The 56906-nt window shown below is 71.3% G+C and carries 51 protein-coding genes, 2 tRNA genes and 1 pseudogene (1 of these 54 running past the window's edge); 34 read left to right on the top strand and 20 right to left on the bottom strand.

Annotation, left to right across the window (positions count from 1 at the left end):
• From GJ743_RS00955 to GJ743_RS00935, 5 genes are all read left to right on the top strand, one after another.
• Positions 1-79: the 3' end of a FadR/GntR family transcriptional regulator gene (locus tag GJ743_RS00955; protein ID WP_155050069.1), read on the top strand. Its footprint begins 710 nt before the window's first position; only the last 79 of its 789 coding nucleotides appear in the window; its start codon lies off the left edge, out of view; its stop codon occupies positions 77-79.
• Complete coding sequence (locus GJ743_RS00950) at positions 76-867, top strand: PDC sensor domain-containing protein (protein WP_155050068.1); 792 nt, start codon at positions 76-78, stop codon at positions 865-867. Before GJ743_RS00955 ends, GJ743_RS00950 begins: the two co-directional genes overlap by 4 nt.
• Positions 868-999: 132 nt before the next feature.
• Positions 1000-1554 (top strand): hypothetical protein, encoded by a 555-nt coding sequence (locus GJ743_RS00945; protein WP_155050067.1) that lies wholly within the window; start codon positions 1000-1002, stop codon positions 1552-1554.
• Positions 1555-1656: 102 nt separating this feature from the next.
• On the top strand, positions 1657-3570 hold the full coding sequence (locus GJ743_RS00940) for a substrate-binding domain-containing protein (RefSeq protein ID WP_155050066.1): 1914 nt from the start codon (positions 1657-1659) through the stop codon (positions 3568-3570).
• Positions 3571-3648: 78 nt separating this feature from the next.
• Positions 3649-4407, top strand: coding sequence for a sirohydrochlorin chelatase (locus tag GJ743_RS00935; protein ID WP_155050065.1), 759 nt, complete (start codon positions 3649-3651; stop codon positions 4405-4407).
• A 49-nt stretch (positions 4408-4456) separates the two neighbouring features.
• On the opposite strand, the gene GJ743_RS00930 is transcribed toward GJ743_RS00935, so the two are convergent.
• Positions 4457-5464, bottom strand: coding sequence for a helix-turn-helix domain-containing protein (locus tag GJ743_RS00930; RefSeq protein WP_155050064.1), 1008 nt, complete (start codon positions 5462-5464; stop codon positions 4457-4459).
• Between the two features lie 101 nt (positions 5465-5565).
• The gene (locus GJ743_RS00925) at positions 5566-6543 is read right to left on the bottom strand and encodes an alpha/beta hydrolase (RefSeq protein WP_155050063.1); all 978 of its coding nucleotides are present in this window, start codon (positions 6541-6543) and stop codon (positions 5566-5568) included.
• 358 nt (positions 6544-6901) lie between these two features.
• On the opposite strand from GJ743_RS00925, the gene GJ743_RS00920 reads away from it, so the two are divergent.
• From GJ743_RS00920 to GJ743_RS00880, 9 genes are read left to right on the top strand one after another with little or no spacing between them, the layout of a single operon-like run.
• Positions 6902-8581 carry a nitrite/sulfite reductase gene (locus GJ743_RS00920; RefSeq protein WP_328288674.1) on the top strand — a complete coding sequence of 560 codons (1680 nt, stop codon included), beginning with the start codon at positions 6902-6904 and terminating at the stop codon, positions 8579-8581.
• Positions 8578-9333, top strand: coding sequence for a phosphoadenylyl-sulfate reductase (locus GJ743_RS00915; RefSeq protein ID WP_155050062.1), 756 nt, complete (start codon positions 8578-8580; stop codon positions 9331-9333). Before GJ743_RS00920 ends, GJ743_RS00915 begins: the two co-directional genes overlap by 4 nt.
• Positions 9330-10367 carry a sulfate adenylyltransferase subunit CysD gene (cysD, locus tag GJ743_RS00910; protein ID WP_230386250.1) on the top strand — a complete coding sequence of 346 codons (1038 nt, stop codon included), beginning with the start codon at positions 9330-9332 and terminating at the stop codon, positions 10365-10367. The genes GJ743_RS00915 and cysD overlap by 4 nt, the downstream gene beginning before the upstream one ends.
• Positions 10367-11812 carry a sulfate adenylyltransferase subunit 1 gene (locus GJ743_RS00905; RefSeq protein WP_155050060.1) on the top strand — a complete coding sequence of 482 codons (1446 nt, stop codon included), beginning with the start codon at positions 10367-10369 and terminating at the stop codon, positions 11810-11812. Before cysD ends, GJ743_RS00905 begins: the two co-directional genes overlap by 1 nt.
• A complete protein-coding gene (locus GJ743_RS00900; protein ID WP_328288666.1) occupies positions 11809-12915 on the top strand; it encodes an ABC transporter substrate-binding protein in 1107 nt (368 codons plus the stop codon). Before GJ743_RS00905 ends, GJ743_RS00900 begins: the two co-directional genes overlap by 4 nt.
• The gene (locus GJ743_RS00895; protein WP_155050059.1) at positions 12912-13661 is read left to right on the top strand and encodes an ABC transporter ATP-binding protein; all 750 of its coding nucleotides are present in this window, start codon (positions 12912-12914) and stop codon (positions 13659-13661) included. Before GJ743_RS00900 ends, GJ743_RS00895 begins: the two co-directional genes overlap by 4 nt.
• On the top strand, positions 13651-14619 hold the full coding sequence (locus GJ743_RS00890) for an ABC transporter permease (protein ID WP_196216867.1): 969 nt from the start codon (positions 13651-13653) through the stop codon (positions 14617-14619). The genes GJ743_RS00895 and GJ743_RS00890 overlap by 11 nt, the downstream gene beginning before the upstream one ends.
• A complete protein-coding gene (gene cobA, locus GJ743_RS00885; RefSeq protein WP_155050057.1) occupies positions 14616-15524 on the top strand; it encodes a uroporphyrinogen-III C-methyltransferase in 909 nt (302 codons plus the stop codon). The genes GJ743_RS00890 and cobA overlap by 4 nt, the downstream gene beginning before the upstream one ends.
• 59 nt (positions 15525-15583) lie before the next feature.
• Positions 15584-17008: an FAD-dependent oxidoreductase gene (locus GJ743_RS00880; RefSeq protein WP_155050056.1), complete on the top strand. Its 1425-nt coding sequence runs from the start codon at positions 15584-15586 to the stop codon at positions 17006-17008.
• Positions 17009-17293: 285 nt separating this feature from the next.
• Here the strand turns inward: GJ743_RS00880 and GJ743_RS00875 are convergent, their stop codons facing one another.
• Positions 17294-17965 (bottom strand): TetR/AcrR family transcriptional regulator, encoded by a 672-nt coding sequence (locus GJ743_RS00875; protein WP_328288665.1) that lies wholly within the window; start codon positions 17963-17965, stop codon positions 17294-17296.
• 71 nt (positions 17966-18036) lie between these two features.
• Here GJ743_RS00875 and GJ743_RS00870 point away from each other — a divergent pair, with 71 nt between their 5' ends.
• Positions 18037-18987, top strand: a complete 951-nt coding sequence (locus GJ743_RS00870; RefSeq protein ID WP_155050054.1) for an alpha/beta fold hydrolase — start codon at positions 18037-18039, stop codon at positions 18985-18987.
• 23 nt (positions 18988-19010) lie between these two features.
• Here the strand turns inward: GJ743_RS00870 and GJ743_RS00865 are convergent, their stop codons facing one another.
• Genes GJ743_RS00865 through GJ743_RS00855 form a run of 3 tightly spaced genes read right to left on the bottom strand, consistent with a single transcriptional unit; the run spans position 19011 to position 21833 of the window.
• Positions 19011-19886, bottom strand: coding sequence for a glycosyltransferase (locus GJ743_RS00865; RefSeq protein ID WP_196216866.1), 876 nt, complete (start codon positions 19884-19886; stop codon positions 19011-19013).
• A 43-nt stretch (positions 19887-19929) separates the two neighbouring features.
• Complete coding sequence (locus GJ743_RS20045) at positions 19930-21108, bottom strand: glycosyltransferase family 4 protein (protein ID WP_155050052.1); 1179 nt, start codon at positions 21106-21108, stop codon at positions 19930-19932.
• Positions 21105-21833 carry an arsenate reductase/protein-tyrosine-phosphatase family protein gene (locus tag GJ743_RS00855; RefSeq protein ID WP_155050051.1) on the bottom strand — a complete coding sequence of 243 codons (729 nt, stop codon included), beginning with the start codon at positions 21831-21833 and terminating at the stop codon, positions 21105-21107. The genes GJ743_RS20045 and GJ743_RS00855 overlap by 4 nt, the downstream gene beginning before the upstream one ends.
• Positions 21834-21913: 80 nt before the next feature.
• Here GJ743_RS00855 and GJ743_RS00850 point away from each other — a divergent pair, with 80 nt between their 5' ends.
• Entirely contained in the window at positions 21914-25099 is a 3186-nt protein-coding gene (locus tag GJ743_RS00850) for a glycosyltransferase (RefSeq protein WP_155050050.1), read from the top strand.
• 12 nt (positions 25100-25111) lie between these two features.
• Here GJ743_RS00850 and GJ743_RS00845 read toward each other — a convergent pair whose 3' ends face one another.
• Positions 25112-26149 (bottom strand): glycosyltransferase family 4 protein, encoded by a 1038-nt coding sequence (locus tag GJ743_RS00845; protein ID WP_230386249.1) that lies wholly within the window; start codon positions 26147-26149, stop codon positions 25112-25114.
• A 163-nt stretch (positions 26150-26312) separates the two neighbouring features.
• Between GJ743_RS00845 and GJ743_RS00840 the strand changes: the two genes are divergently transcribed.
• Both GJ743_RS00840 and GJ743_RS00835 read left to right on the top strand, forming a co-directional pair.
• Complete coding sequence (locus GJ743_RS00840) at positions 26313-27530, top strand: glycosyltransferase (RefSeq protein WP_155050049.1); 1218 nt, start codon at positions 26313-26315, stop codon at positions 27528-27530.
• Positions 27527-28564, top strand: a complete 1038-nt coding sequence (locus GJ743_RS00835) for a glycosyltransferase family 4 protein (protein ID WP_196216865.1) — start codon at positions 27527-27529, stop codon at positions 28562-28564. The genes GJ743_RS00840 and GJ743_RS00835 overlap by 4 nt, the downstream gene beginning before the upstream one ends.
• Positions 28565-28604: 40 nt before the next feature.
• On the opposite strand, the gene GJ743_RS00830 is transcribed toward GJ743_RS00835, so the two are convergent.
• Positions 28605-29729, bottom strand: coding sequence for a glycosyltransferase (locus tag GJ743_RS00830; protein ID WP_155050047.1), 1125 nt, complete (start codon positions 29727-29729; stop codon positions 28605-28607).
• 101 nt (positions 29730-29830) lie between these two features.
• On the opposite strand from GJ743_RS00830, the gene GJ743_RS00825 reads away from it, so the two are divergent.
• The 4 genes from GJ743_RS00825 (at position 29831) to GJ743_RS00810 (ending at position 34323) form a co-directional block, all read left to right on the top strand.
• Positions 29831-30976, top strand: a complete 1146-nt coding sequence (locus GJ743_RS00825; RefSeq protein ID WP_155050046.1) for a glycosyltransferase — start codon at positions 29831-29833, stop codon at positions 30974-30976.
• A gap of 33 nt (positions 30977-31009) precedes the next feature.
• Complete coding sequence (locus GJ743_RS00820; protein ID WP_196216864.1) at positions 31010-31924, top strand: glycosyltransferase family 2 protein; 915 nt, start codon at positions 31010-31012, stop codon at positions 31922-31924.
• Positions 31925-32001: 77 nt separating this feature from the next.
• Positions 32002-33171 carry a glycosyltransferase family 4 protein gene (locus GJ743_RS00815; protein WP_196216863.1) on the top strand — a complete coding sequence of 390 codons (1170 nt, stop codon included), beginning with the start codon at positions 32002-32004 and terminating at the stop codon, positions 33169-33171.
• A 3-nt stretch (positions 33172-33174) separates the two neighbouring features.
• Entirely contained in the window at positions 33175-34323 is a 1149-nt protein-coding gene (locus GJ743_RS00810) for a glycosyltransferase family 4 protein (protein ID WP_155050043.1), read from the top strand.
• 13 nt (positions 34324-34336) lie between these two features.
• On the opposite strand, the gene GJ743_RS00805 is transcribed toward GJ743_RS00810, so the two are convergent.
• The gene (locus GJ743_RS00805) at positions 34337-35296 is read right to left on the bottom strand and encodes a glycosyltransferase family 2 protein (RefSeq protein WP_155050042.1); all 960 of its coding nucleotides are present in this window, start codon (positions 35294-35296) and stop codon (positions 34337-34339) included.
• A gap of 139 nt (positions 35297-35435) precedes the next feature.
• Between GJ743_RS00805 and GJ743_RS00800 the strand changes: the two genes are divergently transcribed.
• Positions 35436-36386 carry a hypothetical protein gene (locus GJ743_RS00800; RefSeq protein WP_155050041.1) on the top strand — a complete coding sequence of 317 codons (951 nt, stop codon included), beginning with the start codon at positions 35436-35438 and terminating at the stop codon, positions 36384-36386.
• Between the two features lie 39 nt (positions 36387-36425).
• Here GJ743_RS00800 and GJ743_RS00795 read toward each other — a convergent pair whose 3' ends face one another.
• Positions 36426-37085: a glycosyltransferase family 32 protein gene (locus tag GJ743_RS00795; RefSeq protein WP_196216862.1), complete on the bottom strand. Its 660-nt coding sequence runs from the start codon at positions 37083-37085 to the stop codon at positions 36426-36428.
• 349 nt (positions 37086-37434) lie between these two features.
• Between GJ743_RS00795 and GJ743_RS00790 the strand changes: the two genes are divergently transcribed.
• Positions 37435-38595, top strand: coding sequence for a glycosyltransferase family 4 protein (locus GJ743_RS00790; RefSeq protein WP_155050039.1), 1161 nt, complete (start codon positions 37435-37437; stop codon positions 38593-38595).
• 12 nt (positions 38596-38607) lie between these two features.
• Here the strand turns inward: GJ743_RS00790 and GJ743_RS00785 are convergent, their stop codons facing one another.
• Complete coding sequence (locus GJ743_RS00785) at positions 38608-40422, bottom strand: ABC transporter ATP-binding protein (protein WP_155050038.1); 1815 nt, start codon at positions 40420-40422, stop codon at positions 38608-38610.
• An 82-nt stretch (positions 40423-40504) separates the two neighbouring features.
• On the opposite strand from GJ743_RS00785, the gene GJ743_RS00780 reads away from it, so the two are divergent.
• The 6 genes from GJ743_RS00780 (at position 40505) to GJ743_RS00755 (ending at position 46147) form a co-directional block, all read left to right on the top strand.
• Entirely contained in the window at positions 40505-41551 is a 1047-nt protein-coding gene (locus tag GJ743_RS00780) for a MauE/DoxX family redox-associated membrane protein (protein WP_155050037.1), read from the top strand.
• Entirely contained in the window at positions 41551-41814 is a 264-nt protein-coding gene (locus GJ743_RS00775; protein WP_155050036.1) for a PqqD family peptide modification chaperone, read from the top strand. Before GJ743_RS00780 ends, GJ743_RS00775 begins: the two co-directional genes overlap by 1 nt.
• On the top strand, positions 41814-43217 hold the full coding sequence (locus tag GJ743_RS00770; protein ID WP_155050035.1) for an O-antigen ligase family protein: 1404 nt from the start codon (positions 41814-41816) through the stop codon (positions 43215-43217). Before GJ743_RS00775 ends, GJ743_RS00770 begins: the two co-directional genes overlap by 1 nt.
• A 17-nt stretch (positions 43218-43234) precedes the next feature.
• Complete coding sequence (locus GJ743_RS00765) at positions 43235-44650, top strand: polysaccharide biosynthesis tyrosine autokinase (RefSeq protein WP_155050034.1); 1416 nt, start codon at positions 43235-43237, stop codon at positions 44648-44650.
• A 40-nt stretch (positions 44651-44690) separates the two neighbouring features.
• A complete protein-coding gene (locus tag GJ743_RS00760; protein WP_155050033.1) occupies positions 44691-45548 on the top strand; it encodes a nucleotidyltransferase family protein in 858 nt (285 codons plus the stop codon).
• Positions 45549-45664: 116 nt separating this feature from the next.
• Positions 45665-46147: a hypothetical protein gene (locus GJ743_RS00755; protein ID WP_155050032.1), complete on the top strand. Its 483-nt coding sequence runs from the start codon at positions 45665-45667 to the stop codon at positions 46145-46147.
• Between the two features lie 136 nt (positions 46148-46283).
• Here the strand turns inward: GJ743_RS00755 and GJ743_RS00750 are convergent, their stop codons facing one another.
• The 4 genes from GJ743_RS00750 to dcd all read right to left on the bottom strand — a co-directional run bounded on the left by GJ743_RS00750 (position 46284) and on the right by dcd (position 49886).
• Complete coding sequence (locus GJ743_RS00750; protein ID WP_155050031.1) at positions 46284-47087, bottom strand: hypothetical protein; 804 nt, start codon at positions 47085-47087, stop codon at positions 46284-46286.
• A 365-nt stretch (positions 47088-47452) separates the two neighbouring features.
• Complete coding sequence (gene lepB / locus GJ743_RS00745) at positions 47453-48160, bottom strand: signal peptidase I (protein WP_155050030.1); 708 nt, start codon at positions 48158-48160, stop codon at positions 47453-47455.
• A gap of 47 nt (positions 48161-48207) precedes the next feature.
• Positions 48208-49275: a glycosyltransferase gene (locus GJ743_RS00740; protein WP_155050029.1), complete on the bottom strand. Its 1068-nt coding sequence runs from the start codon at positions 49273-49275 to the stop codon at positions 48208-48210.
• A gap of 5 nt (positions 49276-49280) precedes the next feature.
• Positions 49281-49886 carry a dCTP deaminase gene (dcd, locus tag GJ743_RS00735; protein ID WP_328288664.1) on the bottom strand — a complete coding sequence of 202 codons (606 nt, stop codon included), beginning with the start codon at positions 49884-49886 and terminating at the stop codon, positions 49281-49283.
• Between the two features lie 70 nt (positions 49887-49956).
• Between dcd and GJ743_RS00730 the strand changes: the two genes are divergently transcribed.
• Positions 49957-50027: transfer RNA gene (locus GJ743_RS00730), tRNA-Gly, on the top strand.
• A 338-nt stretch (positions 50028-50365) separates the two neighbouring features.
• Here GJ743_RS00730 and GJ743_RS00725 read toward each other — a convergent pair.
• The 4 genes from GJ743_RS00725 to GJ743_RS00710 all read right to left on the bottom strand — a co-directional run bounded on the left by GJ743_RS00725 (position 50366) and on the right by GJ743_RS00710 (position 54567).
• Complete coding sequence (locus GJ743_RS00725; RefSeq protein WP_230386255.1) at positions 50366-51007, bottom strand: DUF6226 family protein; 642 nt, start codon at positions 51005-51007, stop codon at positions 50366-50368.
• Between the two features lie 306 nt (positions 51008-51313).
• Complete coding sequence (locus tag GJ743_RS00720) at positions 51314-52843, bottom strand: serine hydrolase domain-containing protein (RefSeq protein WP_155050112.1); 1530 nt, start codon at positions 52841-52843, stop codon at positions 51314-51316.
• Positions 52844-52854: 11 nt separating this feature from the next.
• Positions 52855-53577 carry a DUF4386 domain-containing protein gene (locus GJ743_RS00715; protein ID WP_155050027.1) on the bottom strand — a complete coding sequence of 241 codons (723 nt, stop codon included), beginning with the start codon at positions 53575-53577 and terminating at the stop codon, positions 52855-52857.
• 21 nt (positions 53578-53598) lie between these two features.
• The gene (locus GJ743_RS00710) at positions 53599-54567 is read right to left on the bottom strand and encodes an NAD(P)-dependent alcohol dehydrogenase (protein WP_328288663.1); all 969 of its coding nucleotides are present in this window, start codon (positions 54565-54567) and stop codon (positions 53599-53601) included.
• 262 nt (positions 54568-54829) lie between these two features.
• Here GJ743_RS00710 and GJ743_RS00705 point away from each other — a divergent pair, with 262 nt between their 5' ends.
• The gene (locus tag GJ743_RS00705) at positions 54830-55330 is read left to right on the top strand and encodes a MarR family transcriptional regulator (protein WP_196216861.1); all 501 of its coding nucleotides are present in this window, start codon (positions 54830-54832) and stop codon (positions 55328-55330) included.
• 81 nt (positions 55331-55411) lie between these two features.
• On the opposite strand, the pseudogene GJ743_RS20330 reads toward GJ743_RS00705, so the two are convergent.
• Positions 55412-55693, bottom strand: a pseudogene (locus GJ743_RS20330) (SMI1/KNR4 family protein); the annotation flags it as partial.
• Between the two features lie 375 nt (positions 55694-56068).
• Between GJ743_RS20330 and GJ743_RS00695 the strand changes: the two are divergent.
• Both GJ743_RS00695 and GJ743_RS00690 read left to right on the top strand, forming a co-directional pair.
• Entirely contained in the window at positions 56069-56503 is a 435-nt protein-coding gene (locus GJ743_RS00695) for a hypothetical protein (protein WP_155050024.1), read from the top strand.
• Between the two features lie 332 nt (positions 56504-56835).
• Positions 56836-56906 (top strand) — tRNA-Gly (locus GJ743_RS00690).

Below are 56906 nucleotides of genomic sequence, written 5' to 3'. Positions count from 1 at the left end.
ATGGCTCATCGACGAGAAGGTGCGGCTCGAAGCCGCATCGGCGCCGTCCCTCGCACGTGAGGAAGGGAGCACGTCATGACGCAGGCCGTCGCCACCGGCGCCTCCGCGATCGCCGGGCGCATCGCCGACGTGATCGACCCCGTGTTCGCCCTGATCGACGGCTGGCAGCACGACCTCGTGGAACGGCTCTCGGCCGAACCCGAACCGCGCGCCGCCGACCTCGACCCCGCCGTCGCGGCGACCGTCGCCGCCGAACTCGACCGGCCGGGCACCCTCATCACGGGCGCCGGCTTCGTCGCCGCGCCGGGCTACCTCGCCGACGCGCCCTGGCACCTGGCCTGGTGGCTGAGCGACGGGAACCCGTTCCGCGGCGTGCCCGCCCGCGGCATCCGTCGCCTCGACGCCGTGAGCGACCCCGACGCGGAGTCGTTCCGCGACTACACGACGCTCGAGTGGTGGCGCGTGCCCGAGCGCACCGGCTCGCGGCACCTGACCGGGCCCTACGTCGACTACCTCTGCACCGACGACTACACGGTCACCGTGACGACGCCGGTGACCATCGACGACGACATGATCGGGCTCGTCGGCGCCGACATGTACGTGGCCCGGCTCGAGCAGGTGCTCCTGCCGGTGCTCCGCGACGCCGACCGAACGCTCACCGTCGTCAACGCCTCGGGGCGCATCGTCGTCTCGACCGATCCGCACCGGGCGACCGGAGCGCTGCTGCGGCTCGACGGACTCCCCGAGGCGCTCGCGCCGCTGCGCGAGGCGGAGGCCGAGGGTCGCGTGACCGACGCCGTCCGGCTGCCGGGGGGCGCGGACGTCGTGCCGTGCGGCGACACGTCGCTCGCGCTCGTCGCCGAATAGCGGCATCCGCTCGCACCTGACGCCTCGAGGCCGGGGTGACCGAGCGCGAAACACGCGCCCGCTATGGTGAGGCCAGCGGAACGGGACGCACGCGCGAGCGCGTGCGACTGACGAGAGGCCGGCGCTCGAGACGTGACGACCACCATCAGGCAGAAGCAGGCCCGCAGGCGGCGCGGCCGGGCGATCGCCTACGCGGTGGTGACGCTCGCCTGGGCGCTCGCCGTCTGGCTCAGCGCCGTGCTCGCCCCGCCCGACTGGCTGCACGGCGCGGCCCTGTTCGTCCACCTCGCGGCGCTCGTGGTCGGACTCGGCGCCGTGCTCATGATCGAGTGGCACGCGCTGCTCTGGGCCACCGGGTGGAGCAGCGTGCGGGAACTCCGCCAGGCCGACCGCACCATGATCCTGCCGGTCTGGGTCGGCCTCGCCGGCCTGCTCGCGAGCGGCGCGCTGCTCGAACCCGACCTCGCCTCGACCGCCACGCAGGTCAAGCTCGTCGCCGTGCTCGTGCTCAGCCTCAACGGCGTCGCGCTCACGAAGTGGACCTCCGACCTCGCCCGGCTCCCGGCGCGGGCGACGTTCCGCACCCTCCCCGGGCGGGCGAGGTTCGGGTTCGTCGCGAGCGCGGTGGTCTCGCAGGCGGCGTGGTGGACGGCCGTGGTCATCGGGCTGCTCAACGCCACCGACTGAGGCGCGCCGGGCGCGCCGCGGGCCGTGTGGACGTTCCCTGCGATGTCGCAGGCTGCTGAGCTAGGCTCACGATCGAGCCCAGCCGTCCCGACTGGAGGAACGATGACCGACGCACCGAGCCACCCCCCGGCCCGACGCGATCGCAGTCAACTGCGCGAGGAGCGCCGTCGACGCCGTCGGCGCGGCGTCCAGGTCGCCGTGGCCGCGGGCATCGCCGCCGTCCTCCTCATCGGCGGCGCCGTCACGGCGATGGTCCTGGTGAACCAGGGCGCCACCACCGCGGCGCCGAGCGAGGCACCCGAGCCCGAGCCCATCGTCTTCCCCGACGACGAACCCGCGGCGGAGCCCGGCGCCGAGCCCTGCACGACCGTGCCGGTGCTGTCGTCGTTCGAGAACGCCGAGATGGTCCAGCGGCTCGCAGAGGGCTACAACGCCGAGCCGCGCGACGTCGACGGTTCGTGCGTCACGGTCGTCGCCTCGCGCGACAAGTCCGGAATCGCCGCCGAGGAGGCCGCCGTCGGGTTCTCCGAGACCGCCGAGGACGAGCGGCCGGTCGTCTGGATCCCCGACGCCCGGTCCTGGCTCGGCGTCGCACGCGAGGCCGGCGGCGGAGCGAACGTGCCCGCGGAGGGGACGAGCGTCGGGTCGTCCGACATCGTGCTCGCCATGCCCGAGCCGCTCGCGGCCGCCATCGGCTGGGACGAGGAGCCGCCCACGTGGGCCGAGGTCTTCGAGACCGCCGACGACGCCGAGGTCTGGGCGAACCTCGACCACCCCGAGTGGGGCGAGTTCAAGCTCGGCAAGACCAGCCCGGTCATCGCGAGTTCGGGCGAGGCCGCCATGCTCGCCTCGTACGGTGCGGCGGCGGGATCGGTCGCCGAGCTCACGGTCGACGACATCGCCGACGACGAGGTCACCGACGAGGTCAAGCAGCACGAACTCGCGACGAGCCACTACATGGCCACGCCCGAGCACTTCCTCTGGCACGCCCGGCAGTCCGCCGACGCCGGCGGTTCGGCGGCCGACTTCCTCTCGGCCGTGATCGTCGACGAGAAGTCGGTGTGGGACTACAACCGCGGCATCACGAGCCGCGACGGCGTCACGCGCATCGAGAGCGACGTCCCCGCCGAGCAGCTGGTGCCGATCTACCCGAGCGACGGCTTCTACATCGCCGACAACCCGGCCGTCGTGCTCACGGGCAGCTGGGTCGACGAGGCCGAAGCCGCCGCCGCTGAGGACTTCCTGCGCTTCGCCGGCACGAAGGAGGGCCAGGCGATTGTCCGCGAGACGGGCTACCGCGACCTGAACGGCGAGCTCGACGCCGAGGTCCAGGAGGTCGGCGCGCTCGCCCAGACCTCCGATGCCGGCCTCGACTTCCCCGAACCGCAGGTCGTCGTGGCGATGCACGAGGCGTTCCCCGACGTGCGCAAGCGCGCCAACGTCCTGTTCCTCCTCGACGTCTCGGGGTCGATGGGCGACCCGATCGAGACCGGCGAGACGAAGCTCGAGGCCGCGAAGCAGGCCGTCGAGCTGTCGCTCGACCACTTCTCCGACGGCGACGAGGTCGGCCTCGCGGCGTTCTCCGAGGTCGACGCGCAGGCGCTCGCACCCGGCGAGGTGAGCGCCGTCGCCGACATCGCCGACACCCGCGACGACTTCGAGTCCGCGCTCGCGACGCTGAAGCCGATCGAGTGGACGCCGCTCTACGAGGCGGTCGACACCTTCGCCAAGCGACAGGCCGACGACTGGGACCCCGACCGCATCAACGCGATCGTGCTGCTCAGCGACGGCCGGAACGAGACCGAGGCGCCGAGCACGTCGTCGCAGCAGATGCTCGACACGCTCGAGGAGCTGCACCACTCGACCCCGGTGCTCGTCTTCACGCTCGCCTACGGCGCCGACGCCGACGTGAAGACCTTGCAGTCGATCTCGAGCGCGACGGGCGCCCACTACTACGACGCGACCGACCCGACCGAGGTCGATGAGGTGCTCGGCGACCTCGTCACGAGCTTCTGAGCGAGCCCGGGCGTCGTTCCGCTCGTCATGCGGCGTGACACGCGCGCGGTGCGCGGGCCCGAGTGCGACCATGGGCGGATGACGCCTCGCCGCCCGCCCGCGCTCGTCGCCGTGTCGCACGGCACCTCGTCGCCCGAGGGGCGCGCAGCGGTGCGCGGCCTCTACGACGCCGTGGTCGCCGCGGTCGCCGAGCGATGGCCGGATGCCGCGCACGAGACGCGGCTCTGCCACGTCGACGTCGAACAGCCCGACGTGCCGGCCGCGCTCGCCACGCTCCCCGAGGGCGAAGCCGCGATCATCGTGCCCCTGCTGCTCTCCGCCGGCTACCACGTGCACGTCGACCTCGCCGAGGCCGCGGCGGAGGCCCGCGAGGGCGGTCGCGAGGTGGTCGTCGCCGAGGCGCTCGGCCCCGACGACCGGCTCATCGCCGTCCTGCAGCGCCGTCTCGCCGAGGCCGGAGCGGGTGAGCACGACCCGGTCGTGCTCGTCGTGGCCGGCTCGAGCGACGTGCGCGCCGTCGAGGCCTGCGAGCGCGTGCGCGACGCGCTGGCCGAGGCGTCCGTCGCCGACGTCTCGATCGGGTTCCTGTCGGCGGCCGAGCCGCGGCTGCCCGACGCGATCGCGGCTGCCCGAGCCGCCGTCGCCGGGGAGCACGGCACCGACACGAGGGTCGCCGCCGCGAGCTACCTGCTGGCGCCCGGGTACTTCCAGGACCTCGCGGCGAGCGCTGCGCCAGACGTGCTCGCCGAGCCCCTGCTGCGCCCCGACGACGCGCCCACCGAGCTCGTGGACATCGTGCTCGACCGCTACGCGGAGGCGCTCGCCCGCACGAAGTGAGCGTTCCGCGCCCGAGTGGACTTCGAGACCGCACTCGGAGGCGGAAAGCTCACTCGGCGCCGAGCCCCGGGCGCGCGAGCGCCGCGAGCGTCTCGGCGAGCGCGAGCCGCGTGCGCCCCTCGGGCTCGCGCGGGTCGTAGCCGAGCGCCACGGCGAGTCCGTCGAGCTTCGCCTGCACCGTCGAGTGGTGCATGCCGAGTCGGGCGGCGACGGCCCTGAGGCTGCCGGTCGCCTCGAACGCGGCGAGCACGGCGCGTGCACGGTCGTCGAGCCGTTCGAGGGCGATCGCGTCCGGATGCGGCTCGGCCGACCGGTCGGCGGCCTCCGCGACGAGCAGCAGGCCGCCGAGGTCGCGTGCGTCGACGACGGGCCGGAGCGGCGACGTCAGGCGCAGCGCGATCAGCGCGGCCGTCCAGGATTCGGGCAGGCGCTCCGGTGGGCCGGCCGTTCCGATCCCGGCCCGCACGCCCTCCGGGACGTCGACCCCGTCGGCGTCGAGGACGGCTCGCGCAAGTCCGCGCGCGGTCGCGATCAGCGCGGTCGGGCCCGGGGGGATCGGCTCGGCGGACGGCGGCAATGCGACGGCCCGGACGGTCCGCCCGTCGAGCCGGAGCCGCGCGGCGGCCGTTCCCCGCTCGTCGGCCGAGGCTGCGGCACTGACGGCGAGTTCGACGGCGCCCGTTCCGGCGGGCGCACGGCGCGCCGTCGTGACCGAGACTGCGAGCGCGAGCCGCTCGAGCACCATGGCGTCGTTGGCGTGCGCCGGCCCGGTGCGCTCCAGCCAGACGAACGCGCCGTCGCCGGTCGGGCGCGACGGCCAGGCGGATGCCGCGTCCGCCGACTCCGACGGCGGCAGGCGCTCCCCGTCGGGCGCGATGCGCAGCAGGCGGTCGCCGACGGCGTGCCCCGCGACCGCACCGCTCAGCACGGCGGCGCCCCGGATCAGCGTCTCGACGCCGACCGAGCCCGCGAGCAGCGTGTCGAAGTACGAGATGACCTTGAGCGTCTCGATCGCCTCGGGGTCGAGGGCCGTCAGCCGACCGACGAGTTCCTGCATGTTCCCGGCTCCATCGCGCGTGTTCGCCCCACTGTACTCGGGGCATCGACGGTGCCGTCGCGGCCGCGGGCGGGCAGGCGGGCGGCCCGCGGCCGCGACGCTCAGGCGCCGAAGATCCGCGCGACCCAGTTGGTGCGGGCCTCCGGCGCGGCCTTCGAGATGGCCGCGTGGGGCGCCATCATGTCGAACCCGTGGAAGCCGCCCGGCCAGACGTGGAGCTCCGCCTGGACCCCCGCCGCCCAGAGCGAGGTCGCGTAGGCGACGTCCTCGTCGCGGAACACCTCCGCGCTGCCGCAGTCGATGAACGCCGGGGGCAGTCCCGTGTGGTCGGTCGCGCGCGCCGGCGCGGCGTACGGCGACACGTCGTCGCCCCCTCGGCGCTCGCCGAGCAGCGCGTTCCAGCCTGTGAGGTTCGACGTGCGGTCCCACACGCCCACGCCGTCGATCTGGCGGGTCGAGATCGTCTGGTCGCGGTCGTCGAGCATCGGGCAGATGAGCATCTGGCCGGCGAGCGCGGGCCCGCCGCGATCGCGGGCCAGGAGCGCGACCCCGGCGGCGAGCCCGCCGCCGGCGCTCGCACCCGCGATGATGAGGCGCGCGGGGTCGATGCCGAGCTCCTCGGCGTGCTCGGCCGTCCAGACCAGCCCGGCGTAGCAATCCTCGACGGGGAACGGGTCCGGGAACTCGGGCGCGAGGCGGTACTCGACGGTCACCGCCACGGCGTCGAAGCGATCGATCCACTCGGCGATCCCGGCGACGCCGGCGACTCCCGCGAAGCGGTCGCCCGCGATCATGCCGCCGCCGTGCGTGTGGTAGATCCCAGGGCCGGTGCCGACGCGACCCTCCTTGGCGAGGACGGACACGACGATCTCCGCGCCCTGGAAGCCGGAGATCGACACGTCGCGCCGGGTGATGCCGCGTTCGGCGAGGAGCTCGTCCACCGGGCCCATGATCGGCGACTGCCGGAGGAAGGGGATCATCTCGGGGGTGATCGAGGGGGGCACCTGCTCGGCGAGCGCACCGAGCACGGCTTCGAGCTCGGGGTCGAACGGGGGCCTGGACGTCGTCGTCGTGGTCATCGGTACTCCTCGGTTCCGCGCCACCTCGTCGTGGCGTCATCCCCCATGCTCGGCCGCCGCCGGTGCCTGTCGGAACCGACGGACGCGGCGGTTGCGCGACCATTCTCCCGCCGTTCGGCGGATCGCGCAGCGCGCGTCATATTTCGTCGTGCGACGCCTCGTGACACGGGGTGACCGTGCGTGACGGGGCCGGGTTCCGGCATCCGCCGGACCCCCGTACCTTCGTCGACACGTGCCCCGAACGGGGCGCGGACGAGGAGGGGAAACCGTGACGATCGAGACGACGGATGCCGCGACGCGCGCGCCGCGGACCGAGCGCGCCGAGCGTCCCGCGCGCGCTGATCGGCCGGCCCGCGACATCCGCCCGCCCCGCCCCTCGGCGAAGCCGAACGGGCAGTGGAAGGTCGACGGCACGGCCCCGCTCAACGCGAACGAGGAGTGGAAGCAGGCCGACGGCGGCCTCGCGGTGCGCGAGCGCATCGAGCGGATCTACGCCGACGGCGGCTTCGCGTCGATCGACCCGACGGACCTGCACGGCCGGTTCCGCTGGTGGGGCCTCTACACGCAGCGCAAGCCCGGCATCGACGGCGGTCGCACCGCGACCCTCGAGCCGCACGAGCTCGAGGACGAGTACTTCATGCTGCGCGTCCGCATCGACGGCGGGCAGCTGACGACCGAGCAGCTGCGGGTCATCGGCGGCATCTCGACCGAGTTCGGCCGCGACACCGCCGACCTCACCGATCGGCAGAACGTCCAGCTGCACTGGATCCGCGTCGAGGACGTCCCCGAGATCTGGCGCCGGCTCGAGGCGGTCGGCCTCGGCACGACCGAGGCGTGCGGCGACGTGCCGCGCGTCGTCCTCGGCTCCCCGGTCGCGGGCATCGCCGCCGACGAGCTCATCGACCCGACCCCGCAGATCGACGAGATCACCTCGCGGTTCATCGGCGACGAGTCGCTCGCGAACCTGCCGCGCAAGTTCAAGTCGGCGATCACCGGCCACCCCAGCCAGGACGTCGTGCACGAGATCAACGACGTCGCGTTCGTCGCGGTCGAGCACCCGACGCTCGGCGTCGGATACGACCTGTGGGTCGGCGGCGGGCTCTCGACGGCGCCTCGCCTCGCCGAGCGACTCGGCGTGTTCGTCGCCCCCGACCGCGTCGCCGACGCCTGGCACGGCGTCGCGCAGATCTTCCGCGACTACGGCTACCGGCGGCTTCGCAACAAGGCGCGCCTGAAGTTCCTGCTGGCCGACTGGGGCGCCCCGAAGTTCCGCGAGGTGCTCGAGACCGAGTACCTCGGGTACGCCCTCCCGGATGGCCCGGCCGCGCCGACGCCCGTGACGACCGGCGACCACGTCGGCGTGCACCGGCAGAAGGACGGCCGGTTCTACGTCGGCGCGACGCCCATCGTCGGCCGCGTCTCCGGCCCGACGCTGACGAAGCTCGCCGAGCTCGTCGAGGCGCACGGCTCGACGCGCCTGCGCACGACGCCGCACCAGAAGGTCGTCATCCTCGACATCCCCGAGGACCGCGTCGAGTCGCTCATCGCGGGCCTCGACGAGCTCGGGCTTCAGGCGCGGCCGAGCCTCATCCGCCGCGGCACGATCGCGTGCACGGGCATCGAGTTCTGCAAGCTCGCGATCGTCGAGACGAAAGCGTTCGCCACGGCGGCAGTACTCGACCTCGAGGAGCGGCTCGACGCCTTCGACCTGCCGCACCCGATCAGCCTGCACGTGAACGGATGCCCCAACTCGTGCGCGCGCATCCAGACCGCCGACATCGGCTTGAAGGGCCAGCTCGTCACGATCGACGGCGAGCAGGTGCCCGGCTACCAGGTGCACCTCGGCGGCGGACTCGCGTCGCAGGACCGGGATGAAGCCGGACTGGGTCGCACCGTGCGCGGCCTCAAGGTCACGGCCGACGGCATCGCCGACTACGTCTCGCGCGTGGTGACGAGGTTCCTCGACGAGCGTGATGCGGCGGCCGATGAGACGTTCGCCCAGTGGGCGCACCGCGCCGACGAGGAGTCGCTCCGATGAGCGCGCGCAACATCGGGGTGGCTTCCACCCGGTCCACCGTTCGCCGCTCGGCCGACGAGCTCCGCGCCCTCGCCGAGGCCGGCAACGCGGCGCTCGGCAGCCTGACCGACCACGAGGCATCCCCCGCCGAGGTCGTCGCGTGGGTCGCGGCGAACTTCGCAACGGATGCCGCGGCCGTCGCCTGCTCGATGGCCGACGCCGCGCTCCCCCACCTGGTGGCTCAGCACCTGCCCGGTGTCGACGTCCTGTTCCTCGACACCGGCTACCACTTCGCCGAGACGACCGTCACGCGCGACGAGGTCGCCCGGCAGCTCGACGTGCGCGTGGTCGACGTGCTGCCCGAGCAGACCGTCGCCGAACAGGACGCGGAGTTCGGCGCAGAGCTGTTCGCCCGCGACCCCGCGCTGTGCTGCGCGCGCCGCAAGGTCGAGCCGTTGCAGCGCTCGCTCGGCGGGTACGAGGTGTGGTTCACGGGCGTCCGCCGAGATGAGGCGCCGACGCGCACGCTCACCCCGCTCGTCACGTACGACGAGCGGAACGGACTCGTGAAGGTCAACCCCGTCGCGGCCTGGACGTTCGACGACCTCCTCGACTACGCGGGCGCGCACCAGGTGCCCGTCAACCTCCTGATGTCGCACGGCTACCCCTCCATCGGCTGCGAGCCGTGCACGAAGCCCGTCGCCGCGGGCGAGGACCCGAGGTCCGGCCGCTGGGCCGGCCTCGCCAAGACGGAATGCGGGTTGCACCTATGACCGAGAGCATCATCCCCGGTGGTCGAGTAGCGAGCGCCGGCGAGCCAATCCCCGGTGGTCGAGTAGCACCGGAGGCGCGTATCGAGACCGCCCGTGTGCAAGGTCTCGATACGGGCGCTGGCGCGTCCTACTCGACCGCCGAGAGGCTCGACGCCCTCGACGTGCTCGAGGCCGAGGCGATCCACGTGATCCGCGAGGTCGTCGCCGAGTTCGAGCGTCCGGTCCTGCTCTTCTCGGGCGGCAAGGACTCCGTCGTCGTGCTGCACCTGGCGACCAAGGCGTTCTGGCCCGCGAAGGTCCCGTTCCCGGTGCTGCACGTCGACACCGGCCACAACTTCCCCGAGGTGCTGCGGTTCCGCGACGAGACCGTCGAGCGACTCGGCATCCGTCTCGAGGTCGCCTCGGTGCAGGACTACCTCGACGACGGCCGCCTGCAGGAGCGTGCCGACGGCACGCGGAACCCGCTGCAGACCCAACCGCTGCTCGACGCGATCGCGGCCGGCCGGCACGACGCGGTCTTCGGCGGCGCCCGCCGCGACGAGGACAAGGCGCGCGCCAAGGAGCGCATCATCTCGCTGCGCGACGAGTTCGGCCAGTGGGACCCGCGCAACCAGCGGCCGGAGCTCTGGACGCTCTACAACGGCCGGCACACGGTCGGACAGCACGTGCGCGCGTTCCCGATCTCGAACTGGACCGAGCTCGACGTGTGGCGCTACATCGAGCGCGAGGGCATCGCGCTGCCGCCGCTGTACTTCGCGCACGAGCGCGACGTGTATGCGCGCGACGGCATGTGGCTCGCGGTGAGCGACGTCTCGGCGCCGCGCGCCGGCGAGACGGTCGAGCGCCGCACCGTCCGCTACCGCACCGTGGGCGACCTGAGCTGCACCGGCGCGGTCGTCTCGGATGCGGCCACGGTGACGGACATCGTGCGCGAGGTCGCGGCATCCACCCTCACCGAACGCGGCGCGACCCGCGCCGACGACCGCCTGTCCGAGGCGGCCATGGAGGATCGCAAGAAGGACGGGTACTTCTGATGAGCGAGCACACCGGTGGTCGAGTAGCGAGCGCCAGCGAGCGTATCGAGACCTCAATCGCGCGAACGGGTCTCGATACGGGCGCTTCGCGTCCTACTCGACCCACGGGCACGCTGTTCCGTTTCGCGACCGCCGGCTCGGTCGACGACGGCAAGTCGACGCTCGTCGGCCGCCTGCTGCACGACTCGAAGGCGATCCTCGCCGACCAGCTCGAGTCGGTCGCGCGCACCTCAGCCGAGCGCGGCTTCGGCGGCGAGCCCGGCGCGATCGACTTCGCGCTGCTCACCGACGGGCTGCGTGCGGAGCGCGAGCAGGGCATCACGATCGACGTCGCCTACCGCTACTTCACGACCGGCCGGCGGTCGTTCATCCTTGCCGACTGCCCCGGCCACGTGCAGTACACGCGCAACATGGTCACGGGCTCGGCCACGGCCGACGCGGTCGTCGTGCTCGTCGACGTGCGCAACGGCGTGCTCGAGCAGACCCGCCGGCACCTCGCGGTCGTGCAGCTGCTGCGCGTGCCGCACGTGATCGTCGCGGTGAACAAGATCGACCTCGTCGGCTACGACCGCGCCGCGTTCGAGTCCGTGGCGGCGGAGGTCGCCGCGCTCGCGCGCGACCTCGGCCTGCCCGACGCGCACGTCATCCCGGTCTCGGCGCTCGCGGGCGACAACGTGGTCGAGCGCTCGGCGAACACGCCCTGGTACGACGGGCCGTCGCTCCTCGAGCTGCTCGAGGAGCTGAGCACGATCGACGAGCTCGAGACCGACCTCGAAGCGCTCCGCCTGCCCGTGCAGCTCGTGATTCGCCCGCAGGGCGGGCTGTCGCCCGAGCTGTCGGCACCGGAGGTCTCGGTACGCGCCTCCGGTGCTACTCGACCACCGGTGGAGGACTTCCGCGACCACCGGGCGTTCGCGGGCCGCATCGAGTCGGGCACGGTGACGGTCGGCGACCCGGTCGAGGTATTCCCCGCCGGCGTGCGGACGACGGTCACGGGCATCCGCCGCGGGTCCGAGGCGCTCGCCGAGGCATCCGCCCCGCTCTCGGTCGCGCTCGAACTCGCCGACCCCGTCGACGCCGCGCGCGGCGCGGTGATCGCGGCGGCCGGGTCGCTTCCCGCGCCGCGGCGCGAACTCGACGCCGACGTGTTCCAGCTCGACGGGCGTCCGCTCACGACGGGTGCGCGCGTGCTCGTGAAGCACGGCACCACGACCGTTCAGGCGATCGTCACCGACATCCGCGGGCGCCTCGACCTCGACACGCTCGAGACGACGCCGACCGCGTCGCTCGCGACGAACGACATCGGGCTCGTCCGCCTGAAGCTCGCGGCCGACCTCGCCGCCGAGCCGTACGCCGCGCACCGCCGTGCGGGGGCGTTCCTCGTCATCCACCCGCAGGACGGCGCGACCCTCGCCGCCGGCATCGTCGTGGAGTCGACGGCGTGACCGGCCGCGGGCTCGGTGCACAGCTCGGCGAACTCGTCGCCGGCGTCGCGGTCGCCGCGGCGATCGTCATCGTGCCCGTGGTGATCGGATCGGTCGGGCGCGCGGCCGCCGAGGGCCCGGGGGCCGCAGGGGCGACGGATGCCTCCGCCCTCCGCCTCGGCTACTTCGCCAACGTCACGCACCTGCCCGCGCTCGTCGGCCTCGAGACCGGCGCCATCGCCGACGAGCTCGGCGGGACCGCACTCGAGCCGCAGGCGTTCAACGCCGGTCCGGCCGCCGTCGAGGCGCTGAGCGCCGGCGCGATCGATGCCGCATACCTCGGCCCGAGCCCGGCGATCAACAGCTTCGTGCAGTCGGGCGGCAGCTCGCTCCGGATCGTCGCGGGCGCCGTCGGCGGAGGTGCCGCACTGGTCGTGCGCGATGGCATCGACGACGCCGACGACCTCCGGGGCGCGACGCTCGCGACGCCCCAACTCGGCAACACGCAGGACGTCGCGCTCCGCACCTGGCTCGCCGACCACGGCCTCGAGACCTCGCCGACCGGCGGCGGCGACGTCGACATCGTGCCGACCGAGAACGCGCGCACGCTCCAGTTGTTCACGACCGGCGCGATCGACGGTGCGTGGCTGCCGGAGCCGTGGGCGTCACGGCTCGTCATCGAGGCGGGCGCGAACGTGCTCGTCGACGAAGCGGACCTCTGGCCGGGCGGCGCGTTCCCGACGACGCTGCTCGTCGTGCGCGCCGAGTACCTCGAGGCGCACCCCGACGCGGTCGCGGCGCTCGTCGCCGGGCACGCGGCATCCGTCGATTGGATCTCGGCGCACCCCGACGAGGTGCCGGCCCTCGTGAACGCACGGCTGGCGGCCGACGCAGGCGCTCCGCTGCCCGACGCCGTGCTCGAGCGTGCGCTCGCGCACGTCGCGCCCACGGTGGATCCGTTCGCGGCCACGCTGCCCGTGCTCCAGCGGAACGCCGTCGCGGCCGGGACCGCGGAGGGCGGCGACCTCGCCGGCATCCTCGACCTCGGGCCGCTCGACGCCGTCCGAGCCGGCTCCGGGCTCGACCCGATCGACGCCGCCGGACTGGACGGGGGTGCGCGATGACCGCGGCACCCGCCATCCGCCTCACCGGCGTCGGCAAGCAGTACGCCGCCGACGGCCCGGTCGTGCTCGACGGGATCGACCTCTCGGTCGCACCGGGCGAGTTCGCGTGCCTGCTCGGCGCGTCGGGCTGCGGCAAGTCGACGCTCCTCTCACTCATCGCCGGCCTCGAGCAGCCGAGCACCGGCACGATCGAGGTCGACGGCCGCGCCGCGGTCATGTTCCAGGAGGCGTCGCTGCTGCCGTGGCTCAGCGCCCGGCGCAACGTCGAGCTCGCGCTGCGCTTCGGCGACGCCGGCCTCGCGCGACCCGCGCGCCGTGCCCGCGCGCTCGAACTGCTCGACCTCGTGCACCTCGCGGATGCCGCCGACAAGCGCCCGCACGAGCTCTCCGGCGGCATGCGGCAGCGTGTCGCGCTCGCGCGCGCCCTCGCGCAGGACCGCTCGGTGCTGCTCATGGACGAGCCGTTCGCCGCGCTCGACGCCATCACGCGCGACCTGCTGCACGAGGAGCTCGAGCGCGTCTGGCGCGAGACGGGCCGCACGATCGTGTTCGTCACGCACAACGTGCGCGAGGCGGCGCGACTCGGGCAGCGCGTGCTGCTCATGTCGAGCCGCCCGGGCCGCATCGTGAACGAGTGGCGCATCGCCGACGACGGCCCCCGACGCATCGAGTCGCCCACCGTGTCCGAGCTCTCGGTCGAGATCACCGAGCACCTGCGAAGGGAGATCCGCCGCAATGCCGCATGATGTGCTCCCCGCCGGTCGAGTAGCGAGCGACAGCGAGCGTATCGAGACCCCCTCGCCGGGTCTCGATACGGGCCCTTCGGGTCCTACTCGACCAACGGGCCGTGATCTCGACACGGAGATGGCCGGCCTCGACCGGCTGCAGACGACCGCCGAGCGCCGCACCCCGTGGTGGCGCCGCGCGATCGACGGCGTCCTGCCGCCCGTGCTGCTGCTCGTCGTCCTGGTCGCGGCCTGGCAGGCGTACACGGTCATCGCGCAGCCGCGCCCCGACCTCGCACCCGGCCCGCTCGACGTCGCGGCCGCACTCGGGGAGGCGTGGGACGACGGCCGCCTGCAGCTCGCCATCTCGACGAGCCTCGAGCGCGGCGTCCTCGGCTTCCTCATCGCGGTCGCCGTCGGCACGCCGCTCGGTCTGCTGCTCGCCGAATGGGCGCCGCTCCGTCGGGCCCTCGGCCCGCTCATCTCGGGCCTGCAGGTGCTGCCGTCGGTCGCGTGGGTGCCCGCCGCGATCCTCTGGTTCGGGCTCTCGGATGCCACGGTGTACTTCGTCGTGCTCATGGGCGCGATCCCGTCGATCGTGAACGGACTCGTCGCGGGCGTCGCCCAGGTGCCGCCGCAGCTGCGCCGGGTCGGCACCGTGCTCGGCGCGTCGCGCTTCGAGCTCGCGGCATCCGTCGTGCTGCCGGCCGCCCTGCCCGGGTATCTCGCCGGCCTCAAGCAGGGGTGGGCGTTCTCGTGGCGCTCGCTCATGGCGGCCGAGATCATCGCGTTCGGCGGGTCGATCGGCTTCGGCGTCGGCTCGCTGCTGCAGCAGGGCCGCGACCTCGCCGACCTCGCGAGCGTGCTCGGCACGATCCTCGTGATCCTCGCCATCGGCGTCGTGATCGAGCTGCTCGTCTTCGCCCCGGTCGAGCGCGGGATGCTGCGCCGCCGCGGACTCACGGGAGGAACCCCATGACCGAGAACATCCCCGGTGGTCGAGTAGCGCCGGAGCTCCCCGGTGGTCGAGTAGCGCCGCAGGCGCGTATCGAGACCGACGCACCAGGTCTCGATACGCTCGCTGACGCTCGCTACTCGACCACCGGAGACGACCGGAAGGGCCACGTCGCACTCGTCGGCGCGGGCCCCGGCGACCCCGGACTGCTCACGCTGCGCGGCCTCCGCGCGCTCGAAGCGGCCGACGTGATCGTCGCCGACCGTCTCGGCGCCCGCTCGGTGCTCGACGGCCTCGCCGCCGAGGGGGTCGAGCTTCGCGCCGAGGTCGTCGATGTCGGCAAGCTGCCGGGCCACCACGCCGTGCCGCAGGACGCGATCAACGAGTTGCTCGTGACGTTGGCCCGCGACGGCAAGCGTGTCGTGCGGCTGAAGGGCGGCGACCCGTACGTCTTCGGTCGCGGCGGTGAAGAGCTCGCCTACTGCCGCGAGCGCGGCGTCGACGTCGAGGTCGTGCCCGGCATCACGAGCGCGGTGTCGGTACCCGCGATCGCGGGCATCCCGCTCACCCACCGCGGGCTCGCGACGACGTTCACCGTCGTCACCGGCCACGACCAGATCCAGTCGCTCGGCGGCGGGCGCGACCACACGGTCGTGCTGCTCATGGGCGTGGGCACGCTCGCGAACTCCGCGATCACGCTCGCCCGCGGCGAGCGCGGTGCCGACTGCCCCGTCGCGATCGTGGAGGATGGATACGGCCCTCGCCAACGAGTGACGATCGGCACGCTCGGCACGATCGCACACCAGGCGGCGGCGCGGGGCGTGCGGTCGCCCGCGGTCGTGGTGGTCGGCGACGTGGTGCGGCTGAGTCCGTACGCGCCCGCCGAGCTCGCGGCATCCGCCCTCACGGCACCGCCGGCCCTCGACTGACCGACCGTCCACCCGTGCCCAGACCCTCCCCGCACTCCCCTTCGAAAGGCCATGCCCTCATGACCCTCCACCTCCGTGTCGCGATCGTCGGCGCCGGCCCCGCCGGCATCTACGCGGGCAACATCCTGCGCCGCCAGGTCGACGAGGCCGGCGGGCAGGTCGCGATCGACCTGTTCGAGTCGCTGCCCGCGCCGTACGGCCTGATCCGCTACGGCGTCGCGCCCGACCACCCGCGCATCAAGGGCATCGTGAACTCGCTGCACGAGATGCTCGACGAGGGCACGATCCGCCTCATCGGCAACGTCGAGGTGGGTCGCGACGTCACGGTCGACGAGCTCCGCGAGCGCTACGACGCCGTGATCTTCGCCACGGGCGCGCTGAAGGACGCCCCCCTCGACATCCCCGGCATCGACCTGCCCGGCTCGTACGGCGCCGCCGACCTCGTCGCCTGGTACGACGGCCACCCCGACGTGCCGCGCGACTGGCCGCTCGAGGCCGAGTCGATCGCGGTCATCGGCAACGGCAACGTCGCGCTCGACGTGGCGCGCGTGCTCGCGAAGCACCCGGCCGACCTGCTCTCGACCGACATCCCCGCGAACGTGCACGCGGGCCTCCTCGCCTCGCCCGTCACCGACGTGCACGTCTTCGGACGCCGAGGCCCGTCGCAGGTGAAGTTCACGCCGATCGAGCTGCGCGAGCTCGGCGAGGTGCCCGACGTCGACATCGTGGTCTACGATGACGACTTCGACCGGGCCGAGGGCGACGAACACGCCGCGCACCTGCTCGCGACGAACAACCAGGTCAAGGTCATGACGCGCACCCTCAACGGATGGCGCAAGCCCTCCGACTGGGAGCCGACCGCGTCCCGTCGCCTGCACCTGCACTTCTTCCACTCGCCCGTCGAGGTGCTCGGCACCGACGCCGTGGAGGCGGTGCGCTTCGAGCGGACCCGCCCGGTCGGCGACGGCTCGGTCGCGGGCACGGGCGAGTTCGTCGAGGTACCTGTACAGGCCGTGTACCGCGCCGTCGGCTACGCGAGCTCGCCGATCGACGGCGTGCCGTTCGACGAGTCGGCCCGCGTCATCCCGAACGACGGCGGGCGGGTGACGGATGCCTCCGGCGCCCCCGTCGCCGGCGTCTACGCGACGGGCTGGATCAAGCGCGGCCCCGTCGGACTCATCGGCCACACCAAGGGAGACGCGCTCGAGACGATCACGAACCTGGTGGCGGATGCCTCGGCCGGCGCTCTCGCGGCACCCGGCGTCGCGCCGACGGTCGATGCGGCCGACGGCGACGAGGTGCTCGAGCTGCTCGAGGCCCGCGGCATCCGCTTCACGACCTGGGCCGGATGGCTCGCCCTCGACGCGCACGAGCGCTCGCTCGGTGAGGCATTCGAGGGCCCGGTCGCGCGCGAGCGCGTGAAGGTCGTGCCGCGCGACGAGCAGGTCGACCTCTCGCGCGACGGCGCGCTCGTCGCCGGCTGACCGCGACGGCCCCGCCGCACAGACGCGCCGGCCCGCGACCGGGTGTCCCGGAACGCAAGCGCCGCGCCGCGACCAGGTGTCCCGGAGCGCAAGCGCGCCCGTCGGCCGAGCCGTGGGCGGATGGGGCGATTCGCGCGGCCCTACGCCGGAGCCGCTCGGTTTCCGCTTCCGGTTGGCGGTGGAAAGGTGAACCGCGAATACCTTTCCACCGCCATCGCGCAGAGAAGGCATCCCGCGCCCGCACTACATCACTGCGCGATCGGCAGGGCGACGCAGGTGCCGGCGTCAGGCGTCGGAGGCGGCGGCGAAGACGTCGACCGAGGCCGGGTCGGCGCCCGCGGCACGGAGGCGCGCGGCGATGCCGCGACGGGCGCGCGCGTACGAGGCGTTCGAGCCGCGCATGACCGAGTCGCGGTTGGCGAGGTCGAGGAGCGCGTTGAACTCGAACGCGAGCTGGTCGGGGTCGTCGAGCGCGGGCAGCTCTCCGAGCGAGCGCGCGTGGGCGAGAGAGGCCGCGAGGTAACCGCTCCAGTCGGCGAGGGCCCGATCGAGGGCGTCGTGCACCGGCCCGGGCTTGGCGTCGAAGTCGGCGGCCGCCTCGGCGAAGAAGCATCCGCCGGGGAACACGCGCCCGCGCGAGTACGCGATCCAGCGGTCGGCCAGCGCGAGCACCCGGCCGAGTCCACGGGGAAGCTCCCGCGCGGGCTCGACGACCGTCTCGACGAAGCGCAGACGCGCGGCCTCGACGGTCGCGAGCTGCAGGCGCTCCTTGCTGCCGAACAGCGTCGCGACGCCGCTCTTCGAGACCGACGCGGCGTCGGCGATGCGGGCGATCGAGAGCTGGTCGAGCCCTTCGACGGAGGCGAGGTCGACGGCCGCGGCGAGCACCTGGCGACGCGACGCGTCGCCCCTGGCGCGTCGGCCGTCGGCGACGTCGATCGAGATTCCCGTGCTCACCCTCTCGATTTTACGCACGAACGTTCGTATACTCAACGTACGACCGTTCGTATTCATTGATCGGAGTCATCGTGACCACCATCACCGAGGCCGCCACCACCGCCGCGCTCCTGAGCCGCGTCGCCGCCATCCGCGCCGCCGAGTTCGCCTCCCCCGAGGCATCCGCCGCCCTCGCCCTGCCGCTCTTCATGCGCGTCGGCGGCCGCCTTCCGGTCCGTCCCGCCGACCGTGCCGTCCACGAGTCGGCGAAGCGCGGCACGGTCCGCGTGCGCGGGCGCGACCTCGCGACCTACGCATGGGGCAGCGGGCCCGACACGATCCTGCTGGTGCACGGATGGCGCGGCCGCGCCTCGCAGTTCGCGCCGATCGTGCGCGAGCTACGTGCAGAGGGCTTCCGCCTCCTCGCGTTCGAGGCGCCCGCCAACGGCGAGTCGCCTGGCCGGCGCACCGACATCCGCGACTGGCTGGCCGCGATCGACGCGCTCCAGGCCCGCGAGGGTCGCTTCCACACGATCATCGGTCACTCGTTCGGCGCCATGGCGGCGCGAGCGGCGATCGTCGACGGCATCACCGCCGGTGGGCTGGTCGCCGTCGCCGGACCCTCCCGCGCCCGATTCCTCGTCGACGCCTTCGCGCAGCGCGTCGGCGTCGGCCCCACCACCGCCGATGCGCTCGCCGCGCGCTTCGCGCGACGCATCCTGCCCGACCTGACCGACCCGTGGCCGCGCTTCGACGGCGCCGCGTACCCGCTGCCCGAGCGGGTGCCGCTGCTCGTCGTGCACGACCGCGCCGACCGCGAGGTGCCCGCGAGCGAGGGCATCCGCCTGCACGACGCGCACGGCGCGCGCTCGCGGCTCGTCCTCACCGGCGGCGCCGGACACAACCGTGTGCTCGGGGCGGATGCCACGCTCGACGCGGTCACGGCGTTCGTGACGGGTGGGACGGAAGGGCTCGATCGACTCGCGCTTGACCTCCGTAGCGCGGCCGTTACGGGTGCGGGTGCCGGTGCGGGTGCGGCCTGAGGGTCTCCGCCATCACCGATCGGTCAGAGCATGAACACGCGGAACCGGATCGAGCCGGCGATCCGCCCCGCACGTCGCGCCGCTCGACCGACCCAGTCCCGGCGTCCATCGACCGACCAGATCGAGAACGGGGCCATCGCGACCAAGCCGAGTACGCGCACGATCCCTCCGAACGTGGACGAACGCGGGACGCCATGCTCGCGGAAGAGCACGTAGAGCTGGACCGAGCCGATGCCCCATCGGTACTGCTGGCTCCAGAGTTCGCGAAGGGACGTCCGCATCCGATAGCTGACGTGCGCCCGGTCGACGCGGACGAGCGGGTGACCGAGCAGTTGCACGTCCCAGCAGAACGCCGTGTCCATGCCCGCGAGCATGGACTCGCGGAACCCGCCGACCTCGTGCCAGACGTTCGCACTGACGCCGAGGTTGTTGGTGGCGGCCGCGTCGAGGAAGCCCTTCGACGGCAGGATCGCCGACCACCGGGTGGTCCGTCCCATCCCGGACTGCGAGTCGGATGCGGTCTCGTGCACCGGGGTGGACACTCCGGCGATGAACGAGTGCTCGGCGGCCGCGGCGGCCATCGCCGCCAGCCACCCCGGCTCGGCGACGTCGTCGGCATCGAGGAACAGCAGGTAGTCGCCCGACGCGATCTCGGCGGCCACGTTCCTGGCATGGCTGGCGCCCGGTACCGACGAGGCGTCGACCACCCGCAGTCCTGGGAGCCGGTCGCGCCATTGCTCCGCCCGGGAGACGGTATCGTCCCGCGAGCCGTTGTCGGCGACGATCACCTCCCATCGACCCTGCCAGTTCTGTGCCGCCAGGGCCTCGAGCTGGGTGCCGATGGTCGCCCCCGCGTCTCGTGCGGGGATGATCACGGAGAGGTAGGGGGGCTCGGGCACCCGCTCATCGTAGGCGTCGGCGTCGACACCGCTCCAGAGCCACTCAGGGAACGGGCCTCCCCGGCGCCGCGAGCACGCGGTCGTACACCTCGAGGTGGGCCCGCGCGACCGCGAGGTCGTCGAGCAGGCCCGGAGTGGCCGCGGCCGCGCCGGAGAGGCGGGCGCGGAGCGCGGGGTCTTCGTCGAGCCGCGTGAACACGGCGGCGAGCGCGTCCACGTCGCGCGGCGGCACGAGCAGTCCGTTCTCGCCATCGGCGACCCACTCGGTCGGCCCGCCCTCGTCGGCCGCGATGACGACGCGACCGGCGGCGAGGTACTGCAGCACGTTCTGGCCGAGCGGCTCGGCGCGCGTGGAGTACTGCACGGCGACGTCCCAGCTGTCGAGCAGCCTCGGCACGTCGTCGACGTGCCCGAGCAGGTCGACCTGCGCGCCGATGCCGAGCTCGTCGGCCCGGCTTCGCAGCGACTCGAGGTACGCCTCGTGCCCGAATGGCGCGCCACCGGCGAACTGCAGGCGGATGTCACGACCGGCGAACGCGCGAGCGAACGCCTCGAGGAGCTCGGCCTGGCCCTTCCACGGATCGATGCGGGCGAGCATGCCGACGGTGCGCAGCGGCTCGTCGGCGCTGAGGCGCAGCGCCGCACCGACCGTGAGTCCTGACGCACTCGGCACGACCTCGGCGATCGCGTCGGGCCGGAGGTACGGCCGCGCCGAGGCCAGCGTGGCTCCCGAGTTCGCGAGGACGCCATCGGCGCGCGGCAGCACGACTCGGGTCATGAGGGCATGCCCGGCGCCGCCGAGTGCCTCGGGCTCGACGAGGTCGCGCAGGTGCACGACGAACGGCGTCCGGGAGAGCCGCGCGACGAGCGCGCCGTAGGCCGCCGCGCGCGCGGTGTTCGCGTCGACGAGATCGGCGGTCCGGAACGCCGCGGACGTGCGGACGGCGATCGCCTGCACCGCGAGACGCGCCGCGAACCCGAGTAGGGCGAGCGGGCCCCCCGAGCTCGCGCCCGCAGGCTGCCGGACGCCGACGGCCCGCCGCGGCACTCCAGGCGGCATCGCGTCCCACACGCTCGGGCCGGAGGCGAGCGGGGGCGTCTGCAGTATGGCTGTCCAGTCGGGTCGGGCCTGGAGCATCCGCACGAGCGCCAGCTCGGCCCCGCCGGCCGCATCGGTGTGGTCGAGGTGCAGCACGCGCAGCCGTCGCTCCTGCGCGCTCACGTGGTGCGCCTGCCGAACCAGCGGCGACGGCGTTCGGTCGGCGGCGCCCCGGCGGCTCCGCCGCCCGGTGCCTCGCGCCGCTCGAGGCCCTCGAACGGGAACGCGTCCGGGTCCGCGACCGTCGCCAGCACCGCGTCGACCTCGGCCTCCGGCATCCCGAACAGCGACGCGGCGATGGCGGTCAACGGCGGCACCTCCTCGCGGGCCATGTCGCGGTAGGCGTCGTCGTCGCGTCCCTGGGGGTCGGTGATGTCGCCGTCGTTGGCCGCACCCAGCTCGCGGCGGCGACTGTAAGCGGCGATCCGGTCGCGGAGTTCGTCGGCCGATGCCGGTGCCGGTGCCGGACCCAGTCGTGCGGCGATTCCACCCGCTTCGCGAATAGTGAACGTCGACCGCAGCATCGACGGCACGATGCCGAGCACGCCGTCGCGGTGGACGACGTCCGCCGCGAGCACCAGGTCGGCGCGCCGGATCGTGCGCTCGTCGACCTGGGCGGCGCGATGCGACCGCCCGTCGGCGCCGAGCCGCTCGGCGATCACGCGCGTGCGGCTGCGCATGGGCCGGCCCGCTGGCGCCGCGAGACCGGCGCTCGAGACCACGACGCGGGCCGCGACATCCGTCGGCAGGTACCAGTCGGCCCAGGTGCGGAGGAGTGCGGCGGCGAGGGCCGAGCGATTGATGTTGCCGGTGCAGACCACGAGCACGCGGAACTCGTCGGAATCCATGCGCGATCACCCCCGGCTCGCCACGACCGGGGAGCGGGGCCCCGGATAAGGTTTCTGCAAAGGATTCTAGAGGGGGTGCGGTGCGCGTACTCAGGGTCTCGCACAGTGCCGTCGTCGACGAGTGGCGCGGTCGCGAGCGTGCGCTCACCGCGCTCGGCGTCGACGTCGAGCTGTGCTGCGCCCGTCGGTGGCACGCCGGCGGCGCTCCCGTGACGCTGCAGGCCCGCCCCGACGAGCGAGTGCGCGGCGTGCGCACGCTGGGGCGGCATCCGGCGCTCTTCCTCTACGACCCGATCCCGCTCTGGCGCGCCCTCGGCGGGGACTTCGACGTCATCGACGTGCACGAGGAACCCTTCGCGCTCGCGACCGCCGAGATCCTGCTCCTGCGCGCGCTGCGCAAGCGGGCCCGTCGCACGCCTGTGGTGCTCTACACCGCGCAGAACCTCCGCAAGCGCTACCCGATCCCGTTCCGCTGGCTCGAGCGGCGGGCGCTCCGCGCCGCCTCGGGCGTCTCGGCCTGCAACTCGGAGGCGGCGCGCATCGCGGAGGACAAGGGCTTCGTCGGCCGTGCGCGCGTGATCCCGCTGGGCGTCGACCTCGAGCGGTTCCGTCCGGCGGATGCTCCAGGGCCGGCGGATGCCGCGACCGCACCCGGCGGTCGAGTAGGCGCGCCAGCGCCGTATCGAGACCCCGCCCCGCCGATCACCGTGGGCTTCATCGGCCGGCTCGTGCCGGAGAAGGGCCTGCTCCTGCTGCTCGACGCGCTCGCGCGCGAGCCCCGCCTGCGCCTGCGCGTCGCCGGAACTGGCCCGCTGGCCTCCGAGCTGCCCGAACGCGCGGCATCCGCAGGCGTCTCGGACCGCGTCGAGCTCGTCGGCGCCGTCGACCCGGCCGACATCCCCGAGGTCCTGCGCTCGTTCGACGTGCTCGCCGTGCCCTCGCTGCCGACGCCGTCGTGGACGGAGCAGTTCGGCCGGGTCGCCATCGAGGCGATGGCCTGCGGCGTGCCGGTCGTCGCGAGCGACGCGGGCGCTCTCCCCGACGTGGTCGGCGGCGCCGGGATCGTCGTGCCGACCGGCGACGCGGCCGCCCTCGCCGAAGCGCTCGTCGAGGCATCCGGCTCGCGCGCCGCGGCGCTGCGAGAGGCCGGCTTCGCACGTGCAGAGGAGTGCAGCTGGGGCGCGGTCGGCCGCGACTACCTCGACCTGTACCGTTCGATCGTGCACGAGGCATCCGTCGCCCCGGAACCGACGCCCACGCTCGAGGTCATCGTCGTCGCCTACGGTTCGCCCGAGCTGCTGCGTCGCGCGCTCGAGCCGGTCGCGGGCCTTCCGGTCACGGTCGTCGACAACTCGTCGCTGCCCGCGATCCGCGAGCTCTGCGACGAGCTCGGCGTGCGCTACCTCGATCCCGGCCGCAACGGCGGCTTCGCGGCCGGCGTGAACCACGGGCTCGCGAACCGGATCGCGCCCGGCGCCGACGTGCTGCTGCTGAACCCCGACGCCGAGATCTCGGTGGACGACGTCGCACGGCTGCACCGCGCGCTGCGCGCGCGCCCCGACCTCGCGAGCGTCGGGCCCGCCCAGGTCGATGACGAGGGCCGCGAGGCGCGCGTCGAGTGGTGGCTGCCGTCGCCGTCGGGTACGTGGCTCGAAGCACTCGGACTCGCGCGGCTCCGCCGCGACCCGTCGTACGTGATCGGCTCGGTCATGCTGCTCCGTGCCGAGGCCCTCGAGCAGGTGGGATGGTTCGACGAGCAGTACTTCCTCTACGCCGAGGAGGCCGACTGGGCCTACCGCGCGCACCGGCTCGGATGGCGGCACGCGGTCGTGCCCGAGGCGCGCGCGGTGCACGTCGGCGCGGGGACGGGCGGCGATCCGCGCCGGCGCGAGGCGCACTTCCACGCCTCGCAGGAGCGGTTCCTCCGCAAGCACTTCGGCACGGCCGGATGGCAGTGGGCGCGAGCCGGACAGTGGCTCGGCGCGACGGTGCGTTCGATCGTGCTCCCCGGCGAGCGCGGCCGAGCCGCGCGGCGGCGGGCGGCGCTCTACCGGCTCGGTCCGGTGCGGGTAGAGGCGCGATTCCGGCGAGCGGATGCCTCGGGCAGCGAGTCCGCCGCGACCGTGCGCAGGATCGCGCTCGTCACGTCGTCGTACGCCCCGCATTTCGGTGGCGTCGAGGAGCACGTCCGCCAAGTCGCGCACGAACTCTCGCAGCGGCCCGACACCGTGGTCGAGGTGTGGTCGGTCGACCGGGGCGAGCATCTCGGGACTCGCGACGTCGACGGCGTCGTCGTGCGACACCTGCCGACGCCGTTGCCGGCCCGCAACCTCCGCTCGTTGCTGTCCCTTGTTCGCACCGTGCCCTCGGCCTGGCTCGCGTGGTCGCGGGCCCGGCGGTCGTTCCGGCCCGAGCTGCTCCACGTCCACTGCTTCGGGCCGAACGGCGTCTACGGGCTCGTGCTCGGTCGACTCTGGCGACTGCCGATCGCCGTGACCTCGCACGGCGAGACCTCGGCCGACGATCGGGGCGCGTTCGCGCGGTCCGCCCTGCTTCGGCGTGCGCTTCGCGCCGCGATCGCGCGCGCGCGGTTCGTCACCGCACCATCGGAGTGGGTGCTCGACGAGCTGCGCACGTCGTACGGTCTGGTCGGCGGCAGCGTGGTGCCGAACGGGGTCGCGACGACCGTCGGACGCCCCGACCCGGCGCACCGGCTCAGCGCCCTCGACGACCCCCGGGCGTACTTCGCCGCGGTCGGCCGCCTCGGCCCCCTGAAGGGCTTCGACCTGCTGCTCGACGCCTTCGCCGATGCCGGACTCCCCGACGACACGCGACTCCTCATCGGCGGCGACGGGCCCGAGCGCGGCACGATCGAGCGACGGATCACCGACCTCGGCCTCGAAGGGCGTGCCGAACTCCTCGGCCGCCTCGACCCCGCGCAGGTCGATGACGTGATGCAGCGGTCGATCGCGGTCGCGGTTCCAAGTCGACTCGAGCCGTTCGGCATCGTCGCCCTCGAGGCCTGGCGCGCCCGTGCCGCCCTCATCATGACCAACCGCGGGGGAGGTCCGGAGTTCGTGCACGACGGCGTCGACGGGCTCCTCGTCGACCCCCTCGACCGCGACGCCCTCGCGGACGCCCTGCGCCGGATCCACGACGATGCCGAACTCCGAACGCGGCTCGCGCGCACGGGTCATGCCCGAGTGCCCGAGTTCAGTTGGCCGGGCGTCGCGGCGGCGTATCGCGCGCGCTACGAGCACGCGTGACCTCGACGCCGATCAGGCGAGCGAGCGCCACACCTCCGCATGCCCGCGCGCTGAAGCGTCCCACGTGAACCCGGCGGCCCGCGATCGCCCGGCAGCCACGAGCGCGGCGATCGCCGGGTCGTCGCGGGTGACCGAGAGGAGCCCGTCGGCGACGCCCCGTCCTGTCGGTTCGACGAGCAGGGCGGCGTCGCCGGCGACCTCTGGGAGACTGCTCGTGCGCGCGGCGACCACGGGCACGTTGGCGGCCATGGCCTCGAGGACGGGCAGCCCGAACCCCTCGTAGAGCGAGGGGACGACGACGGCCGCCGCCCCTGCGACGAGCCCCGGGACGATGCCGTCGGCGACGCGGCCCAGCAGCCGCGTGCCGGGCATGCCCTCGAAGAGCGCAGTGCGCCTCGGATGAGGCGGCCCGCTGAGCACGAGCACGAGGTCCGGGCGCTCCCGATGCACGATCGGCCACGCCTCGGCGAGCGCCGGCAGGTTCTTGCGGCTCGACGCGCCGCCGGCGTGCAGCACGTAGCGCTCGGGCAGCCGCAGCTCCGCCCGCTGGGCCTCGCTCAGGGGGGCGGCGTCGAAGAAGGCCTCGTCGATGCCGTTGTGCACGACGCGCGGGTCGCGGATGCCGAGGAACTCGACGGCCTCGTTCGCGCTGAACTCCGACACGCAGATGACGGCGTCCGCTCGACGCGCCTCCTCGGCAGCTGCCGCGACCGGCGGCGACTCGTCGGGGAACCTCCACGCGACGACGTCGTGGAGGGTGATGACGTCGCCGTCGGGCGCCGGCGGCAGTTCGAGGTTCATCCGGTGGGTGAGCGTGTCGCCGGGGTACAGCAGGCGGCCCAGCTGCCGGCGAACCCCCGACGACGCTCTCGTGACGGCGCCGAACGGCAGGCGGCGATTGCCGGGGAGGGAGGAGTTCATCGAGCGGAACACCGCCCTGCGGACCGCCCAGCCGTCGCCGAGGACGCCCGCTGCGCGCTCGGCGATGCGCGCCTCGTAGACCGACGCGCCCATCGGCGCCGCGGTCGCGACGGTTGCGATGGTGAGCAACGCCGGAGCCCGGCGGGACCGATCGCCAGCGTTGTCCTGCACGAGAACCGAGCATACGGGCTGGGTTCGACGCGCTGGGCCGCCGTCAGGTCGGTCGGGATAGGGTTGCTGCTGAGTTCCGGCGGGCCGGGGCGCCGCACGGCCGTGAAGCGCAGGGAGAGACGTGGGTGCAGCATCCGAGGCGTCGAACGCCTCCGAACTGCCGGAAGCGCTGCCCGCCGACGCGATCCACTCCGATGCCGCGGCGACGAACGCGCTGCACATCGTGCAGATCGCACCGGCCATCACGCGCGGGAGCGGTGTCGAGGGAGTGGCGTTCAACCTCGAACGCGAGTTCCGCGCCAGGGGCGCAACCGTCGAGCGCTTCACCGCCGCGACGGCGGGTCGGGCCCCTCGCGATCGCCGGAGGTCGGCGATCGGCACCCACCTCGAGCGGGCACGGAACGTGATCTGGTTCAGCACGGTCGGCACCGCCAGGGCGAAGCGCTTCCTCGCCGAACGACCGGGCGCCGTCAGCATCTGCCACAACGACGTGCTCGCCGGCGACGTCTACGTGAACCACGGCCTGCTCCAGGTCGCCATGCGCGCTCGCGGGAACTACTTCTGGCGGATGGTGCGAAATCCCGTGCACCTGTTCACCACGGCTCGCGACCGCATGCGGTACCGCGGGAGCGCCCACCGCGCCGTGATCGCCCTCACGGAGCACGAGGCGGAGCTGCTCGTGTCGACCTACGGCCGGGTGCGTCCACCCATCCGGGTGATCCCGAACGGGGTCGACACGGAGATGTTCAGTCCGGCCACGTCGGCGGAGCGATCCGCCGCGCGCGCCGAGATCGGCCTGCCCGACCATCTCATGCTCGCGGTGTTCGTGGGCCACGAGTTCGAGCGGAAGGGCCTGCCACTCGTGATGGAGGCGCTCGTCGGTGCCCCCGGAGTCGGCCTCATCGTGGTCGGCGGTACGCCCGCGATGATCCGGCAGGCGGAAGAGGTCGCTCGCCGTCACGGAGTGGCCGAACGGGTCGCCTTCGTCGGGCGCCGATCAGACGTCGTGCCCTACTATCACGCCGCCGACGTGTTCGTCCTGCCGAGCCATTACGAGTCGAGCGGGCTCGTCTTCCTCGAGGCGCTCGCCTGCGGGCTCCCCGTCGTCGCGACGCGGGTGGGGTTCGCGCCTGAGCTGGTCGTCGACGGCGAGAACGGGCACCTCGTCGACCTCGACCCCGCGCAGATCGGCGCACGCCTGCACGACCTCTCGCAGCGCGATCTCTCCGAATGGCACGACCGATCACGTCGCACGGCCGAGGAACACGGATGGCCGGCGATCGCCGACCGCTACCTCGAACTGCTTTCGGACCTTCGCCAGCAGCGGCGGACCCGGTGAGCGCGTCGTTGCGCATCCTGCACGCGATCCGTTCCGACGGGTACTCGGGCGTCGAGCGCTTCGTCCTCCGCCTCGCACGCCAGCAGCGCACGGACGGGCACGAGGTCACGGTGATCGGTGGCGCCGTCGAGCCGATGCGCGAGTCGCTCGATCCGATCGGGGTGCCCCACGCCGCCGCGACCCGCACGCAGGACGTCGCGCGCGCGGTTCGCCGGCTCGCGTCGGGATTCGACGTCGTCAACACGCACATGACGGCCGCCGAACTCGGTGTCGCTGCCGGTCTCGCGGGTCGTGCCCGACGCCCGTCCGTGGTCGCGACCCGCCACTTCGCGAAGCCGCACGGGCGCGTCGGCCCGGTTCCCGTCAGCCTGCTCGTGCGGCCGTTCGTCGACGCGCAGATCTCGATCAGCCGCGCGGTCGCGGCGGCGATCGACGGGGACAGCACCGTGGTGCACTCCGGCGTCGAGACGCGACCGATCCGCGACGGGTCGCTTCGAGGGCGCACCGTGCTCATGGCACAGCGGTTGCAGCCGGAGAAGCACGGGCACGTCGGCATCCGCGCCTTCGCCGCCGCAGGACTGGCGCGCGCCGGGTGGGACCTGGAGATCGCGGGGCAGGGCCCCGAGCAGGCCGCACTCGAGGCATTGGCGGACGAGCTGGGCATCGGGCACGCGGTGCGATTCCTCGGCTACCGCGCCGACCTGCCCGACGTCATGGATCGCGCCGGGCTGCTCATCGCGCCGTGCCCGATCGAAGGCCTCGGCCTCACGGTGATCGAGGCGATGGCGGGCGGACTCCCGGTCGTCGCGGCGGGCGCCGCGGGTCACCTCGACGTCTTCGAGGGGCTCGAGGAGCGCTGCCTGTTCGCAGCCGACGACGACGCCGACGCCGGACGGATGCTCCGGCACCTCGCTGACGACGCCGAGTCCCGGGCGGCCCTCGGCGTCGACGTGCGGTCGGCACAGCAGCAGCGCTTCTCGTTGGCCGCCCAGGCCGCGGGTACGGAACGGGTGTATCGCAGCGTGTTGCGCTGAGTCGACCGCGGCCCTTCGCGGGCTCCGGGGCGAACGGGCCTCAACGATCCCGCTCGGCAGCGACCTGCGCGGCGAGTTCGAGGTAGCGGCGGGCGACGTCGGCCCAGGTCCATCCGGCGACGCTCGCACGCGCACGCTCACGCCACGGGGCGAGGTCCTCGCCCGCGAGCTGCTCCAACCGGCGGGCGATCTCGGCGGCGTCGTGTCCGACGAGGAATCCGTTCTCGCCGTCGCGCACGAGTTCGGCGGCCACGCCGACCGAGGTCGCCACGACGGGGAGCCCGCACGCGAGCGCCTCGAGGAAGACGAGTCCGCTGGACTCGTAGTGGCTGGGCAGCACGAACATATCTGCCGCCGAGAGGAACGGCCGCACCTCGCCGCGCTGACCCACGAAGAGGACGCGATCGGCGACCCCCAGACGCTCGGCGTCCGCTTTCGCCCGTTCGAGGAGCCGTGCGTTCCCGCCGACGACCATGAGCAGGACGGTCGGTGCCGACGCCATCGCCTCGAGCACGATCGGCAGGCCCTTGCGGTCGAACTCGTGGCCCACGAAGACCGCGACCCGGTGCTCGTCGTCGAGCTGGAACCGTTCCCGCGCCTCGCGACGCTCGACATCGGTGGGGGGCCGGAACCGCTCGAGGTCCACGCCGTTGGGGATCACGGTGATCGGAGGCCGCACCCGGCCGTAGGTCCGTTTCAGCACGTCGATCTCGGCGTCGCTCAGCACCACGACGCGGCGGTGGATGTCCGAGCGATAGCGGATCACGTCCCGAACGTGCGTGAAGATGTGCGTCGGATCGCGGAGGAAGCGCAGGGTCGAGTTTCCGCGGGCGCGCATCGCGGCCAGCAGCACCCCGTGGTTGACGTAGACGTCGCCGACCATCGCGTTGTTATGGCAGATGGAGACCGCATCTGGCCGCTCGGCGAGGAAGGCCTTCGCACGGCGGGTACCGATGACGCTGAACCAGATCATGCGCTGCGCCTGCGCGATGCGCGCGGTGCGCCATCCGCGGACCCGGACCTGACGCAACCCACGCGTCGCCGACGCCAGCGTGAAGTTCTCCACTTCCGCCCCGAGCGCCCGGAACTCGCGATCCAGGTTCCATGCGACGCCGGCGACTCCGCTTCCCGGGCCGATGAACGGCACGATCTGCACGATGCGCATCGGTCCTCCCGGCACCACGATATCCGGCGTCCCGGCCGCTCGCGGCGAGGCCTCACCCGTCGGCTACCCTGAATCGTCACCCCCTCCGCGGATGGAGCCGCATGCCCGATCTCATCGTCGTCTCGCTCGAGAGCTGGGATCAGGTCTGGCGGCGCAACCAGCACCTCGTCGCCGGACTCCTCGCACGCGATCCGGCGCTCCGCGTGCTGTTCGTCGAGCCGCCCGCTGACCCGACGCACGACCTCCGGTCGAAGCGCCGCCCACGCGTCGGAGCCGGGCTGGGCGAGATCGACGGCGTCGCACCGGGTCGCCTGCACCGGCTGCAACTGACGAAGCGGCTGCCTCGCCGGCTGGATCCCGGCGCCGACGACCGACTCGCTCGCGGCATCATGCGCGCGGCCGGACGTCTCGGCATGCGGCATCCGCTGCTCTGGATCAACGACCCGGGCATGGCCCTACTCGCCGAGCGGACCGGCTGGCCCACCCTCTACGACGTCACCGACGACTGGCTGGTCGCCGACCGCCCCGCCGCCGAGCTCGAGCGTCTCGCTGCGAGCGAGGCGACGCTCATGCGGCTCGCCGGCGAGGTCGTCGTCTGCTCGCCCGAACTGGCCCGGCGCAAGGCGTCGGTCCGAGAGGTGGCCCTCATCCCCAACGCGGTCGATGCGGCGGCGTACCGTCGGCCGATGCCGAGGCCGAGCGACCTGCCGGACGGCCCCGTCGCGCTCTACCTCGGCACCCTGCACCGCGATCGCCTCGACGTCGAGCTCTGCGCGTCGACGGCGCGTGCCATCCGGCCGGATGCCTCCCTCGTGCTCGTCGGCCCGGACGCCCTGACGCCGGTCGAGCGCGAGCAACTTCGTGCCGCAGGCGTGGTGCTGCTCGGACCACGACGGCGCGATCGGGTCGTCGGCTACCTGCAGCACGCGGACGTGCTGGTGGTGCCGCACGTCGTCACGACCTTCACCGACAGCCTCGACCCGATCAAGCTCTACGAGTACCAGGCGGTCGGGCGGCCCGTCGTCTCGACGGCGGTCGCCGGGTTCCGCGACGTCGACGATCCGCGCGTCACGGTCGCCGGCGGCATCGATTTCGTGGATGCCGTGGCTGCCGCCCTGCCCGCCCGGTGGCGCTTCCCGGATCGTGTGGACGGGCCGCTCACCGATTGGAGCGAGCGGGTCGACGCGATGGCGAGCGTGCTCCGGCGACTGGAGGGACCCGACGACCGCGCGATGTCACGACCCTAGACTGTGCGCATGTCGGACGGCAGTCCCCTCCTCGTGAGCGTCGTGATGGCCACGAACCGCGTCAGCGAGTACCTGGCCGAAGCACTCCATTCCGTGGTGACGCAACGACACCAACCGGTCGAGATGATCATCGTCGTCAACGGCCTGCCGGATGCAGAACCGGTCATGAAAGCAGTGCGCATGATCGTGCCGGAAGCGCTCGTGCTGAGCGTGCCTGAGTCGAACGTCTCCACCGCGCGCAACCTGGGCATCGCGCATGCGAAGGGCGAGTACGTCGCGTTCCTCGACGACGACGATCGCTGGGATCGAGATCGACTGGCATTGCAGACCGCCGCGCTCGAGGCGGCTCCGCACGCGGTGGCGGCCTACTGCGGGATGCGGGTCATCGACGAGGCAGGTTCGGTCCTCCTCGAAGCCGACCAGACCCAGGTCGATCGAACGGGCATCGCCCGTCGCACGACCGGCATCATCGCGCCGAACCTCCTCGTGCGTCGAGCATCTCTCGACAGGGTCGGGGGATTCCATCCTGCGTTCAGGCTGGCGCAGGACCTCGATCTCGTACTGCGTCTCGGCCAACTCGGCGAGTTCGCGTTCGTGCCACGCGGGCTCGTCGACTATCGTGCGCATCCGGGATCGGTCACCCGCCGACACCGTGAACTCGTCCGCGCCATCGAGCGGGTGCTGCTCCTGCATCGCGCCGCTGCCACCGAGCGAGGAGACGGCGAACTGGTCGAAGCGCTCTCCGAGAGCCTGCGCAAGAATCGGCGGTTCGCCTGGTGGCGAGCACTACGAAGCGCGAAGGCCGAGGTTCGTCGAGGAAAGCCTGGCGCGGCCGCACGCGAGATCGCCTGGGCGCTTCGCGTCGCGCCGACCGGACTGGTCGACGGCGCCCTCAGGCACGCCCGGCTGGGCGCGAGCACCGAGCGCCCCGGAGCGCCCGCGGGATGATCCGAGTGGCGGGATCGACGAGTGGCCTGCACTACTCTGGCCTCGGTGCTGGACGGACGCAGAGGGAGCGACACCACATGGCGGGCAAGCCGACGATCGTGTTCGTCAACAACAGCCGCGAGACGTTCACGCCCGTCGTGAGCGGCGCCATCGCGACGTGCGTGCTCAACGTGGGTCGCGTCGCGCTCGCGCAGGGATATGACTGCCCGGTCATCACCCGCAAGGCCATCGGCGTCGACGAGTACGAGTGGCCCGGGTTGCGGTTCGTGCGCGCCATCAAGTGGCCGTCACCGCTGCCGGCCAAGTTGCTACGGATCCGCCGCCGGCTGACCGGCTGGCGGGCGCCGGACCAGTGGGTCTACGCGCACGACGTGCTGGCCGAGCTCAAGCGGCTCCGCCCGCAGGTCGCGATCGTGAACAACGACCCGGAGGTCGCGGTCTTCCTCAGCCGACGCCTTCCGTCGGTGCAGGTCGTGCACTGGTTCCACAACCTGGAGATGTCGAGCGATCGGTTCCGTCGCCAGTACGCGCGCGACCGGCGGCTCCGTTCGGTCGCGGTCAGCGCGTATGTCGCGCGCGCGATCGAGCAGATCTACAAGCTGCGTCCGTTCACCGTATCGACGGTGCTCAACGGCGTCGACACCGAGCAGTTCGGCACCGAGCGGACCTCGCCGATCCCGACCGTGGGCTTCGTCGGGCGGCTCTCCGTCGAGAAGGCGCCTGACATCCTGGCGGATGCCTGCGTCCGAGTCGCAGAACGCGGTACGCGGTTCCGCCTTCAGATCGTCGGCGACACGAACTTCGGATTCTCGGCGGGCAACCCGTTCTACGACCGGCTGAACGCACGCATCGCCGATCTCGAGCAGCAGGGCATCGAGGTGGTGCGCACCGGGCACCTGGATCGCACCCGGATCGCCGGCGCGCTCGCGGCGAGCGACATCCACGTCACGCCGTCGCGCTGGGACGAGCCCTGCGCGCTGACGATCCTGGAGGGCCTCGCCAGCGGCCAGGCGGTGGTCGGCAGCGCCACCGGCGGGACGCCCGAACTGATCTCGGACGCCGGACTCCTCTTCCCCCGCGATGACGCGGGAGCGCTCGCCGATGTCCTCGACGGACTCATCCGCGACCCGGAGGCGAGGGCAGCATGGGGTGCACGCGCCCGCCGACGCGCGGAATCCCTCACGTGGGCGAGAACATGGGACGGCCTCGCGAGCGCCGCGGGTGTCCGCGAGACCGAGGCGGGCTGAGCCATGCACCTCGCATTCGTCCTTCCGCTCGGCGAGTACTACAGCGCCGAATGGGCCGGTGCCATCGCGACCATCACGCGGCACCTCGCGGGTGAGCTGCAGCGATCGGGGCATACGGTCACGATCATCGCGCCCGACGACGGCAACGAGGTCTTCCCGGAGGGGAACGTCCTCCGTCTCCGGCACGGCTCGGCGCACCCGATGCCGACGCTCCTTCGCAAGGCGAACACCGCCCACGCGCGCCTGAAGGGATGGACGTGGCACGACTACGGCCCGTACCTGCGGGGGGTGACGCGCGCGCTCCGCTCCATCCCGGATCCGATCGATGCCATCGTGGTGGCGAACGACCCGGGCACCGCCGACCGATTGGCCGATGCGGGCCTGTCGAAGCGTACCGTGCTCTGGTTGCACAACAGGCTCGAGGGCGCCGAGACCCGACCGTTCGCGTCGCTGTCGGACCGCGTCGCGGTCGTCGCCGTGAGCCAGGCGGTCGTCGACTGGACCAGCGAACGGTACCTTCCGTCCACGCCGATCACCGTGATCCACAGCGGAGTCGACCACGAACGGTTCCTCCCGCGGTCCGACTACCTCGAGGTCCGTGATCCGGTGCGGGTAATCACCCACGGACGCATCGATCCCAACAAGGGGCATGAGGTCGCGGCCGCCGCCGTGGCGCGACTGCGCCAGGCAGGGCTCCCGGTCGAGATCACCCTCATCGGCGCGGTGCGAACGTTCGGGTACAGCGCAGAGGATGCTGCCGCATACGCCGACAGCGTGCGCGACGCGATGGAGTCCGCCGATGGGACCATGCTCGGCTGGATGCCCCACGAGGAACTCGCCGAGCAGATCAGGCAGCACGATGTGGCCTGCGTCCTCTCGCGTGTCGACGAGCCGTTCCCCCTCACCAGCCTCGAGGCCATGGCTTCCGGCTGTGCGATCATCGCCGCTCGGAAGGGCGGCATTCCCGAGGGGGTCGGCAACGCCGGAGCGCTCGTCGACGCCGATGCACCTGATCAGGTCGCGGCCGTGCTCGAGGGTTGGGTGCGGGATCGCGGTCTGCTCACGTCGATGAAGCGCGCCGCCGCGGAACGAGCGGGCGAGTTCACTTGGTCGGCGACCGCCTCGGCGCTGCTCCGGATCCTCGACGACTAGGCGAAGGTCGCGCTCAGGCGGGAACGCCGCTGAGGATGCGCCGCAGCTCGTCGCCCGTCCGGTCCCTGCGCCGCGGCGGCGTGGGCCGCCACCGTGCATCCTTCAGCATCGCGCCGGCGCCCCACGCGACCCCGACGATCGTCACCGCGAGGCGCATGACTCGCGCGCGCAGTCCGCTCGCGCTGCCGACGTTCCGGAACTGGGCCCCGACCCAGTTCCACAGCGTGCGCGAGCCGATGCCCGCTTCGCGGGCCAGCAGGACCATGTGGTTGCGACGGCCGTACAGCTTGTAGCGCGTATCGAACCGGGCGCCCCGCACGTGCGGGGCCGGGCGATGGTCGACCACCGCCGCCGGCGCGAACACCGAACGGGCACCGAGTGCCCGCACCCTGAGGAAGATGTCGGTGTCCTCGCGAAGCGCGGTGCCGGGGTAGTCGTCGCGGAACCCGCCGAGCTCGGCGAGGACCGATCGGCGGAACGACATGTTCGCACCGATGCCGTGGTCGACGTCGACGAGCTCGGAACCCTCCGCAGCGAACCCGTCCGTGAGCGTGCCGTCGGGCAGGAGGCGACCGATCTCACGGTCGTATCGTTCCTCTCCGGGCAGTCCATTGCAGGTGCGTCCGGCGACTGCCGCGACTGCGTCGATCGCGAAGGCCGCCTCGAGGGCGGACTGCCATCCGGGCCGCACGACCACGTCGTCGTCGAGGAAGGCGACGATCTCGCCGCGGACGTGCCGAAGCGCCTCGTTGCGCGACCGGGTCATCCATCCGGCCAGCCCGGGCGCATGCACGTACGTCGCCGAGGGCATGACCGCACGTGCCGCACGCGCATGGTCCTCCTTCGAGGCATCGACCACCACGACCTCTGCGCCTTCGTCGAGTTCGCCGGCGAGCGCGGCCAGGCACCGCTCGAGGAACGTCTCCCGCTCGTAGGTGACGACGCACACGCTGAGCCGAAGTGCCTCGTCCATGCTCCCCAGCTCCACCCGCCCGGAATGGATCGGCTCCGGTCGCCTGCGCGATCGCCCACGCGCCTGTCGATCCTATGCTGGCGGGGTGGACTCAGGTGAATCTTCGCCCTCGCCAGCCCCTCGGCCTCGCGCATGCTACGTGATCCTGAGCCACAAGGACTGGGCTCAGGTCAGCCGTCTCGCGGCGGCGATCCTCGCCTCGAGTCCCGACGCACGAGTCCTCATCGCGCACGACGCCCGGCGCGAACCCTTCCCCCGTCACGACCCCGACTCGCGCATCGAGATCGTCGAGCACGGGCTCCCGGCCGATTGGGGCTCGTGGGAGCTGGTCGAGGCCATGCTGAGCGCCTTGGCCACGGCTCGCGAGCGGACCGACCCGGACCTCGTCTGCCTCATCTCGGGTCAGGACTACCCGGTCCGCCCGCTGGAGGACTGGGAGGACGAGGCGATGGCCGCCGACGGTTGGATCGGCGAGGCCGAGCCGCTCCGATACACGCCACGATGGGGCCGCCGACGTGGAACCGGCTCCGACACGCTCACACGCTACGAATACCGGTGGTTCCGCACTCCGGCGGCCAGGCTCGGCATCCGGCTGACCGGTCGGGGCGGGGAGTTCCTCCGTCGGGTGCGCGACGCCGTCGCGTTGCGGATGGAACCGCTGTTCAGCGTCCGAACCGTCACGCGGGGGCGGGGCGTCCACTGGGGCCTGCGCCGCATGCCCTCGCCCTTCAACCCGCAGAGGCCGTGCTGGTACGGCAGCCAGTGGCTCGCGCTTCGCCGACCGGAACTGGATCGACTGTTGGACACGGACCTCGCGCCCGGATCGCGGCTTCGCCGCCTGTATCGACGCACGATCATTCCGGACGAGTCGGCGTTCGTCACACCGCTCGCATGGCACGGTCCACCGGCCGAACTCCCGCCGGTCAGCCACTCGGTCTGGGACGTCGCGCGCGACGAGCCGACGACCTGGACGCTCCACGACCTCGGAACCCTGACCGCGTCGGGGTCTCCGTTCTGCCGAAAAGTGGACCCGATCGCGAGTGCGCCGCTGCTCGACGCCCTCGATCGCGTGACCGCCCCGAGCGGATGACGCATGCTCGCGGTCGTCGGACGGTTCGACCGCCCCGGCCTACCGGTACGGTGCGCTCTCGTTCCATGCGACCGACCCGTCGAGGACGATCCGATTGCCGTGCTTCAGGCACAGCGGGTGCAGCACGTCGGCGAGCAGGCCGGTCCACGTGATCGGATAGTCGGGAGCCTGCCCCCAGGTGCCGCCGTCGGTTTCGGCCAGGGCGGGCGCGAAGTAGTCGAGCCGTCGGTCGACCTCACGAAGCCACTCCGCCGTGAGAGGCGAGTGCGACTTCGCGATGAGCGTGCTCTCGGAGGCGATCCGCCGGTAGTACCTTCTGAGGTGCGCGCCGAGGCGCTCAGGGGCTTGTCCCGCCCACGCCGGGTCTGTCAGAGCTGGCCCCAGAAGCCATGCGTCCGAGTCCCGGAGACGGTTCATCGGTCCACGCCACGGCCCCCTCAGCTGCTTGAGGTCCGAGTACCCGCCCCCGTGGTGATGCAGGAAGTACGCGCGCAGGTAGTCCGACCGGTGGACAAGCGAGAGGTCGTCGTATGCCGCGTGAAGCGGATGCGTCGGCAGCACGAAGTCCGGCAGGCGATCCGGGGTGATCAGCTCCACCGGTGTACCCGGGTTGATCTCCCGCATCTGGGCGAGGCTTTCGGCACGATTCGGCGTGAGCGGGTTGGCGCCCGTCCAGAAGCACCAGATGATCTCGGGCACCTCGGAGGGGGACTCGTCCGGCTCCGGCGGGCGCCGCTCCAGGAACGTGTGGGGGTAGCGCCCGTACCAGAAGTCCGACGGAGACAGCGTGCTCGTGACGTCGGCCCACGTGCGGTGCGCCCACAAGGTGACCGGATTGCGACTCTGGAGCGTGTTCCAACGGCGCTGGACCGCCTTGATCGAATCGCCTACCCGCACGGGGAGAGCCTACCGACGCCGACCGGCGCGCCATCCGCCCACGAAGGCCCGCCGGCCGACCCGACGTCACGACCGACTCCGACGCAGACCCGCGACCGTAGACTGTCGCCATGAAGGGTGGCAGCGCGTCGCTGGTGCGCGTCGTCACGACATGACCCGGGTCATCCACACGATCACGCCGTGGGATCACTTCTCCCCGCGCACCGGATCCGCGATCCCGACCGTGGTCGACGGCCTCGCACGGGCGGCGAGCGCGTGCGGCGACGAACGGCACGCCGTCGTCATCGAGCGCTCGACGTTCCGGCCCCGATACGACAGCGCCGACGTCATCGAGTACTCCGGCCGCCACGTCTCGGTAAGGGCGCGCCAGTACCTCGATCCGGCGCTCGGTCGACTCGCACTGCCCCGTCTCGGCGCGGCGGCCTACTTCCGCCCCCTCGTCGCCGCGCTCCGTTCGGAGCCCCCGTCGACCGTGCTCGCGCACAACGCGCCGCAGCTGCCCTGGCTGCTGCGCGACACCGACCATCGGGTCGTGCTCTACGCGCACAACGAGTTGCTGCGCACCTACTCCCGACGCGAGGCAGCGAGAACGCTCGCCCCGGCCCACGCGATCGTGTGCGTCAGCGGAGACCTCGCCGCGCGCACCCGTGACCTGGTCGGGCGAGGGAACGAGGGCAAGGTGCACGTCGTCGGGAATGCCGTCGACGTCGCCAGGTTCACCCCCTTCGCGGGGCACTCGGACGAGCGGCCGATGCGAGTGATGTTCGTGGGCCGCGTCGTGCCGGCCAAGGGCGTCGACACGCTGTTGCGGGCGGTCGCGGGGTTCGGACCGTCCGAACTCGAGGTCGTCGTCGTCGGCAGCGGGGGATTCGATCCGGGCGCCCCGCTCACCGAGTACGAGTCCGACTTGCGCACGCTCGCGGCGATGTCGGGTCCCCGCGTGGAGTTCCGTCCTTTCGTCGATCGAACCGCGCTGCCCGCACTGCTCCGCACCGCCGACGTGCTCTGCGTTCCCTCTCGATGGGCCGAACCGAGTGGCCTGACCGTCGGGGAGGGCCTCGCAACCGGAATCCCGGTCGTGGCGAGCCGTGTGGGTGGGATACCGGAGGCAGCCGGCCCTGCCGGGCTGCTCGTCCCACCCGACGACCCGGTCGAACTCGCCGCTGCGATTCGACGACTGCTCGATGATCCCGAGCTGCGCCGTCGTGTGGGCCGTGCCGGTCGCGACTGGGCGACGTCGCATGACTGGGCGTGGGCCTGGCGCAGGTTGCGCGACGTCCTCGACGTCAGAGCGCCGGAACTCGACGGCTGATCCGAGATCTGGTCAGTCGAGTCGGCCGAGCTCGACGAGCCGGGCGAACTCGGCGTTCGTCGCGCGCACCTGGTCGAACGCCCCCTGCGCCTCGATGCGACCGTCCTTGAGGAACACCAACGTGTCGGCATGCCGGACGGTCGACAACCGGTGCGCCACGATCAGGATCGTCATGGTGCCGCCCAGCTTCGCGAGCGTCTCGGAGATCTGGTGCTCGGTCGCGTTGTCGAGTGCGGAGGTCGCCTCATCGAGCACCAGCACGTTCGGGCGACGATAGAGCGCACGCGCGATCCCCAGACGCTGGCGCTGACCGCCCGAGAGGCGGACCCCGCGTTCGCCGACGACCGTCTGCACCCCGTCGGGCATCGATCCGACGATGTCCTCGAGCTGCGCCATCGCGAGGGCCTCGCGGACGCGATCGAGGTCGATGCGGTCGGGTTCGACCTCGAACGACACGTTCGCCGCAACCGTGTCGTTGAAGAGGAACACGTCCTGCGGCACGACGCCCAGCCCGGCGTACCAGCCGGCGAGGTCGTCGGCGATGGGCCGGCCCCCGCACTCGATCGACCCACGGGTCGGCTGCAGCAACCCGAGCACCAGGTCGATGAGGGTGCTCTTCCCCGCGCCGCTCGAGCCCACGAACGCGATCGTGGTATTCTGCGGAATCCGGAGCGACAGGCCGTCGAGCACCGGCACGTCCGCGTCGGGGTAGCGGAACTGGACGCCCTCGAGGACGAGATCGCCCCGATACCGGGTCTCGTCGCGCGGCCGCTCGTCATGCTGTCCACCGGTCCGCACCTCGTCGGCCGCGGCGAGGAAGATGCGCAGGCCCGCCTGCCCCGTCCGCAGCGTGGCGATGTTCGATGACACGCGCGTGAGCGTCGGCAGCGCACGAAGCGCGGCCGCGGCGAACACGCCGAGCACGACGAGCGCCTGCGCCGCGGTTCCGACGTTGAACAGGTAGATGGAGATGCCGGCGATCGCGACGACGAATCCGATCTCGAGCGTGTACCGCGGGATGTCGCTGATGAGCCCCATGTCGCGACCGAGGCGCGCCCCGCGCAACCGCGCCCTCCGGTAGCCCGCGACGAAGTCCTCCCCGCGCGAGCTGAGACGAGCCTCCCGGAATCCGTCGAGGCTCGGCAACAGGTACTGCCACGCCTCGAGGCTGACCTCCGCGGCCTCCTCACCGAGGCGGGTCTGCCTGCGACGCAGCAGGCGCTGCAGCCCGAGCACGAAGATGCCGAACACGACGACGGTCACGATCGTGACCACCGGGTCGGTGACCGCGAGCACGACCGTGATCGCGATCAGCACGGCGACGTCGGTGCAGATGCTGACGACGGAGAGCAGCACGGACGTCGCCTGCGTCACGGAGTCGCTGACGCTCCGGTAGATTTCGCGCAGCCGACGAGCGCGGTGCGCGGCGTACGGCGCGAGCACGTAGCCGCGGAGCAGTGCCGATGCGGCGTCCGCGGACACCCGCGTGGTGCGGCCGAGCAACTGCCAGCGGAAGATGAGCGATGCGACGCTCTTCACCACGAACAGCACGGCCACCGCGGCGGCCACGATCGGGATGAGCACCGTGGGATCGGTCGTGCCGACGACGTCCGAGATGACGGCGAGCGCGCCCGTGTCGGCTTCGGCCCCGCCGATGAGCTGGGTGAGCGGCACCATCGCGGCAACGCCCAGGGTGTCGAGCCCGGCGAGCACGAGCGAAGCCATCACGGTCGTCGCAACCCAGGCGGCGGGGTGCGCACCGGCGGTCGCGAGCAGTCGCCGCAACTGGGAGAAGAGCCCTTCGCCCCCCTGTGCTCGTTTTCCCATCGTTCCCTCGTCGCTGCGGCCGAGCCCCGACCGGACCCGCGAAAGACTGAGTGTATACGGGGGGCCTCTGTAGGATCATCCCGTGCCGACCGCTCTCATCGCCGCCCCCGCGCTCATCCTCGCCGCGGTCATGATCGCCAGCGCCGTGGGCAAGCTACGCCGACCGGACGACCTCGCAGGGTGGGCCGAGCTGGGCGTCCCGGCCGCGTTCCGTCGAGGATGGCTGCTGCGGCTGCACCCGTGGGGCGAACTTCTGCTCGGTCTCGCGCTGGCCCTCCTCGGCGGACTGCTCGGCGCGCTCGCCGCGCTCGTCTGCGCCGTGCTGATGGCCGCGTACACCTGGCTGGTCGGCAAAGCCTGGTCGAAGGCCAGGCAGACCGGCGAGGATGCCACCTGCGCATGCTTCGGCGAATCGGCGCCGGTCACCGGGGTGACGTTGCTCCGCAACGCGTGGCTGCTGCTCCTCGCCCTCGTCGCTGCGGCCACGCTCTGGGCGGCGCCCCTCGTCGGCGGTGCGCTCGTCGCCCTCGGCGCCGATTGGGTCTGGCTCGTGGCACTCGCCGCGGCCGCGTTCACGTCCGCGCTCATCGTCTGGCGCACCCCGGAGCGGGAAATCACCGACCCGAGTCCGACCGTGGACGCGAGCACGACGGTGATCGGAACGCATGAGACCGCCGACGAGCCGCTCGACTACATCCGCACGAGGACGCCCGCGATCCCGGTCATCCTCGGTGATGGCACTCCGTCGAACCTGCGGAAGCTCTCGCGCACCCGACCGATGCTTCTTCTCGCGCTCTCCGAGACCTGCGCTCCATGCCTGGCCGTCGTCGAGCGCGTCCCCGAGTTCCGAGCGCTCCTGCCCGAACTCGACGTTCGTCTCCTGCTCGCGCCGGGGCCGGAGGAGAGCAAGCTCACCGAGGTCACGCACCCGCAGTCGCTGCACGATTGGGACAGCAACGTGCGGGCCTCGATCGCAGACTGGGGAACGCCGGCAGCGGTGCTGCTCGGCGTCGACGGGATGCTGGCCGGCGGTCCCGCGCAGGGAGAACAGGCGGTCGTCTCGTTCGTCGGCGACATCTACGAGAGCCTGCACGGCGAGCGTCCGCCGGGCGAGGCGTCGCCGGGCTGATGCGGTACGCGCTCGCGGCGGACGTCGGCCTCGAGGCATCCGGAGATGCGATCTACCTCGCACCGTTGCCCGATGGGCCGATCCTCGTGCTGGACGGCGTCGCGGCGTTGATCTTCACCGAGGCGACGCAGGGCGACCGTGAGTACCTCGTCGACCGTGTCATCGGCCAGGTGGCCGGCCCCGCCGAGGACATCGCATCCCACGTTGATGCATTCCTCGACGACCTCGTCGCCCGTGGGCTGCTCGTCGAGGAGGCGACCTGATGCGCGCGGATGCCCCTCCGGTCCGATTCCGCGAGCGCGCCGCCGACTGGTGGGCGGCGCTCTGGCGCTGGTCGCTTCTGGCCATCGGCACGGTGGTCGCCACCTACGTCCTCCTCGATCGCGCCGGCGAAGGTGCACTCGTCACGGGCATCGCGATCGCCGCGCTCATCGTCGGTGTCGTCGTCACCACGTCGAAGCCGCTCGCGATCGCGCTCATGGCGATGCCCGCGCTCTTCGTCGCCCAACGGGCCGGTTTCGGCGGCAGCGACGTCTCGGCTTCGGACGTCGCGCTGGCCGCCGCGTTCGGCACGGCCGTGCTGCTCGGCCATCGGCCCTACAGTCGCGAACTCCGGGCGATGCTGTGGTTCAACCTCGGGTACCAGTTCGCGACGCTCTTCACCGTGATCGTGAACCCGTTCGTGCAGAACACCGTCGAATGGTTCCACGCCTGGCTGCTGATCTCCGGCGCCCTCGTGGTCGGCTGGGCGATCGGGCGCGCGGGCTACGCCAGATGGGCGTTCACCGCGATGATCGCCGCCGGGTGCGTGCTCGCCGCGGGCACGATCATCACCGGAGTCCTCCAGTACGCGGGTGGGAATTTCGGCCCGGTCTACCCCGACATCCCGTGGCCGATGCACAAGAACTTCGTCGGCACCGCGCTCGCATTCGTCGCACTGATCGCGTACGTGCACCCCCCGTGGGCCGGCCTGTCGACGCGGTGGACGCGCCCGGCGCTCTGGCTTCTGCTCATCGCGATCGCGATGAGCCAGTCGCGGCAGGCGTGGATCGGACTCGTCGTCGCAGCCATCGTGATCCTGGTTCGCCGCGGCGGCCAGTCGAGGCTGCTGCTGGCACTCGCGGTGCCGGCGATCTGGCTCACGGTGTCGATGGTGCTCGAACAGGTCGAATCGCAGAACCAGCACAATTCGACGTTCCAGCGACTGGAGTGGTTCCGCGAGGTCTATGCGTACTGGAAGCACGCCCCGATCTTCGGACACGGCCTGCGGTTCTGGTACGTCGACCCGACGCTGCCCTACCAACCGCCCCAGGCCGAGCTCGAGGTGGCCGCCTCCGCCGGTTTGGTCGGACTGGCGGCGTTCATCACGATGTGGATCGGATTCACGGTCGTACTGTGGCGGGTCGACAAGGCCTACGGCACGCTCGCCCTCGCGGCGGTGCTCAGCCGGATCGTCCAAGCCCAGTTCGACCTCTTCTGGGCCGGCGTACAGACGTCGGTGCCCTTCGTCATCGCCGGGATCTGCCTCGGTGCCATGGCCCTGCAACGCTCGTCGAATCCATCCGACACCGATGCCGCCGGACTCGCTCCACCGACCGATCCACGGGGCCGGTCGTTTACGCTGCCATACGATAGAGCCGTCGGCCGCTCGGCCGACGGACGCTGACACCTCGAGGGGGCGGCATGGAGCTGCGCGACTACCTTCGCGGATTGCGTCGCCACTGGCTGGCCATCGCCCTGATGACCCTGCTCGGCATCGGCACCGCGTACGGCTGGTCGCTCTTGCAGACCCCGGTCTACGAGGCGACCGCGAGTGGTGTCGTGCAGGCGAAGACCGAATACGAGAACGGTCAGCTCCTGAACGATGACAGCTCCGCCCGCTTGAAGGTGCCGACCCTGATCGACATGGCCGGGTGGGAGGAAGTGGCGGAGCGCGTCATCGACGATCTGGGGCTCACCGAAAGCCCCGCATCGGTCGCCTCGAGGATCACGGTCGAGAACCCGCAGAGCACCGCCATCATCCGGTTCACGGCTCAGGCGAGCACTCCGCAGGAAGCCGCGGCCCTCGCTCAAGCATGGATCGACGCGCTCGCCGCGACCGTGGCAGTCGTCGACGGCGAGGACACCCCGACCGAGATCAGCATCTACGCCGCCGCCGCGGCCACCGTTCCGACCGTTCCGGTCTTCCCGGACACCCGAACGGCCCTCATCGTCGGCGGCGTTCTCGGTCTCGGCGCCGGCATCGCGTTCGCCCTGACCCGCACCGCATCCGACCGGCGCGTCAGGGCGACCGACGACGTCGAGTCGAAGCTCCATGTCCCGGTCATGGGAGTGATCCCGTCGTCGAACGCCCTCACAGGCGCGAGCAAGCTCCTGACCGATACCGCCGGAGAGCGCGCCTTCCCGGTTGCCGAGGCTCTGCGATCACTTCGCACGAACCTCCGCTTCATGGATGTCGACAACCCGCCGCGCAAGATCGTCGTCTCCAGCCCGTTGCCGGGTGATGGCAAGTCGACCATCGCCTGCAACCTCGCGCTCACTCTGGCCCGCAGCGGCGAGCCGGTCGTCCTGGTCGACGGCGACCTCCGCCGGCCGACGGTGGCGACCAACCTCGAACTGCCGGGAGGGGCCGGCCTGAGCGATGTCCTGACCGGGCGTGCGGCGGTCGCCGACGTGCTCCAACGGACACCGCACGACCCGCACCTGCTCGTGCTCGCGGCCGGGACGATCCCGCCGAACCCGAGCGAGGTGCTCGGGTCCGCGCGAATGCGCCAGCTCCTCGAGGATCTGGCGAAGCACGCCACCGTCATCATCGACGCGCCGCCGCTGCTCGCAGTGACCGACGGTGCCGTGCTCACGCAACAGGCCGACGGGGCCCTGCTCGTCGTCGGCGTCGGGAAGACCAACTACGACTTCGTCGAGAAGGCGCTCGACGCCGTCCACAAGGCGAACGGCCGCGCACTCGGGCTCGTACTGAACAAGGTGCCGAGGAAGGGCGGCGACGCGTCGCCCTACGCCTCCGCGGCCTACGTGCAGGAGTACGTGAAGGGCGAGAGCCGGAAGCGGTCGTCCACCCGCGCGGCAGCCGAGTCGGCCTAGCGATGCCGGCACCCGACTCCATCGTCGACGGGGCGTCGGCGTGAACGTCGACGCCGATTCCGCGTCGGCGACGGTGCCTCATGCCGTGCGTCTCCATCTCGGCAGGGCAGCGGTGCAGACGCTCGCCGGGCAGGTCGGCGTCCGCCTCCTCCACATCAAGGGGGACACCGTCGACCGCTCGATCCGAAAGAACGCATCACCGGGCACCGACATCGACATCTTGGTTGATCCCGGACAGATCGACGCGCTCGACACCGCGCTTCGCGCGCGAGGTTGGCGGATCTACAGCACGTTCGTCGGCGGCTCTCCCTTCGGCCACGCCCAGACCTACCTGCACGACACGTGGGGCTACCTCGACGTGCACCGATCGTTTCCCGGCATCGGCATCCCGCCCGAGCAGGCGTTCGACCGGCTGTGGTCATCACGTGGCGCAGTCGACGTCTCCGGCGTGAGCTGCGCCGCACCGGACCTGACTTCTCAGGCGGTCATCGCAATCCTCAACGCCGCACGCTCGCGCCAGCGCTCGGAGCTCGATGGCGCATGGTCCGACGCCGACTCGGAACGCCGGAACGAGATCGAGCGTGAAGTCGACGTGCTCGACGCTCGTCTGGCGTTCGATGCGGCGTTCGGCCGGCTCGACGCTCACCGAGGAGCCCGCGAGTTCAAGCTCTGGAAGGCCGTCACCGAGGGCGGTGGTCGCGTCGAGGAGTGGTGGGGGCGGATCCTGGCGGAGCAGAGCTTGAGTGCTCGCGTCGCGCTCGTCCTCCGCGCCCCCCTGGTCAACCGAACCCACCTCGAACACCAGCTCGGCCGCCCACCGACGCGTCGCGACGTCTTCTACGAGTTCCTCAATCGTCCGATCCGTGGCGTCCGGGAACTCCTTCGGCAACGATTCTGACCCCCGTACGTGGGGGCTCCGACGAGTGTTGCGCATTCCTCAGCATGCGATAGCATTCACGAGCGTTACCCATATCACACGAACCTCACAGCACACTCGTCGAAGGACCAGAGGCCATGACCGAGACCCAGAACTCTGAACTGCCCGGCGTCAGCCGCCGGACCGTCACGAAGGCGATGGCTTGGGCAGTTCCCGCTGTCGCCGTCGCCGTCAACGCACCCACCGCCGCCGCGAGCTGTATCCCCAACGTCATCATCGGCCAGAACGCATGCAAGTGCCCCGGGCAGTCGACCGGGGACCCGTGGGGCTACTACCTCACCTTCACGACCGACGGCACGGTCTGTCCCGACACGACGTCCGAGATCTGCGTCACGAACGTCGAGAAGGCCAACGGCTCGGTGTTCACCCCGGGCCCGGGCGTCACCTTCCCGATCTGCTTCACCGCGGGAACCGAGACGGGCCAGTACCTGTTCAACAGCACCAACAGCGGTAACTTCCTCGAGATCACCTACACCGTCGATGGCGGCACCCCCATCGTCGACGACAAGATCCCCACGAGCGACATCTCCGACTGCACGGACGGCCGCTGCGCCGCCTGAGTTTCGCGTACCAACGGAAGACGCTCGGCCGGACACTCCGGCCGAGCGTTTTCCGTGCCAGCGACGTGTGGCCCAGTTCGTCGAGCTCGTCGGACCAACGGGCGTCACGGGCAGCCTCGATGACTGAGCCCCGGTGTCAGACTGCCGCTCGACCCGATCGATCTCCTCGAACGACCAGTCCGGCGCTGAGCAGCTCATCGATCACCCCGCCGACCAGACCTGAGGCGTCCCCTGCGGGCGGGTGGCCGAATTCCGCGATCGTCTGCGTCACGAGCTGCTCGAACGTCGAACCCCTCCCGATGCCCAGCCAGATCGAAGGAGCGATGCCCGCGAGCACGCGAAGCACGCCGTCGCTCATGACCGCAACGCTTCCGTCGGCGGCGATGGCGTCGGAAACCGGCCCCCACCGGAAGTCGGTCGTACTCGTCCAGGTTTCGCCCTGGGCAGGCTCGAGCGGCCTCCATGAGCGAGCGGCACCCGGCGGTGCGCTGAACAGCTCCGGGATCAGAGGAACCACCGTCGCCGCCTCACCATAGGTCACACGCCAGACGCCGCCGACGGCGTCGCACAGTGCTGCGAGACGCTGCAATGGAGCCTCGAAGTCGGTGACATAGCTCAACTGCGGAACCAGCTCGGCGATGGCGTCGATCACCGGAACCCGCGTCAGCTCGGGTGCGGAGACGTCCGGCTGACGATCGAGCAGGACGAGCGCCGCGAGTCTCAGCGGTGCGACCGGCAGGTCCATCAGCCCGGCGCGACGCGGCGCGACCTGTTCCTTCGGGCCGTTCGAGCGCACCTTCGAAAGCGGCTTGCGGTACGCGTGCACGGTGAGGTCGCGGTCGACCGCAACGGTCTCGTCGGAGACGTAGCCGAAGTGCGCCCCGAGGGTGGCGCTCAGGGTCGTCTTCCCACGGCCGGACGGACCGACGAACGCGACCACGCGGCCGTCGTCCATCGCGACACCTGCGGCGTGCATCATGATCAACTCGCCCCGCTGGTGTGCGAGCGCCGCGAGCGTGACGCGGACCGAGAGCCGTTCGAGCATCGATTCGATCGGGGTATCCGAATCGACCTCGACGGCTGCGTCGGCGCCCTCGGCGTCCACTACCGCGTCCGCCCAGGCTTCGGCGACTCGCGTGCGCGTTCCCTCGGGCACGTCCGGCGCGAAGTGGATGCGCACCGTGACGCCGATCGCCGTCACGTCGAGATGCTCGGGGGAGGCGCGATGTGCCGTGGTCATCGAACCGTCTCGCGCAGATCCATGCGTTCATCCTCTCGCGCGATGGCGCCCGTTGCGGCCCGATCCTAGCCGAGCGCCCCCCAACGTGGGATCGGCCAGAGGACGGCGGCCACCTCGCCGACGATCCCAGCGTGCGACGCCCATCGCCAGCAATCGTCGCTCGCGTCGGCAGAGCGACAAGCGTAGGCCGAATCCCGCGAGCCGGATCGATTGTCCCCGAGCACGAGGTAGGACTCGTCGGGCACAGTGACCTCGTCGAAACAGCGCGAGGACCGCGGCGTCGTCGTGCAGTCGAGGGTTCCCTCCTCGAATGCGAAGTCGTTGGAGACGTAGGGCTCGTCGATGGGACGGCCGTCGACCAGCACCGCTCCCGTCGCGTCGCAGCAGGCGACCACCTCACCCGAGGATCCGATCACCCGCTTCACGAGCGTGTGCGGCCCTGACGGGCCGAAGCCGGTGACCTCACCGACCCAGCGCAACGCCGTTCGGATCGGATCGGTCGGTGCCGAGGCGGGGACGTCCCACGCATCGTCGGCGTCGAACACGATGATGTCGCCGGTGACCGGCTCGGATCCCAGGAAGGCGATCCGGTTCACGAGGATCCGATCCCCCGGCTCGAGGGTCTCGAGCATCGAGCCCGACGGCACCACGTACGGCTTCGCGAGGAAGGTCAGGATCAGGCCGACGACGAGGAAGGCGAGCAGCAACTGGCCCCAGAAGCTCCCGAGAACCCGCCGCCAGCGGGGTCGGGGCGCGGCGGGCTCGGTCGTCATGCCGCTACAGTACCCACTCGACCGTTCCTCCGATCGGAGCTGGTCGCCTACGTCGTTCTCAGCGCGAGGTCGATGACCCGCTCGATGCCCGCGACATGCGCATCCCTGCGGAAGGTGCTCCCCCAGTCCCGCACCGCGGTCGGGTCGGCACCGCGCGCGAGCCTGATCGCCTCCGCGAGATCGGCGACGGTGGCGGATGCCGCGAGCGCGCCGCTCACGCCGGGCTTCACCGTCTCGAGGTACCCACCAGCCGCGGACGTGGCGGCGGGAGTGCCCTCGAGTGCCGCCTCGAGCACCGTGAGGCCGAAGTCCTCCCGACCCGCGCCGATGACCACGGCCGCCTCCCGGTAGACCCAGCAGAGCTCGGCGTCGCTGAGGCGTCCGAGCCCGTGGACGCCCGCCTCGGGATCGTCGAGCGTCTCGGACCCCGCGCCGACGACGGCGATCGCCAGTCCCGCCTCACGAGCGGCGTCGACGGCGAGGCGCACGTTCTTGTAGCCGCGGTCTCGAGCGACCACCACGGCGAACGCGTCGGGGAGGTCGCGGGCGGGGGCCGCGGCATCCGTCGCCACCGGCTCGACAGGAGGATGCACGACGGTCGAGTCGAGGCCGTAGGCGTCGCGGATTCGCTCACGGGTCACTTCGGAGTTGGCGACGATCGCGGTCGCCCGGGCCATCGCCTCGGCGTCGCCGCGGCGGAGGATCGGCGTGCTGACCGCGAGCCCGGCGCGCCGCACGGCGCTCAGCCGCAGCCGGTAGTCGTCGGCGGCGTACAGCCACCGCGCCGGGCTGTGCACGTAGACGACGTACGGCATCTCGTAGCGGAACCGGTGCGCCCAGCCGCTCGACGACGCGAGGGCGACATCGCCACCCGAGACCGTCGTCCGGGCGGCGATCGCCGGCAGCGCCGGAAGCATCCGCTCGACCTGGCCGGCCAGCGCGGTCGGCATGCTCGCCTGCACGTCGAGGTCGCGGAACGCCTCGAACGTCGTCTCGGGGCGGTAGGCGAGCGTGACGACTCGCGACGCCCCGAATCCCGCCGCCCACTCGGCGACGACGCGCTCCGCACCGCCCATCTGGACGAGGTAGTCATGGGCGAGGACGAGGTCGCTCACGCGCGCTACGCTCCGGCGGCGCCGGCGTCGGTCACGCCGACATCCGCCCGGCTGAAGTTCTGGAACGACCGCGACGCCGTCGGGCCGCGCTGGCCCTGGTACCTGCTCGCGTAGGCGGGCGACCCGTACGGACGCTCGCTCGGCGACGACAGGCGGAAGAAGCACAGCTGGCCGATCTTCATGCCCGGCCAGAGCTTGATCGGCAGCGTCGCGACGTTGCTCAGCTCGAGCGTGACGTGACCGGTGAAGCCGGGGTCGATGAAACCCGCCGTGGAGTGGGTCAGCAGGCCCAGTCGGCCGAGCGAGCTCTTGCCCTCGAGGCGCGCGGCGACGTCGTCGGGCAGGGTCACGGCCTCGAACGTCGATGCCAGGACGAACTCGCCCGGGTGCAGCACGAACGCCTCGTCGGGCCGCACGTCGATGAGGTGCGTGAGCTCGGGCTGGTCCTCCGCCGGGTCGATGAACGGGTACTTGTGGTTGTCGAACAGCCGGAAGTACCGGTCGAGGCGCACGTCGATCGACGACGGCTGGATCATCGCGGGGTCGTACGGGTCGAGCCGGATGCGCTCGCGGTCGAGTTCGGCCCTGATGTCGCGATCCGAGAGAAGCACGAGGTCAGCCTACCGAGGGGGTGCCCGCGCCTTGCTACGATGGTGTCCGCGGCGTCATCGGATGCCGCATGCCGATGTAGTTCAATGGTAGAACTTCTGCTTCCCAAGCAGACAGCGCGGGTTCGATTCCCGTCATCGGCTCTTCGCAAATCGCCTGATCAGAGGCCCTTTCTGTGCTCCGGTAGCAGGCGCGCAATCCCACATATGGCACGGAAACAGTCCACGCGGACGCACCTCGATAGATTCGCGGCGCTGATCAGGGATTTCGACTCCAACGGAGCCGCGACTCTAGATTGCGAAATCGCTCTCGTAGTCACTTAATGGTCACAAATTCGAGCGAATCCTCGCCTCAGCGGAGCTAACAACACCGTCGTGATCACCGGCTCGAGCACTGGTTCACCGACCGCGTGACGAGCTCGGTGCGAAGGTTCGGTCCGCCGCCGTCGCCGGCAGCAGACGATTGAGTGATCGAAGATTGGTCAGCGCGCCAGCGCAGGCCACGGGCGCCACAGCCCATCAGCGGGAACGAGGTGGCGGGCGCGTTCGAGGCGCTCGACCGAGACTTCGTCCGTTCGAGACTGACCCGAGCTGGTGCGGACGCCGGGTTCTTCCAAGCGGTACCCGAGCCAGCCGCTCGCACGTGGGTTCACGGACTCGCCGTAGTGGCCGGTGACGACCGTCCGCACCGTCCACTCCAGCTCTTCGGCGAGGGAACGGACGTCGTCATCACACGCATCGCACCCGCACACCGGGAAGTGGAAATCGTGCAGCGCCCCCGCGTGCAGGTAGACGCCCGGGAACGAGGTCAGCACGAACGTCAGCGGCGCAGACTCGGCCGACCTGGGCGTCAACCGCACCGAGTGAACCGGATCGTCGGGTCGGAGAAGCAGATCCGCTGCCACGTGCGGGCCAGCGTCGACGTCGACATCGAACACACTCCGCAGCCACTCGATCAACGCATGCGCGACCGTGTGCAGGCCCGCGAAGCGATCGAGGTTGCTGGTGCGCGAGTAGGCGTCCTCAGGAGGCCCGTTCACGCCCCACCGGTTGCCGTACTCGATCGGAGTGCCATCCTCATCGACATACACACCCGCCGGGAGCGCGGGTCGCTCGTAGCCCATCACACCTCGACCGTACGCGGCCCAGAGAACTCGACGCCGGATCGCGGCCGGAGAGGATCCCTCCGCGGAGTGAGTTTCGGGTTCAAGCCCCGTGACTCAATCTGCTCGCCGGGGATCCCTGTGCGGTCGGTGCACGCTTGGGGGCGTCGCGTGCGGGTGAGGCGCCGTTTGGTTGGCGTTCTCTTCCACCTCCAGGCGATGGGAAACGGGCAATCGCTGCGCGACGAGCGTCGGCGCAGGGGGTCGTTCGACGCCGAACCGTGGACTTCGAAGAATCGCCAAGTCTGCGCTGGCTTCGGGGCCGGCTTACGGGCGGGCGCGTCCGATGACCTCGTGAGGCTCGGCGCCGTCGACGGCGGCTGATGCGTCGGTGATGGTCTCGGGCTGATCTTCGGTCCCGGCCTTCGCGCCGTCACGCCGTTGTCGTGATGATCGGCCGGTGTATGCCACCCCGAGCCGGAAGACGGCCCACAGCACCCCCATGATGGCGGTGGCGATCAGGGCGAGGCCGAGATCGGGTTGGAACAGCGCGATGGTGCCGATGGGGGAGCCGAGCAGGCCGGGGACCAGGCTGACGATCACCCAGGCCGCGACGACGGTGGTGAGCAGCGGAAACCACAGGCTGAAGGTCCCCGCGAAGCCCGTCTTGGCGCGGAGCTGCTCGCGCCGGCGCCATGCCCAGATCATGCTGAACAGATACGCGAACGGCGAGAGCACCAGAGCGATGAAGGTGATCTGCTGGAACCACCGCGACCCTTCACCGTCGTACTCGAGGTCGAGCGCTCGGGCGGTGATGCCGTTGCGGAGTTCGGTGGTCTCCCCGAACCCCATGCCGCTTCCTCCGTTGACCAGCACGACGACGGCCCGGTTCTCGGTCGGCATCATCGTGGCGAGCGTTTCGTTGCCCGGGGTCGCCCCGGAGTGCCAGACGGTCCCGTTGTCCGAGTCGATGAACCAGCCGAGGCCGTAAAACGGCGACGCGGTGCTGGCGGGGCGCATCATCAGCGCCTTGTTCTCGGCGGTGAGGATGTCGTCTTCGCCGTTCATCATCGTCTGCAGGTATCGGGCGAGATCGGTGGCGCTCGCGATGATTCCGCCCTGCGGCGCGGTGGTTCGGTCGGTGGTGTTCTCGCTGAGCGGGAGCTTGGTCCAGAACCAAGGCCGGTGACCGGTGGCCATGGTGTCGTAGGTGCCGCCGTCGGCGACGAAACTGTCGATCATGCCGATGGGGTCGAGGAGGTTCTCCTCGACGTACGCCTGGTACTCCTCGCCGCTGGCGACCTCGATCACGCGGCCGAGGATCTGGTAGTTCGTGTTCGAGTACTCCCACCGCTCGCCGGGGGCGTGAGCGGGCGCCACCGCGGCGAGTGCGTCGACGATCCGTGCGAGTTCATCCGTCCCGCCGCCCGTATCGGTGTGGGAGGCGTTGCCCTGGAGGGTGGAGTATCCGCTGGTGTGGCTCAGCAGTTCCCGGATGGTGATGTCGCCGGCGGGCTGGCCGTCGAAGTCGGCGAGGTGCCGCGACAACCGCTCGTCCAACCCGATGGAGCCTGCCTCGACGAGCTGCATCACAGCGAGCGCGGTGAAGCTCTTGGAGATCGAGCCGCTAAGGAAGGGCGTGTCCGTTGTCACGTCGACGTCACTGCCGGCTCGGACCACGCCGTGTGCGCCGACGGCGGAGACCTCGCCGTCTTCCACGACGGCATACGCAAGTCCCGGCACTCCGGCGACCGGCATCTCCTGCGCGATGAACGCGTCGATCGACGTGTTGTCGGGGGCACTCGCGGGCGACGCCCCGCTGAGCCCGAGCGTGAGGACGGCGAGCAGGCCCAGCATGGGGGCCCCGGTCATGATGCGGTCGACGGCGATCGCTTGAACCCGGTCAGCAGCAGCCAGACCATGAACGACAGTTCGGCGATGACCGACGGGATGGCGACGAGGGCGAGCATGACGCCGGCGATCGATGCGTAGTTGGGCAGCAACGTGTAGGCGAGCGTGTCGATCCCGTAGGCGACCCCGGCGATAGTCAGCGCCCATCCGATCCATTTCGGGGCGAGTCCCGACTTCACGATGAGTCGGCCGAGCAGGATCAGGTGCACCCCGAACGCGATCAGTCCGACCAGCCAGGTGTAGTTGAAGCCCTCGAACATCAGCATCCCGGCGTCGGCATTCCCCGCTTCGCCCGCGGGATCGGTCACCAGCTGCAGGCCGAGGAACAGGAACACCGCGGCGACGCCGAGGAAGACGGTGTAGACGATCCGGAACCACGCGGCCAGCAGCGATCGCAATGCACCGCCGGGGCGGAAGACCACGTACAGGGCCCATGCCACGGGGACGTCGACGAGGAAGATCACCACGAACGCGGCGATGCCCGATCGGAAGAGGAGCTCGGACTCGGACACGTTGGTCGCCGTGCCCGCGGCGTCAGTGGGATCGATCATCGTCTGCCGGACGAGGAAGTTGGCGAAGATCGCCAGGACGAAGATCGCCAGGTAGCCGATGCCGGCGGTGCGTGCGGCGGTCCTGGACGTCGTGTCGTCGATGGCGCGGGTCATGGTGGTAGCAGTCATGGGTTCGTTCCGATCTGGATGTCAGGCGGCGTCGGGGATCCGGATGACGGCTTTGCCGGCGATCCGGCCCGCGAGTAGGTCGGTCATCGCACGACGCGCCTCACCCAGCGAATACCGGGCGCCCACCGCAGGGGTGATGACTCCGTCCTCGAGGAGGTGTGCGAGTTGCTCCATCCGGGCAGGGTTCGCGGTCGAGATGAAGAAGGTGAGGCGGCGGCGGGTGGACAGTGACCGGATCGGCGCGCCGAGTTGTCGCTGGATGCCGCCGGTGAGCTTCCCGCCGTCCTCGCCGCCCACGATGACGAGCGTGCCCGTGGGGGTGAGGATGCGTTGCAGCAGCCGCACCTTGCGCCGTCCGTTCGTGTCGATGATGAGATCGAATCGATCGGTCGTCGCGGTGATGTCGGTGCTCGTGTAGTCGATCACGTCGGTCGCGCCCAGCGACCTGACGAAGTCGGCCTTGGCTCCGCTGGCGACACCGGTGACCGCCGCCCCCGCGTGCGCGGCGATCTGCACGGCGAAGCTGCCGACACCGCCCGAGGCGCCGATCACGAGCACGCGTTGCCCCGCCTGAACCTCGCCGACGTCCTGAACCGCCTGCAGCGCCGTCAGACCAGAGACGGCGACGACCGCGGCGCCCTCGACATCGACCGACGCCGGCTTCAGGGCGAGCTTCGCCGCGTCGGCGACGGCGAACTCGGCGAAGCTGCCGTCGGCGGTTCCGAACACGTCGTCACCGACGGCGAATCGGGACACGCCGTCGCCGACGGCGGCGACGGTTCCTGCGACCTCCATCCCGAGAATCGGTTGCCTCGGCCGCCGCAGACCGAACATCAGCCGGGTCAGGTAGGGCAGCCCCGCCATCAGGTGCCACGCGCCCCGATCCAATCCCGCAGCGCGGACCTCGATGAGAACCTGCCCCGCGGTCGGGGTCGGGACGGCGGCTTCGGCGAGCTGCAAGGACTCGGGGCCGCCGTAGTCGTGACGCACGACCGCTCTCATCCGTACTGTGGTTGGTGCCGTCGTCCGGGTGGACTCTGCGGGACGTTGCATCAGCGATCACTCCTCGCTGGCCAAGCCCAGGTGATTCGCGATCTCCAGACGCCTACCCGTGGTGATGCAACAGCGAACCAGTCAGGGCAGCGGGTTGATACCGCAATGATTGCATCAATGCAACTGTTGTGCAATGCGTAGTGTTGCGTTTTGCACGCGACACGGTCCAGTCGCCGCCGGGGTGTGCGACACTTCCGACATGCAACACGAGTCCGGCCACGATCCGGTACGGATCGAGCGGGCACTGCAGGGCGACCCGGTCGAGGCCACCCTGACCACGTCGCGCGCGCTCCTAGGCCTGGTCGCCCGCTCCCTGTCCGAGACGCTCGATCTGGTCACCCTGCCGCAGTTCCGGGTGTTGGTTATCCTCGCCGGCAACGGGCCGATGCGGATCGGGGAGTTGGCCAAGCGCGTCCGCTCCGTGCCATCGACCTTCACCCGCTCGATGGACCGGATGGAGCAGCAGGGATGGGTGGTGCGGGAAGCGAGCCCGACCAGCAGGCGTGAGGTGCTGGTCCACCTCACGCCGAAAGGTGCGCAACTCGTCGTGGAAGTCACCGACCGGCGTCGGAGCGAGATCTCCGAGGTCCTCCGCCGTTTGACGCCCGAGGATGCCGAGATCGTCGCGCGCGCCTTCGCGGTGTTCGCGGCCGCCGCAGCGGAGCCTCCACCCGAGGACCTCGTACTCCTCGGCCTCTGAGGCCGTCAGTCCACCGCCGTCACGAGTCGGCGGAGGACGACATGCGGGCGTATACGACGAGGACGAACGCAGCATCACGGCATCGTGCCCGCCTGAGGGCATATCGCAGAGAACCACGCCGATTGCCGGGTAGCCCCACTCCGCGATCAAGTCGGTGCTCCCGAGCCCACCTGTCGAGTCGATCCCCCACTCACCGCCGATTCCGCGAATCGCGCTGATCTCGAAGTGGTCCGGCGCCCAGGAAGTCGGGAAGTGTGTCGGGAAGCAACGACGCCGCGGAATGCCGCCATTCCTATGGTGGAGCAGTTCCGTGTACGCGAGCGGGAGTCGCACTCCCAGGAGCCGCTCGGCCGATTCGACCATGCCGGACTGCAGAGGCGGACCCGTGTAGAAGTCGTCAGCCTCGAAGTGGTCAGCCACGTGTCATCCCACCAAGATCACACTCTTCGAGCGGCGCGCGCCTCTTCTCGTTCATCGGACCCATTCTGCGTGCGATCGCTCGCCGACCGATAGCCGGTCCCTCGGCGGTCAACCTAGCGCTCACCTTCGATTGCGTTGATAGCTATTGGGAGCCAACCCCGGAGCACCGCTGTTCGGCCATGTCTCGTTGGGGCCGTAGGATCACTCGGTGGACGAGGAATGGCGGTACGCAGAACGGCGGCCGCTGTGATGTCGAGTAGCCGGCGTGGTCGTCTCGGAAGCGCCCGATCGCGCAGGCTTCGGGTCGTCGGCCAAGTCATGACCTACGTGGTGATCGGTGCATTCGCCGTGGTCTTTCTCACGCTTGCGGTGATCAACACGATCGACGCGCGGGAACCGGTCATCTGGGGAACCTTCACCGAGGAGTACTGCCAGGAGACCCGTCGAGGCTGCAGCAGCATCGGCACCTGGGTGTCCGACGATCAGACCATTACGAAGACCGACATCCGTCTCGACGGGTGGGTCGAGCCCGGCGGCTCCATCAGCGCCGGTTACCAGCCGACGGGCATCATCAGCGACGCCGACAACCACATCGTTCACGCCGTCGGCTGGATGAGCATCGGCCCGCACCTCACCTGGGTGGCCGCGATGGCCGCGGTCATCTGGGGCTTGGTCAAGGCGTTCCAATGGGGCCATCTGAGCGTGCCAAGGATCGCTGTATCCGCATGGAAGAAGTGGCGGCACAGCAGCTGACCGGCGAGAGATGGGCGACCCAGCCACAATCTCAATCTCACCTCCCACAGCTCGAGGGAACCGCGAGGCTCAGACTGCTCCCAACGCGCCATCCGTTCGCACGCCCCCCCGACGCGATCCGGCCGCTGTGCCGTTGGCGGGTCAATCGACCTCGCCATTATGGTGAAGCGTGCGATGAGAGACCGGCGGTCGACCGCCCGGAACGAACTCGGTTCGCGCTGATCCCGAAGCAGGCTGGACGGAGCTCGTAGTCACTTAATAGTCACAAAATCGAGAACACGTTGGTTCACTCGAGTTCACACTCCCCCGTGATTCCGGGCCTCGTGAGCCCGAGTGAAGTCGAGTGAATCACTACTGGATAACTTCTGCTTCCCAAGCAGACAGCGCGGGTTCGATTCCCGTC

Origin of the sequence: Agromyces bracchium (assembly GCF_009709675.1) — a bacterium.
In the GTDB taxonomy this organism is placed as follows: Bacteria; Actinomycetota; Actinomycetes; order Actinomycetales; family Microbacteriaceae; genus Agromyces; species Agromyces bracchium.
Note: the sequence above shows the minus strand (reverse complement) of the source record. Positions and strands in the feature narration are given on the sequence as shown.

Excerpts from the sequence above, each read along its gene's own strand:
- GJ743_RS00715 (WP_155050027.1), bottom strand. The coding sequence starts at position 53,577 with ATGACTGCTACCACCATGACCCGCGCCATCGACGACACGACGTCCAGG.
- GJ743_RS00855 (WP_155050051.1), bottom strand. The coding sequence starts at position 21,833 with ATGGATTCCGACGAGTTCCGCGTGCTCGTGGTCTGCACCGGCAACATC.
- GJ743_RS00695 (WP_155050024.1), top strand. The coding sequence starts at position 56,069 with ATGACCTACGTGGTGATCGGTGCATTCGCCGTGGTCTTTCTCACGCTT.
- GJ743_RS00940 (WP_155050066.1), top strand. The coding sequence starts at position 1,657 with ATGACCGACGCACCGAGCCACCCCCCGGCCCGACGCGATCGCAGTCAA.
- GJ743_RS00770 (WP_155050035.1), top strand. The coding sequence starts at position 41,814 with ATGCGCGCGGATGCCCCTCCGGTCCGATTCCGCGAGCGCGCCGCCGAC.
- GJ743_RS00905 (WP_155050060.1), top strand. The coding sequence starts at position 10,367 with ATGAGCGAGCACACCGGTGGTCGAGTAGCGAGCGCCAGCGAGCGTATC.
- GJ743_RS00790 (WP_155050039.1), top strand. The coding sequence starts at position 37,435 with ATGACCCGGGTCATCCACACGATCACGCCGTGGGATCACTTCTCCCCG.
- cobA (WP_155050057.1), top strand. The coding sequence starts at position 14,616 with ATGACCGAGAACATCCCCGGTGGTCGAGTAGCGCCGGAGCTCCCCGGT.
- GJ743_RS00775 (WP_155050036.1), top strand. The coding sequence starts at position 41,551 with ATGCGGTACGCGCTCGCGGCGGACGTCGGCCTCGAGGCATCCGGAGAT.
- GJ743_RS00930 (WP_155050064.1), bottom strand. The coding sequence starts at position 5,464 with ATGCAGGAACTCGTCGGTCGGCTGACGGCCCTCGACCCCGAGGCGATC.
- GJ743_RS00815 (WP_196216863.1), top strand. The coding sequence starts at position 32,002 with ATGGCGGGCAAGCCGACGATCGTGTTCGTCAACAACAGCCGCGAGACG.
- GJ743_RS00755 (WP_155050032.1), top strand. The coding sequence starts at position 45,665 with ATGACCGAGACCCAGAACTCTGAACTGCCCGGCGTCAGCCGCCGGACC.
- GJ743_RS00810 (WP_155050043.1), top strand. The coding sequence starts at position 33,175 with ATGCACCTCGCATTCGTCCTTCCGCTCGGCGAGTACTACAGCGCCGAA.
- GJ743_RS00805 (WP_155050042.1), bottom strand. The coding sequence starts at position 35,296 with ATGGACGAGGCACTTCGGCTCAGCGTGTGCGTCGTCACCTACGAGCGG.
- GJ743_RS00890 (WP_196216867.1), top strand. The coding sequence starts at position 13,651 with ATGCCGCATGATGTGCTCCCCGCCGGTCGAGTAGCGAGCGACAGCGAG.
- GJ743_RS00830 (WP_155050047.1), bottom strand. The coding sequence starts at position 29,729 with ATGCGCATCGTGCAGATCGTGCCGTTCATCGGCCCGGGAAGCGGAGTC.
- GJ743_RS00705 (WP_196216861.1), top strand. The coding sequence starts at position 54,830 with ATGCAACACGAGTCCGGCCACGATCCGGTACGGATCGAGCGGGCACTG.
- GJ743_RS00720 (WP_155050112.1), bottom strand. The coding sequence starts at position 52,843 with ATGCTGGGCCTGCTCGCCGTCCTCACGCTCGGGCTCAGCGGGGCGTCG.
- lepB (WP_155050030.1), bottom strand. The coding sequence starts at position 48,160 with ATGACGACCGAGCCCGCCGCGCCCCGACCCCGCTGGCGGCGGGTTCTC.
- GJ743_RS00925 (WP_155050063.1), bottom strand. The coding sequence starts at position 6,543 with ATGACCACGACGACGACGTCCAGGCCCCCGTTCGACCCCGAGCTCGAA.
- GJ743_RS00765 (WP_155050034.1), top strand. The coding sequence starts at position 43,235 with ATGGAGCTGCGCGACTACCTTCGCGGATTGCGTCGCCACTGGCTGGCC.
- GJ743_RS00725 (WP_230386255.1), bottom strand. The coding sequence starts at position 51,007 with ATGGGCTACGAGCGACCCGCGCTCCCGGCGGGTGTGTATGTCGATGAG.
- GJ743_RS00915 (WP_155050062.1), top strand. The coding sequence starts at position 8,578 with ATGAGCGCGCGCAACATCGGGGTGGCTTCCACCCGGTCCACCGTTCGC.
- cysD (WP_230386250.1), top strand. The coding sequence starts at position 9,330 with ATGACCGAGAGCATCATCCCCGGTGGTCGAGTAGCGAGCGCCGGCGAG.
- GJ743_RS00825 (WP_155050046.1), top strand. The coding sequence starts at position 29,831 with ATGCCCGATCTCATCGTCGTCTCGCTCGAGAGCTGGGATCAGGTCTGG.
- GJ743_RS00880 (WP_155050056.1), top strand. The coding sequence starts at position 15,584 with ATGACCCTCCACCTCCGTGTCGCGATCGTCGGCGCCGGCCCCGCCGGC.
- GJ743_RS00785 (WP_155050038.1), bottom strand. The coding sequence starts at position 40,422 with ATGGGAAAACGAGCACAGGGGGGCGAAGGGCTCTTCTCCCAGTTGCGG.
- GJ743_RS00950 (WP_155050068.1), top strand. The coding sequence starts at position 76 with ATGACGCAGGCCGTCGCCACCGGCGCCTCCGCGATCGCCGGGCGCATC.
- GJ743_RS00895 (WP_155050059.1), top strand. The coding sequence starts at position 12,912 with ATGACCGCGGCACCCGCCATCCGCCTCACCGGCGTCGGCAAGCAGTAC.
- GJ743_RS00935 (WP_155050065.1), top strand. The coding sequence starts at position 3,649 with ATGACGCCTCGCCGCCCGCCCGCGCTCGTCGCCGTGTCGCACGGCACC.